Below are 55,418 nucleotides of genomic sequence, written 5' to 3'. Positions count from 1 at the left end.
GACCTTCAGCCCTTTCGGCCCATCGCTCACGTAGGTGCAGTTGCCGGGGTACCACCCTTCGATGGGCACCCACGGCATGATCTTGCGGTACTTCTGGACGATCTCGCCCTGGTCGTTCATCAGGATCAGCGTGTTGTACGGCGCCTTGTCCGGATGCGCCTCGTGCCGCTCGCCGGTCAGCGAGAACACGCCCCACACCTTGGCCTGGCGGCAGGCCTCGGCGAAGATCTCGGTCTCGGCGCCGGGCACCGTGGCGGCGTTCTCGTACATCTCGGCGCTGTCGTACATGATCCCGTGCGTGGAGTACTCGGGGAAGACGACCAGGTCGAGCCCCGGCAGGCCGGATTTCATGCCGACCACCATCTTGGCGATGGCCCTGCAGTTGTCGAGCACCTCGGCCTTGGTGTGCAGCCGCGGCATCTTGTAGTTGACGACCGCGACACCGACGGTGTCCTTGCTGCTGGAAATGTCGCCGTGGATCATGGCATCGACCTCGTGTGGGGTGGTGGGACCGGCATCGATTCTGCGAAGCGGCGCCGCCCTGCCGAATACGTTGATTGACGTAGCGCCACAATGGCGCGATGCCTTCCAGCCCTTCCCCCGCCCCGTCACGCCCCCGCATCTACCTCGCCGGCCCGGATGTCTTCTTCCGCGACAGCGAGGCGATCTTCGAGCGCCTCGTTGCCTTCTGCGACACGCTGGGCCTGCAAGGCGTGCCGCCCTCCGACGGCGGCATCGCGGCCGACCTGCGCCTGGGCGACGAGGAGCGCGCGCAGCGCATCTACGACGGCAACGTGCGCCTGATCCGCGAGGCCGACGGCGTGATCGCCAACCTCGTGCCCTTCCGCGGACACGAGCCCGATTCGGGCACGGTGTTCGAGGTAGGTTTCGCCACCGCGCTGGGCAAACCGGTGGTGGTGTACGGCGTGGCGCCCGGCACCTACGCCGAGCGCGTGTGCGCCACGGTCGAATGCGACACCGGTGCCGACGGGGTGATCCGCGAGCGCGCCAGCGGTGTGATGGTCGAAGGCCTGGGCCAGCGGCTCAACCTGATGCTGACCCGCTCGACAGAGGTTGCCGACTCGGCCGAGGCCGCGCTGGCGCGGCTGGCGCAACGCCTGCGCGCCGCCCGCTGACCTCGTCTGCGCGAGATACTCGCGTGCCCGCTCATCATCTTTTTCACGAGGCTTTCGATGCGACGTCTGCTGCGCAGTGTTCTGTTTCCGGTCCTCGCCGTGGCTGCCGTCACCGCGCACGCCGACACGCTGAAGGTGCTGACGGCCGGCGCTTTCAAGCAGGTGGTGGTCGCGATGGCGCCGGCTTTCGAGGCCCGCACCGGGCACAGGCTCGACATCCAGAACGACACGGCCGGCGCCCTGGTCAAGCGGATCGGCGCCGGCGAACGTTTCGACGTGCTGATGCTGACACCGGCCGCGCTCAAGACGCTTGCCGCGGAAGGCCGCGTGGCGCCCGACAGCATGACGCCGCTGGCCACGGTCGACATCGGCGTCGCCGTGAAGGCCGGTGCGCCCCGCCCGCGCATCGACACGGTGGCCGATTTCAAGCAGGCGCTGCTCGACGCCCGCAAGGTCGCCTACATCGACCCGGCGGCAGGCGGCTCCAGCGGCATCTACCTGGACGGGCTGTTCCAGCGCATGGGCATCGCCGACGCGATCCGCGCCAAGGCGGTGCTGGTGCCCGGTGGCCTGGTGGCCGAGCGCGTCGTCACCGGCGAGGCCGATCTGGCGGTGCACCAGATCAGCGAGATCCTGCCGGTGCGCGGGGCCGAACTCGTCGGGCCGCTGCCGGCGGCCATCCAGAACAGCACGACCTACGCGGGCGCCGTCGCCAGCGACACGGCGCATGCCGAGGCGGCGCGCAGCCTGCTGGCGGCCATGACCGGGCCGGACGCCGCCGCGACCCTCGCCGCCAAGGGGATGACGCCACCCCGCTGAACGCGGGAAAGCCGCCCGCGCACGCGCGTACAGTCGCTGCTTCGCCGCCAGGCAACGCAGAACGCAAGGAGATCGACATGGGCGCGCAGTGGAAAGCAAAGCACAAGGACGTGGCGGCCAACGCCAAGGGCCGGCTCTTCGGCAAGCTGGCCAAGGAAATCATGGTCGCCGCGCGCAGCGGCGCCGACCCGGCGTCGAACGCCCGCCTGCGGCTGGTCGTCGAACAGGCCCGCAAGGTATCGATGCCCAAGGACACGCTCGACCGCGCCATCAAGAAAGGCGCGGGCCTCACCGGTGAATCGGTGCATTTCGAGCACGTCATCTACGAAGGCTTCGCGCCCCACCAGGTGCCGGTGATGGTCGAGTGCCTGACCGACAACGTGAACCGCACCGCACCGCAGATGCGCGTGCTGTTCCGCAAGGGCCAGCTCGGCACCTCGGGCTCGGTGGCCTGGGACTTCGACCACCTGGGCATGATCGAGGCCGCACCGGCCACCGCTGGCGCCGATGCCGAGGTCGCCGCGATCGAGGCCGGCGCGCAGGACCTGGAACCCGGCGAGGAAGAAGGCACCACCCTCTTTCTCACCGCGCCGACCGACCTCGACCTGGTCAGCAAGGCGCTGCCCGACCAGGGCTTCAACGTGCTGTCGGCCAAGCTGGGCTACAAGCCGAAGAACCCGGTCGACCCGGCCTCGCTGAGCGCCGAACAGCTGGAGGAAGTCGAGGCCTTCCTCGCGGCGATCGACGCCAACGACGACGTGCAGAACGTGTACGCGGGACTGGCGGGCTGAGGCGCTGCGGGCGCGCGTCAGCCGATCGACATGTCGAGCGGGGTGGTCTGGAAGGCGAGCTGGCGCCAGCGCCCGGCCTCCCGAACCCAGGTCTGCATGACCCGGGAATCGATGCGAACCGTGCCGCTTCCGTCCTTGCGGACGGCCACCAGCAGCTGGCGGCCGGTCATCAAGGCGCTGTCGCCCAGAACCCGCACCTGGAGCTCGCTGCGGTCGAGCGTCTTGTAGTCGACCTTGAAGCCGCCCGTCGCAAAGTAGCTCGCGTACCCATCGATCTGTCCCTTGGCATGGACATGAATCAGATCGGGGTGGAGGATCTCCTTCAGGCTCTCGATGTCCGCAGCGATCATCGCGTTGCAGCGGCGTGCCTCCATTGCGACCAGCTGGGCCTCGATAGCGTCGCCAGCGGCGCGTGCTGCCGTCATGAGAGGCCTTTCTTGAGGGCCGCATTTCGCTCGGCGAATCGGCCGGACCATTCCGACACCGGCATGAAGCTCGGATCGGCGCGGACCATGCGCTCGGTTTCGGCCCAGAGTTCCTCGTCTGGGCGGTCCAGGTCGAGCGGATCCCCGTGCGGCTGGCTCACATACCAGGGCGTATCGAGGTACACCTCGACGGTGTTGTCCTCCGGGTCCATGCAGTAGATGGAGAGCGCATTGCCATGGTTGAGGCCCCGCATCTTCGTGGCGCCCAGTGCCAGAGCCCTGCGACGCGCCTCGCGCAGGTCGTCGATGGTCTGCACCTTGAACGAGAGCTGCATCACCGTGCTTGGCGCATCGCTGCCACGGCCGCCCGCAAGAACCAGTTGGTGGTGCTGGTCGCCACGCGCACTCAGGAAGATGATCTCGAACTGGAAGGTGACACCGCGGCCGCGGTCGGTCTCGATCAGGTCGAACACGCCGCCGTAGAAGGACTTCATCAGCCCGAGGTCTCGGCAGAAGATGCCGCAGTGCGACAGGTTGGGCTGGTAGCTCGAGGTCATGCGGGCATTCCTTCCGTGGCTTGCGGGAACAGGACGATCTTGCCGAGCGAGCTGCCGCTGTCGAGAAGTTCGTGGGCGCGTCGCGCGTCGGCCAAGGCAAGCCGGGTCGCCGCGGGCGCGCGGACCCGGCCCGATGCCATCAGGCCGATGGCCTCTTCCATCAGGCCGCGTCGTTGAGACCGGTCGTTGTCGACGGTATGGATCGAGAAGGTGCGCACGGCCAGGCTCCTGGAGAGCAGTGCGCGCAATTCGCTGAACACATCGCTCGACGGAGGCCCCGCCAGGATGTTGTACGAGACGACCATACCGAACGGTGCGAGCGCACGCAGGCAGGCCACGAACAGGTCCCCTCCCACATGGTCGAATGCCAGGTCGACGCCGCGACCGCCTGTCGCGGCCATGACGGCCTCGGGCAGTCGGGACGGCGTGCCGTCGACGATCTCGTCGACACCGTTGGCGAGCGCGAAATCCCGCTTGGCCTGGCTGGAGGCGGTGCCAATCACTTTCAGCCCTCGCGACTTCGCGACCTGGGCCACCGCGGTGGCGACGCCTCCCGCCGCACCGGGCAGCAAGACGGATTGAGCGGGCAGGTTGCCGTTGCTGGCCAGAAGCGCCAGCGCCAGCTGGAAATTGCCCAGGCTGACCGCATCGTCGAACCCGACGCCGGCCGGGAGCAGGAACGGAACCGCCTCGGCAACGCAGATGTACTCGGCATAGCACCCGCCGCGCTGCGCCAGCTCCCGCGCGCTGACCAGCACCCGGTCACCGACGGCCCACCGCGTGACGCCTTCGCCAATGGCATCGACGAGCCCGGACATCTCGTTGCCGGGAATGGCGGGCAGCGGCGGCATCCATTTGTAGGTTCCATTGCGAATCAGGACGTCGGGGCCACCGGCACCGATCGCCACCGCACGCACGCGAACCTCTCCCCTGCCCGGCTGCGGCATCGGGAGACTGACAAGCGACAGGACCTCCGGCCCTCCCGTCTGCCTCAACTGCACGGCTTTCATCTCTGTCATTGCGGTTCCAATCAAGGGTTGTCGTGGGGGCGTTCAGCGCTGCCCATCGTTCGCGGAGACTTGGTCCTTGGTGAGTCCGCCCAGGCGTGAGTGAATCCGTCCACCGTCTGCCATGACCAGCGCGAAGAGAATTTCATCGGGACGCGGCGCGTCCTGGATTCCCACCTCGAAGCTGTTGTAGTGGCTGCGCACATAGGAGGCATGGATGTAGTGCAGCGGCACCATCAGCCGGTAGCCGGTGTGGGCCACCGCCTTGGCGGCCGGGACCATGGCCTTGGGTTGACCCAGCACTTCGCGCATCGCCCAACCCCCTGCCTCGTGCCAGACGGCACCGTGCTCGAGCTCCCCGTTGACGCCCACGATGGCGGCCTTGCTGTAGGCCTCGACCTGGCCTTTGCCGAGGGTCTGCACGAGTTCTTCGGCAAGCAGCCGACCGAGGTCCCTCAGTTCCGCCATGAACGGCAAGAGGTCCGGCTCGTAGCGACCGGCATAGGGGTTGCGAACCACCGCGCTGGCCGCGGCCAGCCGCAGCGGCTTGTCGGCGACGGGGCCGCCTTCGTGGTACACGGTTTCGACCACGAGGCTGCGCTTGCGTATTTGGATCAATGACATGTCCTGTGCCTGTTTACTGTTTGGGAATCCTGGCGTCCGCGACAACGCGCTTCCATTTTTCAAGCTCCGCCGAGACCATGGCCTTCATCTCGGCCGGCGTGCTGGCGCGCACCTCGCCGCCCATGTCTTCGAGTCGCTTGCGCACGGCCGGGACCTCGAGCGCTTTCAGTACCGCAGCGTTGAGTTGCTCGACGACGGGTCCGGGCGTTCCCGCCGGCGCCATCAGGCCCGCCCACGATCGCACGTCGTAGCCCGGCACGCCTTGCTCGGCGACGGTGGGGACCTGGGGCAATCCGGGCCAGCGCTGCGGCCCGGAGACAGCCAGTGCGCGCAGCTTGCCGGCCTCGATGTTCGACATGGCGGCCGTGGGTGGCGCAATGATGAAGGCCACGTCGCCTGCCAGCAGCGCGGTGAGTGCCGCTGCATCGCCCCGGTACGGGACGTGAAGCAGCGAGTTGCCTGACATCGATGCGAACAGTTCGCCGGCCAGGTGATGCGTCGACCCGATGCCCGCCGTGCCATAGCTGACCGTCCCAGGTGCCGCCTTGGCCGCCGCCATGATCTCCTTGAGGCTCTGAAACTTCGCGTTGGCATTGACCGCGAACAGGAACGGAAAGTAGGTGATCGTCGAGACCATCTCGAAATCGCTCACGGTCTTGTACGTCAGCGTCTCGTACAAGGCACCCGCCACCGCGTGGCCCCCGGTCGCCAGCAGCAGCGTGTAGCCATCGGCCTTGGCGTGGGCCACCGTGGAGGCCGCGATGTTGCCGCCCGCGCCGGACTGCGCTTCGACGACGACCGCCTGGCCCAGCGTCTTGCTCATCTCCATACCCACCGCGCGCGCGATGGCGTCTGCGTTTCCGCCCGGTGCATAGCCCTGGTACAGCTTGATGGCCTTGTCCGGGTAGGCTGCCGCAAAGCTCGGGCGCAAAGGCCAGGCCAGGGCAGCGCCGCACGAGGCGACGAAATGCCTTCTTTTCATTGTTGTCTCCGTTCTTTTATGGGGCCGCTGCGGCTCCGTGCGGGCAGCTCGCCGCGGCAGGATGACGGCCGTGTCCGTCGTCTCGCTCAGTCTTGCGCGACGACGGTATTGCGCAGCAGGCCCACGGCCTCGATCTCGACCTCGACCTGATCGCCTGGCTTCATGAAGCGTGGCGGCTTCTTGCTCCAGCCCACACCCGCGGGCGTGCCGGTTGCAATCACGTCACCGGGGGTCAGCGTGAAGATGGTGGAGGCGTAGTTGATGAGCTTCGGGATCGAGAAGATCATGTGGCCGGTGTGACTGGACTGCACGGTCTCCCCGTTCAGGCGGACTTCCAGCTTCAGTTCGCGGCCGGGTTCGATCTCGTCGGCCGTCACCATCCACGGTCCGAAACCACCCGTCGATTCGAAGTTCTTGCCGGACGCGATCTGTTTGGCATGGAATTGCCATTCGCGGATGCTGGCATCGTTGTAGCAGCTGTAGCCCGCCACGTGCTTCCAGGCGTCTGCCTCGGCGATATCGCGCCCGCCCTCGCCGATGATCACGGCCAGCTCCCCCTCCCAATCCAGCGATTCGGAAACGTGCGGGCGCACGATCGGGCCGTTGTGCGGCGTCTGCGAGCGCCAGACGCGCAGGAAGATCGGTGGCTGCTCGGAGAGCTCACGCTGCATGCCGGCGGCAAGAACTTCCTGGTGGTGGTCCATGTAGTTGCGCACCGCGCAGACGATCTTCTCCGGCCGGGGGATGACCGGCAGAAACTTCACGTCGGCCAGCGCTGCATCGGCCTTGAGGCCGGCAACCAAGGCGTCGCGCCGCGTGAAGTCAGGACTTGCAATGAAGTCCGCGAGGGTGGCGTGCCCGGTCCTGGCGGCCAGGTCGGCCACGCCGTCACCGACGACGACGCCCCAGGTTTCTCGTCCGGCATGTTGGTACGACATCAACTTCATACGGATCTTTCAGCGAGGTAAGGGTGCGAGACATCCGAATGCGTCCCGTCGGATTATTTTGTGCATAAAACATATTGCTATGCATGGTACTAACCCTTGTGCTGGTTTCTGTCGAATATGCGCGTGCCGTATGATGGTGCCGTGATCAAGCCTTCCTCTTCATCCGACGTCTTGGTGGAATCCGATGCGCCCTTGGCGGAAAGGGCCTACCGACGGCTTCGCCAAGCCATCGTTCGCTGCGAATTCCAGCCCGGCCAGCGCCTTCGGGTCGATGAACTCAGCAAGCAATACGCGTTGAGCAGCAGTCCGTTGCGCGAGGCGCTGAGCCGCCTCTCGGAGCAGGGATTCGTGCGTGCTTTCGAGAACCGGGGGTTCCGCGTCGCGCCTTTGACCGTGGCGGGCGTGGCCGACCTGACCCGCGTGCGGCTTCTGGTGGAATCCGAGGCCCTGCGAGATGCGATCGCCTGCGGAGACGACCAGTGGGAGTCCAGATTGGTGGGGGCCGCGCACGGACTGGCGCTCGTCGAGCAGCGGCTGCCCGAGGGCCCGCTGATCCTGAGCGAAGCCTGGACCGCGGCGCACCGCGATTTCCATCTGGCCATGTATGGCGGTACGTCATCGCCGATGTTGATGGACTTGGTGTCCTCGCTGTTCGACAGCGCGGAACGCTACCGGCAGTTCTCGGCACGACATCGAAAGGTCGAGCGTCGAAAGAACTCCGAACACAAGAAGCTGGTCACCACCGTGCTCGAAAGAGATGCGGAGCAAGCCGTCGCCCTGCTGCGTCAGCACATTTCGATGACCGAACGCCATGTGACGGCCGCCTTGCTGAGCATGGAAGCGCAGGGACTGCTGCTGCAGTAGTCGCAGCGCCCTGCCGAAGCCGCCTTTCAGTGGCTGATCATCCAGGGCCGCCGGCTCGGCGCGCCCTTCACGCCGTTGGCGGCGGTCACCGTCGCCCCGCGCTTTCCGCTGCAGCAGCCGCACCCCGACGGGTGTTTCAACCGCTGATAGTCCTTCGAACTCTTCGGCTCATGCCGCGCGCGCTCGTTGGTTTCGATGGCGCTGCGGGTGCTGCCGGCCATCAGCGCCAGGCGCGGTGCGGCCGACATCACGCGGGGCGACGCCGCGCCGCAGTCCGGACAGGCGGCAGGCTCGTCGCGCCGGCTCACGCTGCGCAACGCATCGAAGCCGCCGCAGGCGCGGCATTCATAGTCGTAGGTCGGCATCGGCTCAGACGTCCTGCGACAGCGGCATGTCGATGCTGCCGTCGATGAACTTGGTCGGCCCGGCGGCGTTCGGATTGATGTCGAAGTCGAAGATCTCGGTCGGCAGCCACAGCGTGGCGCACGAGTTGGGCACGTCGACCACGCCGCTGATGTGGCCCTGCACCGGCGCCGTGCCGAGGATCGAATAGGCCTGCGCGCCGGAATAGCCGAACTTCTTGAGGTACTCGATGGCGTTGAGGCAGGCCTGGCGGTAGGCGACGTTCACGTCGAGGTAGTACTGCTTGCCGGCCTCGTCGACCGAAATGCCCTCGAAGATCAGGAAGTCCTTGTAGTTCGGCGTCATCACGCTGGGCTTGAAGATCGGGTTCTTGATGCCGTACTTGGCCATGCCGCCCTTGATGAGCGTGACCTTCATGTGCACCCAACCGGCCATCTCGATGGCGCCACAGAAGGTGATCTCGCCGTCGCCCTGGCTGAAGTGCAGGTCGCCCACGGAGAGGCCCGCACCGTCGACGTAGACCGGGAAGAACACCTTGGAGCCGCGCGAGAGGTCCTTGATGTCGCAGTTGCCGCCGTGCTCGCGCGGCGGCACGGTGCGGGCACCCTCGGCCGCGGCCTTGGCGCGCGCCTCGCCGGTCATCTTGCCCATGTGGGCGGTGCCGGACGACGGCGGGTTGGCCAGGCCGGGCACCCGGGTCGGGTCGGTGTCGATGAGTTGCTGCTCGCGCGCATTCCACATGTCCAGCATCGGCTTGTCGGGCAGGCAGCCGATGAGACCCGGGTGGATCAGGCCGGCAAAGTTCACGCCGGGCACGTGGCGCGAACTGGTGAACATGCCCTTGAAGTCCCAGATCGACTTCTGCGCCAGCGGGAAGTGGTCGGTCAGGAAGCCACCACCGTTCTTCTTCGAGAAGAAGCCGTTGAAGCCCCACAGCGAATCGGGCTTGGCCCCGATGTCGAGCAGGTCGACCACCAGCAGGTCACCAGGCTCCGCGCCCTTCACGCCGACCGGGCCGGACAGGTAGTGCACGGTGGTGAGGTCGATGTCGCGCACGTCGTCGGCGCTGTCGTTGTTCTTGATGAAGCCGCCGGTCCAGTCGAAGGTCTCGAGGATGAAATCGTCGCCCGGGTTGACCCAGCAGGCCATCGGGATGTCCGGATGCCAGCGGTTGTGGATCATCTCGTTTTCGGTGGGCGACTTCGTCAGGTCGACCTTGATCAGCGTGTCTGTCATTGCTATGGCTCCAGGGTTGATGAGGGAACGAATGGGTTGGTCGTGGAACACCGCGGAACCGGCTTCGCCGGGCCGCTGGTGTTGCCCCCTGAAAGGGGGTTGGCGAAGCGACACGAAGTGCGCGAAGACTGGGGATCAGACCGATAAATAGGCTTTGATGTGGTTCACATCGGTCTTGTCGCGCGCGGTCTCGTGCACCAGGCGGCCGCCTTCGATGACGAAGAGCCGGTCGGCGACGTCCATGGCGAAGCTCAGCACCTGCTCGGACACGACGATCGTGATGCCGCGCAGCTTGCGGATCTCGTTGAGCGCCTTGGCGATGTCCTTGATGATCGAAGGCTGGATGCCCTCGGTCGGTTCGTCGAGCAGCAGCACCTTGGGGTTGGTCACCAGCGCCCGCGCGATGGCCAGTTGCTGCTGCTGGCCGCCCGACAGGTTGCCGCCCTTGCGCCGCTTCATGTCGAAGAGCACGGGGAACAGCGCGTAGATTTCTTCAGGGATGTGGCGGCTCTTGGCGTTCTCCAGGCCGGTCTGGATGTTCTCCTCGACCGTCAGCGTCGGGAAGATCATCCGGCCCTGCGGCACGTAGGCGATGCCCTTGGCCACACGCCTGAAGCTCTCGTCGTGCGACACGTCCTGCCCCGCGACCTGGATGCTGCCGCTCTTGATCGGCAGCACGCCCATCAAGCTCTTGAACAGCGTGGTCTTGCCCATGCCATTGCGCCCCATGATGGCGATGGTTTCGTTGGCCATGCCGTCGAAGGAGATGCCATGCAGCGCCTCGCTCTGGCCGTAGGCGGTGTGCAGGTCTTTGACTTCCAGCATCACGTTGCTCATTGCGATGGCTCCAGGTTCAGGGACTGCAAGGTGGGGGTACGTGCCGAGGCCATGGGGCACGTCGTGCGATATCCATCGATGAAGCGCCGCACTGCTGGCGCGCGTCGATGGCGTGCTCCCCGCAGCGAAATAAAGGAGGAGCCCGAAGGGCGGGGGACATTCGCGGAGGGGAGTACGCCGTCGGCGTGAGCCCACCCCGAACGACAGGCAATGGGTTTCATGTCAGTGCCCCAAATAAACATCGATCACCCGCTCATCCGCCTGCACCTTCTCCATCGGCCCTTCGGCCAGGATCTTTCCCTGGTGCATCACCGTCACCTTGTGCGCGATCTGCTTGACGAATTCCATGTCGTGCTCGATCACGATCACCGCGCGGTTCTTGCAGATGCGCTTGAGGAGGTCGGCGGTCAGCTCGCGTTCGCGCGAGCTCATGCCGGCGATCGGCTCGTCGAGCATCAGCAACTCGGGTTCCTGCATCAGCAGCATCCCGATCTCCAACCACTGCTTCTGGCCGTGCGACAACAGTCCGGCTTCTGTGCCCAGCTTGTCGGCCAAGCCGATGTCCTCGGCGACAGCCTGCACGGCGGCCTTGACCTGGTCGGTGCACTTGAAGGCCAGCGCGCCGAACACCGAGCGCCCGGAGGGATAGGACACCTCCAGGTTCTGGAACACGCTCAGGTTCTCGTAGATCGACGGCGTCTGGAACTTGCGGCCGATGCCCAGGCGCACGCGCTTGTGCTCGGCCATCTTCGTCAGCTCGGTGTTCTTGAACTTGATGCTGCCGGCGCTGGCCTTGGTCTTGCCGCAGATCAGGTCGAGCAGCGTGGTCTTGCCGGCACCGTTGGGGCCGATGATCACGCGCAGCTCGTTCTTGTCGATGTAGAGCGTCAGGGTATCGATGGCCTTGAAGCCGTCGAAGGATACGGTCAGGTCTTCGACCGCCAAGGCGAAATCGGTGTTGCTCATGAAGTGGCTCCGGGATTCAGACGCGCTGGCTGCTCACGCCGTCGGGCAGGTCGCCCAGGCCGGTACCGGGCGCCGGGTCGACGATGCGCGGCGGTTGCGGCGCGGTGGACGGAACCGATGTCTTGGCCGACGCGTCGCGCAGCGCCTGGCGCCGGCTCTTCCACCACGGGGCGACATGGCTTTCCCACAGGCCGGCCAGCCCCATCGGGAAGGCCATGGTCACGCCGATGAAGAGCGCGGCCATCAGGAACAGCCACAGGTCCGGAAAGCTCTCGGAGAACAGCGTCTTGCCGGCGTTCACCAGCAGCGTGCCGTACACCGCGCCGACCAGGCTCATGCGCCCGCCGACCGCCGCGAAGATCACCATCTCGATGGACGGCACGATGCCCACGAAGCTGGGCGACATGAAGCCCACCTGCAGCGAGAACAGCGCCCCGCCGATGCCCGACAGCGCCGCCGCCAGGCAGAAGGTGAACACCTTGAAGTTCGATACGTCGTAGCCCGAGAAGCGCACGCGGTCTTCCTTGTCGCGCATGGCCAGCAGCAGCGTGCCCAGCTTGCTGGTCTGGATCCAGCGGCACAGCACGATGGCGGCGATGAGTAGGCCGACGCAGACGTAGTAGAGGATGTACTTGGCGCTGTCGGTGCGGGTGTCCCAACCCAGCAGCGTCTTCAGGTCGGTCATGCCGTTCACGCCGCCGGTGTAGCCCTGCTGGCCGATGATGAGCACGGTGACGATCAGTGCCACGGCCTGCGTGATGATCGCGAAGTACACGCCACCCACGCGGCGCTTGAACATCGCGTAGCTGATGATCCAGGCCAGCAGCGTGGGCACCGCGATCACCAGGATCAGCGTGAGCGGAAAGCTCCGGAACGGCAGCCACATCAGCGGCAGCTCGGTGATCTGGTTCCAGTCCATGAAGTCGGGAATGCCCGGCGTCGACTGGATCTTGGTCGTCTCCGGGTCCGAGGCTTCCAGCTTCAGGAACATCGCCATCGCGTAGCCGCCCAGGCCGAAGAACACGCCCTGCCCGAGGCTCAGCACGCCGCCGTAGCCCCACACCATCACCAGCCCGACGGCGACGAAGGCATAGGTGAGGTACTTGCCCACCAGGTTGAGGCGGAAGATGTCGAGCGACAGCGGCAGCACGACCGCCAGCAGCAGCGTCAGCAGCACCAGGCTCGCGAGCTGGTAGCGCGTGATGAGGGACTTGATCGTATTCATGTCAGCGACGAACCTTCGATGCAAACAGGCCTTGCGGGCGGATCATCAGGATCAGCACGATGAGCGAGAGCGTCAGCACCTTCGCCATCGACCCCGTGATGAAGAACTCGGCGATCGACTGGGTCTGCGCGATGCCGAAGGCCGACACCACGGTGCCCAGCAGACTGGCGGCGCCGCCGAAGGTGACGACCAGGAAGGCGTCGACGATGTAGAGCGAGCCCGAGGTCGGCCCGGTCGAGCCGATGGTGGTGAAGGCCGCGCCCGCCACGCCGGCGATGCCGCAGCCAATGGCGAAGGTCAGGCGGTCGGTCTTCTTGGTGTCGATGCCGGTGGCGTTGGCCATGGTGCGGTTGGCCACGGTGGCGCGCACCCGCAGGCCCCAGCGGCTCTTGTGCAGCGCGAGCAGCACGCCGACGGTGACGAGCGTGGTCAGCGCCAGCACGAACAGGCCGTTGATCGGGATGTCCAGCCCCTCGGCTGGCGCCCACGAGCCCATCAGCCACTCGGGCAGCGTGGGGCTCACCTCTTTCGGGCCGATGAAGGTGCGGAAAATCTGCTGCAGCCCCAGGCTGATGCCGAAGGTGGCGAGCAGCGTGTCGAGCGGCCGCTTGTACAGGTGGCGGATCAACGCCCATTCCACGAGCCAGCCGGCGATGAACGCCAGAATGAAGGCCAGCCCGATGGCCAGCGGAAAGTAGTAGGGCATGAAGGCCGGCGCCAGGTGCTCCGTGAAGCGCGCGGCCATGTAGATCGTGTAGGCGCCGATGGTCATGAACTCGCCATGCGCCATATTGATCACCCCCATCTGGCCGAAGATGATCGCCAGCCCGAGCCCCATCAGCAGCAGCACCGCGAACAGGCTCAGCCCCGCGAAGCCCTGCATGAGGCCGATGTTCCACATGTCTGAAATGCTCATGGCGCTGCGTCCGATAAATCAGTGAACGAACCGTGGGACACCGCGGAACCGGCTTCGCCGGGCCGCTGGTGTCGCCCCCTCGAGGGGGAGGCGGCTACACGAAGTGAGCCGCTTCGGGGGTGGGCTATTGGTAACCCTTGGGGAACGGATCGGGCTTGATGAGGTCGGGGGACTCGGCCACCACCTTGAACGTGCCGTCGAGCTGCCCCTGCCCGATGCGCGCCTTGCTCCACAAGTGGTGGTTGGCGTCGAGCTTCACGTAGCCTTCTGGCGCGTTCTTCAGCTCGATGCCCGGCGATGCGGCCACGACCTTGTCGACGTCGAAGCTGCCGGCCTTCTCGACGGCGGCCTTCCAGAGCCACGGGCCGAGGTAGCCAGCCTGGGTCACGTCGCCGATGACCGCATCCTTGCCGTACTTGGCCTTAAAGGCCGCGACGAACTTCTTGTTGTTGTCGTTGGTGAGCGACTGGAAGTACTTCATCGACGAGTAGAAGCCGGCGAAGTTCTCGCCGCCCACGCCAGTCATCTCGTCTTCGGTCACGGCCAGCGTCAGCAGGAACTGCTTGTCGCCGGTGATGCCGGCCGCCTTGAGCTGCTTGTAGAAGGCCACGTTGGAGCCACCGACCACCGCCGCGAAGATGCAGTCGGGCTTGGCCACCTTGATCTTGTTGATCAGCGAGTTGAAGTTGGTGTGGCCCAGCGGGTAGTATTCCTCGCCCTTGACCGAGCCGAGCTTGCCCACCGTCTCGATGTGCTTGCGCGCGATCTTCATTGAGGTGCGCGGCCAGATGTAGTCGGAGCCGACCAGGAAGAAGGTCTTGGCCTTCTTCTCCTTCGCGCCCCAGTCCAGGCCCCAGATGATCTGCTGCGTGGCTTCCTGGCCGGTGTAGAACACGTTCTTGCTCTGCTCCAGGCCTTCGTAGAAGGTCGGGTAGTACAGGAGGCCGTTTTCCTTCTCGAACACCGGCAGCACCGCCTTGCGCGAGGCGCTGGTCCAGCAGCCGAACACCGCAGCACAGTGGTCGTTGACCAGGAGCTTCTTCGACTTTTCGGCGAAAGTGGGCCAGTCGGAGGCGCCGTCTTCCTTGATCACCTTGATCTTGCGGCCCAGGATGCCGCCCATCGCGTTGATCTCGTCGATGGCCAGCTGCTCGGCCTGGATCGAGCCGGTTTCCGAGATGGCCATGGTGCCGCTGGACGAGTGCAGCTGGCCGACGGTGACCTCGGTGTCGGTCACGGCCAGCTTGGTCGTGTTGACCTTGGCCGTCGGGAACTGCTGGCCGAAGCTCAGGCCGCTGAGGCCCATCACCGGCAGCGCGGCGGCGCCCTGCAGCAGGCGGCGGCGACGGAGCGCGAGCTGCTGCTGTTCGGCGAGGGTCGGATCTTGATCACGGGCCATGGGGGAATCTCCAGTCGAAGGTTGAAAGGTTGCGGAGCAGGGACCAAACGGTGTCCCGGCGCACCACCGCTGTGCGGCGTGCGGCGCGTCGAGCACCATGGCCGCCACTGTAGGAACGGGCCGACGTACGCCGAATACGTCAATCAACGTAGAGGCCGCCGCGGCGTGCGCGGCGAGACTGGGCGCCCGCTGCCACCCACCGAACGGACAAGGAGCGCTTCTTGCAACGAGACAGCCATTTCCCCTTTCCGAAAGAACGGAACATGGCGCCCGTCACCGGTCAAAAGATCTTTCGCATCCGCCGCGACTACAACACCTGGGTCTCGAACGAGACGCTGGAGGACTACGCGCTGCGCTACACGCCGCGCAGCTTCCGCAAGTGGTCGGAGTTCCGCGTGGCCAACGCGGCCTTCGGCGCCACCTCCTTCCTGGCGCTGGAGGCGATCGGCGGCGCCATCGCCCTGAGCTATGGCTTCGAGAACGCGCTGTGGGCCATCCTGGTGGTGGGGCTCATCACCTTCCTCACCGGCCTGCCCATCTGCTACTACGCCGCCAAGTACGGCGTCGATATGGACCTGCTCACCCGCGGCGCGGGCTTCGGCTACCTGGGCTCCACCCTCACTTCGCTCATCTACGCGAGCTTCACCTTCATCTTCTTCGCGCTGGAGGCGGCCATCCTGGCGCTCGCGCTGCAGATGTACTTCGACTGGTCGCTGGCCGTGTGCTACCTGGTGTCGTCGATCGTCATCATCCCGCTGGTGATGCGCGGCATCACGATGATCTCGGCGCTGCAGCTGTGGACGCAGCCGATCTGGCTCACGCTCTTCGTGCTGCCCTTCGTGGCGGTGCTGTGGAAGAACCCGCAGGCCTATGCCGACTTCACGGGGCTGGTCGGCCGCATCTCCGGCACCAACAACTTCGACCCGCTGATGTTCGGCGCCGGCGCCACCGTGGCCTTCTCCTTGGTAGTGCAGATCGGCGAGCAGGTCGACTACCTGCGCTTCCTGCCCGAGAAGACCGTCGCGAACCGCGTCAAATGGTGGGCCGCGGTGCTGGTGGCGGGGCCAGGCTGGATCGGGCCGGGCATGCTCAAGATGCTGGGCGGCGCCTTCCTCGCCTTCCTCGCGCTGCAGCACGAGATCCCGGCCGCGCACGCGGTCGAGCCGACCCGCATGTACTTGGCTGGCTTCGCCTACGTCTTCAGCGACCCGGCCTGGGTGCTGGGCATCACGACGCTCTTCGTCGTCGTGTCGCAGATGAAGATCAACCTGACCAATGCCTACGCCGGCTCGCTGGCCTGGTCGAACTTCTTCGCGCGGCTCACGCACAGCCACCCCGGGCGCGTGGTTTGGCTGGTGTTCAACGTGCTGATCGCCCTGCTCTTGATGACGCTGGGCGTGTTCGCCGCGCTGGAGAAGGTGCTGGGCCTCTACAGCAACATCGCCATCGCCTGGGTCGGCGCGCTGGTGGCCGACCTGGTCATCAACAAGCCGCTGGGCTGGAGCCCGAAGTCGATCGAGTTCAAGCGGGCGCACCTGTACGACATCAACCCGGTGGGGCTGGTGTCGATGGTGGTCGCGGCCACGGTGGCGATGGTGGCGTATGCCGGCCTGCTGGGGCGCTGGGCCGAGTCGTTCTCGCCCTTCATCGCGCTGCTGACGGCCCTGGTGGTCTCGCCGCTCCTGGCCTGGAAGACGAAGGGCCGCTACTACCTGGCGCGCACCGACCTGCAGCACTGGGCGCCCGGCCAGATGGTGCGCTGCTCGGTCTGCGACAACGCCTTCGAATCGGAAGACATGGCGCACTGCCCGGCCTACAGCGCGCCGATCTGCTCGCTGTGCTGCACGCTCGAATCGCGCTGCCACGACGGCTGCAAGAAGAATTCGCGCGCCTCGGAGCAGATCGGCGTGTGGATCAAGGCGCTGCTGCCGCCGGCGCTGGCGCTGCGGCTGAACTTCCGGGTGGCGCACTACCTGCTGGTCGCGACCTCGCTCATCGCGCTGCTCGCCACGGTGCTGGGCATCGTCTATGCGCAGGAGGGCCTGCTCAATGCGCACGCCACGCACGTCTTCCTGCGCTCCCCCTTCCTCAAGGTCTTCGCGCTGCTGTCGATGGTGGCGGCCGTGGCGGCCTGGTGGGTGGTGCTGGGCAGCGAGAGCCGCAAGATGGCGCAGGAGGAATCGAACCGCCACAACCACCTGCTCACGCTGGAGATCGAGGCCCACCGCCGCACCGACGCCGCGCTGCAGGCCGCCAAGGAGGCGGCCGAGGCCGCCAACCAGGCCAAGACGCGCTACGTAGCCGGCATGACGCACGAGCTGCGCACGCCGCTCAACAGCATCCTGGGCTACTCGCAGATCCTGCTGAAGAACGACGATGCCACGCACCCGCCGCGCGCCGCGGTGCAGACCATCCACAAGAGCGGCGAGCACATGCTCGGGCTGATCGACGGCCTGCTCGACCTGGCGCGCATCGAGGCCGGCCGCCTGCAGCTCGAGCCGATGCCGCTCGCCCTGCCCGGCTTCCTCGACGAGGTGGTGCGCATGGTGCGCCCGCAGGCCGAGGGCAAGGGCCTGGCCTTCGTCTACACCCACAGCGGCCGCCTGCCGGCCTGGGTGCATGCCGATGCCAAGCGGCTGCGGCAGATCCTGATCAACCTGCTGACCAACGCCGTGCGCTTCACCGAGGCCGGCACCGTGACGCTGCACGTCGACGCCACCCGCGAAGTGCTGCGTTTCGACGTGATCGACACCGGCATCGGCGTGGCGCCGCAGGACCACCAGCGCATCTTCCTGCCCTTCGAGCGCGGGGCGGCCGGCCGGCGCCACGGCGAACCCGGCACCGGCCTGGGCCTGACCATCACCGGCCTGCTCACGTCGCTGATGGGCGGCGAGCTGCGCATGGCGGCCACGTCGAACCGCGGCAGCACCTTCAGCGTGCGGGTGTACCTGCGCGAGGTGGCCGACCCCGGCCCGCAGGCCGAGCCGCAACGCCCGATCTCCGGCTACTTCGGCCCGCGCCGCACGCTGCTGGTGGTCGACGACCAGCCGGTGCAGCGCCAGATGCTGGCCGGCATGCTGATGCCGCTGGGCTTCGACGTGCACGAAGCCGCCAGCGGCACCGAATGCCTGGACAGCCTGCGCGAGCACGTGCCCTCGGCCATCCTGTTGGACATCAGCATGGACGACATGGACGGCTGGGAAACCGCCACGCGGGTACGCATCGCCGGCTTCGAGAACGTGCCGATCCTCATCGTCTCGGCCAACGTGTTCGAGAACCAGGCCGACCGGCTGCAGGCCACCGGCTGCCAGGCCTTCATCGGCAAGCCGGTGATCGAGTCGGAGCTGATCACAACCCTGGAACGCCACCTTGGCCTGCAATGGCTGCAACACACGCCGCCGCCGGCCGCGCACGACGCGGCCCCTCCACCGGCCGAACCGATCTCGCTGCCCGAGGAAGCACGCCTCGAACTGATGCGCCTGGTGCAGGTCGGCCACGTGCGCGGCCTGCAGCAGGCGCTTGACCGGCTGGCCGCCGACGACCCGGCGCTGGCCGCCACCTGCACCCAATTGCGCGGCATGCTGGCGCGCTTCGAACTCGACGATTTCAAGAACGCTCTCGCGGAGGATGCCGATGCCCCCAGCCCCTGAGTCCGAACGCCCCGTGGTGCTCGTGGTCGACGACGCCCCCAGCAGCCTGGGCATGCTGTGCGACACGCTGGAGGCCAGTGGCTACACCGTGCTGGTCGCGGCCGACGGCGAATCGGCCCTGCAACGGCTCGAACTCGTCGTGCCCGACGCGATCCTGCTCGACGGGCTGATGCCCGGCCTGTCGGGCTTCGAGACCTGCCGGCGCATCAAGGCCAACCCGGCGCTGGCGCACATCCCGGTGCTCTTCATGACCGGCATGGCCGAGACGCAGGACGTGGTCGAGGGCTTCGCCTGCGGCGGCGTCGACTACGTGGTCAAGCCGATCCGCGCGCAGGAGGTGCTGGCGCGGCTGCACACGCACACGCGCAACGCGCGCATCACCCGCATGGCGCGCGACGCCGTCGACGTGGCCGGCATGGGCGTGGTGTTCGTCGACACGCACGGCCGCGTGGCCTGGCGCTCGCCGCAGGCCGCGCTGTGGCTGCATGCGCTGGGCGAGCCCGCCGCGCCGGGCCAGTTGCCGACGGCGCTGGCGCCCGCCCTGGCGGACGGCGCGACCATCGCGGCGACCACTGCGGCCGGCACCCGCCTGTCGGTGCGCAACATGGGCTCGGCCACGCTCGGCGAGACGATGCTGCTGCTGGCGTTGCAGCGCGAGGGCCCCGCCCTCGCCTCGCGCGTGGCCGACGCCGCGCTCACGCCGCGCGAGACCGAGGTGCTGTCGTGGCTGGCCAAGGGCAAGACCAACCGCGACATCGCCGAGATCCTGGGCATGAGCCCCCGCACGGTCAACAAGCACCTCGAACACATCTTCGAGAAACTGGGCGTGGAGACGCGGTCGGCCGCAGCGGCGCTGGCGACCGGTCACATGGCGCTGTAGCGGCGCTTCGGCGGATCAGCGCCGCGACGGCTCTGCAGGCGTCAGCTGAAAGACGCCGACGAGCTGTGACAGGCTGCCCGCCTGTTCCTGCAGCGAGCCGGCCGCTGCGGCGGCCTCTTCCACCAGCGCCGCGTTCTGCTGCGTGACCTGGTCCATTTGCGTGATCGCCTGGTTGATCTGCTCGATGCCCTGGGTCTGCTCCTGGCTGGCCGACATGATCTCGCCCATGATGTCGGTCACCCGCTTCACGCTGGCCACGATCTCTTCCATCGTCTGGCCCGCTTCAGCCACCTGGTGGCTGCCCGCCTCGACCTTGCCCACCGAGTCGTCGATCAGGCCCTTGATTTCCTTGGCCGCCGCAGCCGAGCGCTGCGCCAGGCTGCGCACTTCCGAGGCCACCACGGCAAAGCCGCGGCCCTGTTCGCCGGCGCGTGCCGCTTCCACCGCGGCGTTCAGCGCCAGGATGTTGGTCTGGAAGGCGATGCCGTCGATGACCGCGATGATGTCCACGATCTTCTTGGACGACGCATTGATCGAGCCCATGGTGTTGACCACCTGGCTGACCACGCTGCCGCCGCGCACGGCGACTTCGGAGGCGGAAACGGCCAGTTGATTGGCCTGACGCGCGTTGTCGGCGTTCTGCTTGACCGTCGAGGTCAGTTCTTCCATCGAGGCCGCGGTCTCTTCCAGCGAGCTGGCCTGCTGCTCGGTGCGCGAAGAGAGATCCTGGTTGCCCGAGGCGATCTGGCTCGACGCGGTGGCCATCGTGTCGGTGCCCTGGCGCACCTGGCCCACGACCCGGGCCAGGCTGTCGCGCATGGCCTTGATGGCGTGCAGCACGCTGGTCTCGTCGCCCTTGCGCAGCTCGATCGCCACACTCAGGTCGCCTTCGGCGATCCGGCGCGTGATGCCGGCGGCGCGCTCGGGCTCGCAGCCCATCTGGCGCACCAGCCCGCGCGAGATGAACCACCCGAGAACCAGCAGCGCTGCCGCCAGCGCCAACGCACCGCTGCCGAAGCCGATCATCCGGCCAAGGATGGCAGCGTCGACGCCGTCGACGTACACGCCCGAGCCGACGATCCAGCCCCAGGGCTTGAAGCCCATCACGTACGAGACCTTCGGCACCGGCTTGTCGCTGCCGGGCTTGGGCCAGAGGTACGACACGAAGCCGGCGTTCTTTTCCTTCACGATGTTCACGAACGCCACGAAGAGAGGCTTGCCCGTCGCGTCCTTGTTTTCCGCCAGATCCTTGCCGTCCAGCGCGGGGTTGATCGGGTGCATCAACATGCGCGGCTGCATGTCGTTGAGCCAGAAGTACTCGCTGCCGCTGTAGCGCATGCCCTTGAGGGCCTGCATGGCCTGCTGCTGCGCCTCGGCTTCGCTGAGCGTGCCCTTCGCCGCCAGGCCGTGGTAGTAGCTCAACACCCCGTGCGCGGACTCGACCACCTGCCGCACGCTGCTCTGGCGTTCGGCCAGGATGAGCTGCCGTTCCGACACGAGGAACACGGCCGTCAGCGCGAGCAAGCCGACGAAGGCGCTGAGAGTGAGGAGCGCCAGTTTCCTGGCGATGGTCATGGAGCGAAGTTTCGAAGGTGCGGACATGATCGACAGTCGGTGAGGGGTTGAAAAAAGGGCGAACGAGATCGAACCGAAGCGCCCACCTCGACCCTGTCGACGGGGTGACGCGATCGCACACCGTGCGGCATGCTTCCCTGGCTATCGGCAGGCGCGCCGATTCATCGATCCCGGGAAAACCCGGGAGCCGGCGCGCACCGTGACCGAATGCTCAACCTCACCTTCGGGAAAACGCGCATCCGCCCTGTCGGGGCCATGACAGCGCGATGCCGCCGGGGGCGCAAGAATGGCGGCACCACGGCCACGCCAGGAGATCCGCATGAACGCCTCCCCCTTCCCCACCGACACCTCAGCCCTTCGCGACCACGTCAGCGCCGAGGAGTGGCAGTTGCGCGTCGACCTCGCCGCCTGCTACCGGCTGGTGGCCCTCTATGGCTGGAGCGACCTGGTCTTCACCCACATCAGCGCGCGGGTGCCGGGGCCCGAGCACCACTTCCTCATCAACCCCTACGGCCTGATGTTCGACGAGATCACCGCGTCGAGCCTGGTGAAGGTCGACGACCAGTGCCGCAAGGTGATCGATTCCCCCCACCCGGTGAACCCGGCGGGCTTCGTGATCCACAGCGCGGTGCACGCCGTGCGGGAAGACATCCAGTGCGTGCTGCACACCCACACACGCGCCGGCATCGCCGTCAGCGCGCAGAAGAACGGGGTGCTGCCGATCAGCCAGCAGTCGACCTTCGTGCTGGCCTCCCTGGCGTACCACGGCTACGAGGGTGTCGCGATCCGCGACGACGAGAAGACGCGCCTGCAGGCCAACCTGGGCCAGGCGAACTTCCTGATGCTGCGCAACCATGGGCTGCTGACGGTCGGCAAGACGATCGCCGACGCCTTCCTGGCGATGTACACCTTCGAGAACACCTGCCAGATCCAGATCGCCGCGCAGTCCGGCGGTGGCGAACTCACACCGGTGGACCCCCGCATCATCGACGGCGTGGGCCACGCGATGAAGGTGCAGACCGGTGGCCTGGGCGGCGGCTTCGTCTGGCCGTCGCTGATCCGCAAGCTGGACCGGATCGACCGCAGCTACGCAAGCTGAGGCGCCACGACCCCCATCGCGTCGAGCCGCTTCGGAGCCGCAGCCTCACGCCTTCGCCGCCGCGTTGCGCTTGCGTGTGGCCGCTGCCTTCTTGGCCGAAGCAGAGCGCTGCGCTGCGGTGCGCGAGGCCGAAGCCGCGCCGCCCACATGTCCGCCCTTGCGCGACGGGGCACGGTTCTCGGGCTGGCCCCGGCCGCTGCCGCTCTTCTTCCCGCCGCCGGTTTCCTTGTTGACGGTGGCCCAGGCGCGGCGTTCGGCCTCTTCCTTGCCGACGCCACGGTCCTCGTAGCCTTCCTCGATGTGTTCGGCCTGCCGCTTCTGCTTGTCCGTGTAGGACGATTTGTCGCCTCTTGGCATGGTGCGCTCCTTCATGGAAGGGTTGAACAGGCAAACCATCGTGCGTTGCAGGTGCTGCGGGCCGGTAGGAAAAATCGAAATCCCCACGTGGGACTTCTCCCAGAGCGACCTTCACGCGGTTGCCCATGACGTCGGGTCATGATGTCGCGCCCGTCCAGACACCGTCTCGTTCGACATACCGTGTCACCCGGCGTTCTTCCTTGTCTTCCTTCTTCAGGTCACGCTCGGTGAAGCGAAACAGCAGCGCGGGCCCCTTCACGCACCGGGTGTCGTGGATGTCCCCGGGCAGATACACCTGGACCTGCCCCGGCCGCATCAAGGTGGAATCCCGCTTCACCAGGCCGACACTGCCGTCCGAGTTCAAGACCCGCGCATAGGTCCTCATCTCGATTTCTCCCTGCTGGACCGCATAGATCACCCAACCTTGGCCATGGTCATGGGGTGGCCTGTACAGCCCGGCGTATTCCGAATGCGCGAGCAGCACGAACCCGTGGACGGGATCGCGATACAACTCCTTGTTGGCCGGGGCCTCCTCGTGCAAGGCCGCCAGCCAATCTTCCGTGGCGGGGGCCGCGAGGAGGTCTGCAAGGTGGCGTTTGCAACCGCCGACCACCGCGTCGCTCAGCGGTCCCCAGACCGACCTGATGCCCTGGATCGACGCTTCAAAAGTACTGTTGGCCACGATTTCTTCCTTTGTGTTGGGCTCGGACGAACCCCGTTCAAGCCGTTCGTCGACGATAGGACGCCGCTCCCAATTCCGGAAGGCGCGGCCGTTGCAACATCTACGTGCATCGGACGCCATGTCAGATCGGGCGTGCTAGCGTCGAGGCATGTCATCGCCTGATCTGAACCTGCTCGTTACCCTGGACGTGCTCCTTGCCGAAGGCAGCGTCGCAGGCGCTGCGAGACGGTTGCGGTTGAGCCCGTCGGCGATGAGCCGAGCCCTTGCGCGATTGCGCGAAACGACCGGCGACCCCCTGCTGGTTCGGGCCGGGCGAAGCCTGGTGGCCACCCCCCGCGCGCTCGAACTGCGCGAGCGGGTCACTCACCTGGTCCAGGAGGCTGAAGCCATCCTTCGGCCCGCCGAGGCGCTCAAGCTGAAGGAACTCGTCCGGACCTTCACGCTGCGCACCCGTGAAGGCTTCGTCGAAACCTTCGGGCCCGACCTCCTCGAGCGCGTCGGCCTGGAGGCGCCTGGCGTGCGGTTGCGCTTCGTGCAGAAGGCGGACAAAGAGAGCGCATCCCTTCGCGACGGCACCGTCGACCTGGAGACGGGTGTCATCGGCGGCACCACAAGCCCCGAGGTCCGTGTGCAGGCGTTGTTCAGGGACCGGTTCATTGGCGTCGTGCGCATCGGGCACCCGCTGTGTCGAGGCGAGATGACGCCCGCGCGCTACGCGGCCGAAAGGCATGTCGTCGTGTCGCGTCGGGGTTTCGACAAAGGGCCGATCGACGAAGCACTGAAGCCGCTCGGCCTGGCACGTGAGATCGGCACGGCGGTCGGCGGGTTCTCGACCGCCCTGGCACTGGCTCGCACCACCGACTTTGTCGCCGGTGTTCCCGAGCGCCACACCGAAGGCCTGCGCATCGGGCTCTACAGCTTTGGGCTACCAATGCCCGCGCCGGAAATCACTGTCTCATTGCTCTGGCACCCGAGAATGGACGGGGATCTCGCTCACCGATGGCTGCGCCAGTGCGTTCGGGACGCTTGCTCGGGACGCCACAGCGGCTGAACAGTTACCGCGCAAGCCGTTCATTCCCTTGCGCGGGTTGCGCAGCATCCGCTGCACCCATGCGGTCAGTACGTCTTGTACGGCAGGAACTTGCCCGACAACACCACCTTCACGCGGTCGCCCTTCGGGTCGGCCTGCCGGTCGATGTCCATGCTGAAGTCGATCGCGCTCATGATGCCGTCGCCGAATTCCTCGTGGATGAGTTCCTTGATGGTGGTGCCGTAGACGTTGACGATCTCGTACCAGCGATAGATCAGCGGGTCGGTCGGCACCGCGCTCGGCAGCGAGCCCTTGTAGGGCACCACTTGCAGCCACTTCTGCTCTTCGGCGGTGAGCCCGAAGATCTTGCCGATGACCTTGGCCTGGGCAGCGTCGAGCGTCATCTGGCCGAGACAGGCGGCGGTGGTCCACTCCTTCGAGAGGCCGACCTTCTTGGCCACGTCGGCCCACTGGATGCCCTTGGCCACCTTCACGGTGATGATCTTCTCGGTAACGTCGTTGCGGTTCATGCGGGGTTTGCTCCTGTTGTGGTGAATGTCTGAGGGGATGAAACGGTCAGGTCGCCTTCGCTCGCGTGACGAGGAAGTCGACGATGTGGTTGCGCAGCGCGTAGTAGCCGTCCAGGTGGTGCAGCCCGGCGCGGGTGCGCTCGCGCGGCAGCGGGTTCGCCACGCTCTCGGCGATGTTGCCGGGCAGGTAGCCGCTGGAGGTCTCGCTGCCGTTGCGCATCAGCAGGATGCGGTCGGCGAGAAGAATCGCTTCGTCCACGTCGTGCGTGATCATGAAGACGGTCTGCTGCGTCTGGCGCACGATGCGCATCAGCTCGTCCTGGATGGTACCGCGCGTCAATGCATCGAGCGCGCCGAAGGGTTCGTCGAGCAGCAGCATGCGCGGCTGGATCGCGAAGGCGCGCGCGATGCCCACGCGCTGTTTCATGCCGCCGGACAGTTGCGACGGCTTCTTGTCGATGGCGGCGCCCAGGCCGACCAGCTCGACGAAGCGCACCACCTGCTGGTCGACCTGCTTGCGCGACCAGTCGGGCCAGCGCGATTCGACCGCGAAGGCGATGTTCTTGCGCACCGTCAGCCACGGCATGAGGGCGTGGCTCTGGAACACCACGCCGCGCGTGAGGCTCGGGCCGACGATCTCCCGGCCATCCATGAAGGCATGGCCGCCGGTGGCGGTGTCGAGGCCCGCCAGCACGTTGAGGATGGTCGTCTTGCCGCAGCCGGAGTGGCCGATGATGCAGACGAACTCGCCGCGCTGCATGGTGAAGGAGACATCGGCGAACACCGGCTTGGCCGGCACGTAGGCCTTGGCCAGGCCCTCGACCCGCAACAGCGTCGCGCCAGGGTCGGTGGGGGGAACGGGCGGCACAGGTGGAGTGGGCGGCATGGCCATCCTTTGGGGAGAGAAGTCACTCCACATACGTCACCTTCCGCTGCAGCCCTGCGAAGGCCAGGTCGAGCAGCATGCCCACCACGCCGATCAGCAGGATCGCGAAGATCACGTTCGTGAGCGACAGGTTGTTCCACTCGTTCCACACGAAGTAGCCGATGCCCGTGCCGCCGACCAGCATCTCGGCCGCGACGATCACCAGCCAGGCGATGCCCATGCTGATGCGCATGCCGGTGAGGATGGTGGGCGCGGCGGCCGGCAGGATCACGCGGAAGGCGCGGCGCAGCGGCTTCACCTCGAGCGTGCTGGCCACGGCGAGCCACTCGCGCTTGACCGAGGCCACGCCGAAGGCCGTGTTCAGCAGCATCGGCCAGACCGAGCAGATGAAGATCACGAAGATGCCGCTCGTCGACGAGTCCTTGATGGTGTAGAGCGCCAGCGGCATCCACGCCAGCGGCGAGATCGGCTTGAGCACCTGGATGAAGGGGTCGAAGGCCTTGTGCAGCAGCGGCGACATGCCGATGACGAAGCCCAGCGGCACCGCCACCAGGCAGGCCAGCAGGAAGCCCAGCCCGACGCGGCCGAGCGACCACGCGAGCTGGATCGCGATGCCCTTGTCGTTGGGGCCGTTGTCGTAGAACGGGTTCGACAGCTGGCGCCACGCGGTCGCGCCCATCTCGGCCGGCGTCGGGAAACCCGAGGCCTTGGCCTGGCCGCCCGGCTCGGGGTTCTTGCCAAGCATCTTCTGGTACTCGATCTGCTCGGCCGTCAGCGTGGGCTGCGCGGCCACCGACGCGGTCGTCATCGTCGCCGCCTGCCAGATGCCGAGAAACACGAGCAGCAACAGCAGCGACAGCAGGCCGGCCTTGAGGTTGAGCGAGGTGCGCATGGCCCGCCCCTCAGGCCGCCATCTTGTTGATCGCGAAGCTCTTCACGTACTCGTCAGGCTTCGTCGGGTCGAACACCTTGCCCATGATCGTGAACTTCGGGTACGCGCCCTCGGGCGGCGTCTGCCCGATCTCCTTCATGCGCTTCTTGGCGTCGGTCAGCAGGAAGACCTTTTCCGCGATCTGCTTGTAGTCGACGTCGCCCTTCACGTAGCCCCAGCGCTTCATCTGCGTGAGCATCCAGACGGCCATCGACTGCCACGGGATCGGATCGAAGTCGGCGCGGTCGGGCACGGTCTTGATGTTGCCCAGGCCGTCGGCGAAGCGGCCGGTGAGCACCTGCGTGAGCACGGTTTCGGGCTGGTTCAGGTACTGCGCCGGCGCGATCACCTTGGCGATGAGTTCCCGGTTCTCGGGCTTGCGCGCCATGGCGGACGCGGTGAGCACCGCGCGGTAGAGCGCCGCGAAGGTGTTGGGGTTCTTCTGGATGAACTCGGTCGAACTGCCGAAGGCGCAGCACGGGTGGCCGTTCCAGATCTCCTTGGTCAGGATATGGATGAAGCCCACCTCCTCGAACACCGCGCGCTGGTTGAACGGGTCGGGGCCCAGGTAGCCGTCGATGTTGCCGGCACGCAGGTTCGCCACCATCTCGGCCGGCGGCACCACGCGGATCTGGATGTCGGTGTCGGGGTTCAGGCCCGCTTCTGCCACGTAGTAGCGCAGCAGGAAGTTGTGCATGCTGTACTCGAAGGGCACCGCGAACTTGAAGCCCTTCCACAGCTTCGGGTCGCGCTTGTCCTTGTGCTTGTTGGCGAGCGTGATCGCCTGGCCGTTGGTGTTCTGGATGGTCGCGACGTTCATCGGCGTCGCGTTGGAGCCGGCGCCCATCGAAATGGCCAGCGGCATCGGCGACAGGAAGTGCGTCGCGTCGTACTCCTTGTTGAGCATCTTGTCGCGAATCAGCGCCCAGCCGGCCGTCTTCACCACCTCGACGTTCAGGCCCTGTTCCTTGTAGAAGCCCAGGGGGTGCGCCATGATCAGCGGCGTGGCGCAGGTGATCGGGATGAAGCCGATCTTCAGGTCCTTCTTCTCGAGCGGCGCCTTCTCCTGGGCCATGGCCTGCATCGCGCCGAGCGGGAACACCGAGGCGATGGCGGCACGCGCCGTGTTGGCGCCCACCGCGCGCAGGAAATTGCGGCGCACGCTGTCGACCGGGAACAGCGCCTTGATCAGGCTGGCTTCCAGCTTGTCGTCCGACAGGGCCATCGCGCTCGCATGCTGGTCGGGTGCATGGTCCTGGCCGCAGGCACAGCGCAGCATCAAAGGCCGGTCGGCGTCATACGGGTCGTTCGCTGTCGATTCAGGCAGTCGGGACATGGGCGGCACCTCGTTGAAAAGATGCAGACGCATTGCAAGGTGCGGGCCGGTTCCGGGCCCGCGCAGCGCCCGTGCATGAAATCGCGCAGCGCAGATCGATGCCTTGTAGTGCTGGCCCTACAAGGCGGTCATCGCTACCCGTGTTTTCAGGTGGCCGGTGCCGATTTGCCGTGCCGCTCGGCATACAGCGCGAGCTCGACATCGTTCTTCGCGCCGGTCTTCTCGAGGATGCGCGCCCGGTAGGTGCTCACCGTGTTCGGCGCCAGGCCGAGCTGCGCACCGATTTCGCTCACGCTGTGCCCCGCCGTGAGCAGCCGGAAGACCTGGTGCTCCCGGTGGGACAGCGCTTCCGTCGCCGACACCTTGCTGACGGCCGCCGCCAGCGCCTCCGCCGTGGCCGCCGACACGTAGATGCCACCGGCCGCCGCCTTGCGCACCGCCGCCACCATCGCGTCGGCATCGGCGCTCTTGTTGAGGTAGCCGGCCGCGCCCAGCTTGATGCAGCGCACCGCGTACTGGCGCTCCGGATAGGTCGAGAGCATCAGCACCGGCAGCGCCGGCCAGGCGGCGCGCAAGGCCTGCAGCACGTCGAGGCCATCGCGTTCGGGCAGGGCGATGTCCAGCAGCACCACGTCGACGCCCTCCCCACCCTGCAGCGACGCGACGCGCTCGATCACCTCGGGGCCGGTCTGCGCCTCGGCACAGACGACGATCTCCGGCGCGCCATTCGACAGGTCGCCCAGCACCTGTTTCAGGCCCTCGCGCACGATGCGATGGTCGTCGCCGATGAGGACGCGGATGGGGGGTGTCATGAGGTCAATGCGAGGTCGAAAGCGGAAGACGGAGCCGGAATGTACTGCCCTGCCCCGGCTGGCTCGCGATCTCGATGCTGCCACCGAAATGCAGCGCCCGCTCCCGCATCCCGCGCACGCCGTACGAGGTCGGCGCGCCGAAGGCCTGCGGCGCGGCGCCGATGCCGTCGTCCTTCACGCGCAGTTCGAGCACGCCGTCGTCGGCGCGGATGCGGATGTCGACGCGGCCTGCGCGCGCATGGCGGCCGACATTGCTCAGCATCTCCTGGAAGATGCGGAACACCGCCATCGCCGCCGGTTCGGGCAGTTCGAGCGTGTCGTCGACCTGCAGGTCCCAGCCGAGGTCGAGCTCGGCCGACTGCACGAACTCGTGCGCCTGCCATTCGAGCGCGGCCCACAGGCCCTGGTGGTCGAGGATGCTCGGGCGCAGGTCGGTGATGATGCGGCCGACGTTGTCGACCGCGCGTTCGATGAGCGCGCTCATGTTGTCGCACTTTCCGCGCATCTGCTGGCGCATCGCCTGTGCCGCATCGGCATCGCGCGACTGTTGCTCGCCCAGGCGCTTGCCGATCCAGTTGACGTCCATCTTGAGCGCGACCAGGAGGCTGCCGAGTTCGTCGTGCACCTCGCGGGCGATGCGGGTGCGCTCTTCCTCGCGCACAGAATCCATGTACGCCGACAGCTCACGGACTTGCTGCAGCGCGGCGCTGAGTTCGGCGGTGCGCTCCGTCACACGCAGCTCGAGCTGGTCGCGCGACTGCTGCAATGCGGCGGCCGCGCGCTTGCGTTCGGTGATGTCGACGAAGGCGATCACGGCACCGCGCACGGTGTCGCCATCGACGATCGGGTGGCTCGAATACTCCACCGCGAACGACGTGCCGTCGCGCCGCCAGAACACCTCCGTGTCGATGCGGCACGGCAGGCCGCGGCGGAAGGCGTTGAAGATGGGGCAATCGGTGTCGGGGTAGTGCGAGCCGTCGGCATGCGAGTGGTGCGTCAGCTCGTGCATGTTGTGGCCGAGCACCTCGGCCGCGGGCCAGCCGAGCAGCTGCGCGCCGGCCCGGTTGATGAACATGCAGTGGCCATCGAGGTCGATGCCGAAGATGCCCTCGCCGGTCGATTCGAGCAGCAGGCTCAGCTGATGCCGCCACAGCGGATCGACGCCGGCATCGGCCGCGCTGGGCAGGGTCAGGGCCTGGTCGTGCATGCCAACGGTGCATGCAACGGCCGTGCCACCGCCGGCCGGTTCACAGCAGGTCTTCGGGCAGCAGCTTGAGCAACAGCCAGTTCTTGAAGTCGCCGACCCAGCTGGCGCCGGGTTCGTCCTTGGTCATCGTGCGCGTGCCGTCGGCGTCGTGCTCGACCCAGCCGACGCCGTCGCGGCTGTCGTCGAGCTGAAGTTCGTAGGCGCCCATCGCCCGCAGCGGGGTCAGCCGGCTGAACTGTTCGACCAGGGCGGGGCTCTCGATCAGGATGCCGACTTCCGTGTTCAGGCGGGCCGAACGGCCGTCGAGGTTCATGGAGCCGATGAACATGCGCCGCTGGTCGACCAGCGCGATCTTCGCGTGCAGCCGGCCGGACGAACTGCTGAAATCGCCCAGCGTCCGTTGCCGCGGCAGGAGCTTGGCGCTCAGTTCGAACAACCGGATGCCCGCCTTCAGCATGCGGACGCGGTAGCGCGCGTAGCCGGCATACACCAGCGACTCGTCGGTCGCGTCGAGCGAGTTGGTCAGCACGATCATCTCGACGCCCCGTTCCACGCCGGCCTTCATCTGGGCCAGACCCACTTCGCCGGGAATGAAATAGGGCGAGACCATGATCACCTGCTTCTGCGCGCCCTGCAGCATCGCGATGGTGCGCTGCGTCACGCTGTCGGCGTAGCTCGCCTCCGGATCGTCCATGGCGATCTTCTTCGGGATGTCCGACACCGCCCGGCCGTCACCCGGCGTCTGCAAGAGGCGCCCGGCCTGCAACTGTTGCGCGATGGGCGGATGGCCCAGCACATCGACATCGCGCTCGCGCGGCGGTTCGACCGTGCCGGCCAGTTGGTCGTGCAGCCAGGCGCGCACGGATTCGCTGTCGGGCGGCACGGTGGACAGCTCGGCGACCGGGCGCACCTGCCGGCTGTTCCAGAAGTCGTCGAAGGTCGCCGACAGCTCGGACACCACCGGCCCGGTCGCCAGCACGTCCATGTCGATGAAGTTGGCCACTTCGCTACGCATGAAGTACTCGTCGGCGATGTTGCGGCCACCGACGATGGCCATGCTGTTGTCGGCCACGAACAGCTTGTTGTGCATGCGCCGGTTGATACGCCGCAGGTCGAACAACGACAACCCCACCCGCAGCCCCAGCGGCCCGGCCCGCACGGCCAGCGGATTGAAGAGCCGCAGCTCGAAGTTCGGCTGCGAGGCCAGCGCCGCGAAGAGTTCGTCCTTGCCCGCCGTGTAGAAGTCGTCGACCAGCAGGCGCACGCGCACACCGCGGCGGGCGGCTTGTAGCAGGGCGTCCAAAAACAGCGTGCCGGAGGCGTCCTTCTGAAGGATGTAGTACTGCGCGTCGATCGTCTTCTGCGCGCGCCGCGCCAGCGCCAGCCGTGCATTGAGCGCCGTCGGCCCCTCGGGCATCAGCTGGAAGCCGGACAGGCCGGGTGCCGCGCCCTGCCCGCTGGCCGCCGCGACACGGCCCAGCGGCGTGTCGGCCACATCGATCGGCGCCGTCGTCTCGGCCCGCGGCTGCGGCGGAGGCAGGCTCGCGCAGGCGCCCAGAAAGAGTGCCACGCACACCAGCATCGCCCTCACCATGATCGAACAGCCCTCACGCATGGCGCGAACTGTAGCCGGCTCCGGCGCGTTCTGCTGGCGCTGCAGCGGACGCTACAGGCCCAGGTCGCTCAGGCTCGCATGGTCATCGGGGCGGCGCCCCAGCGGCCAGTGGAAAAGTCGGTCGCGCTCGGCGATCGGCAGGTCGTTGATGCTGGCGAAGCGGCGCTGCATCAGGCCTTGCGGGTTGAACTCCCAGTTCTCGTTGCCGTAGCTTCGGAACCAGTGGCCCGAGTCGTCGCGCCACTCGTAGGCGAAGCGCACCGCGATGCGGTTGTCCGCGAAGGCCCACAGTTCCTTGATGAGGCGGTAGTCCAGCTCGCGCGCCCACTTGCGCTGAAGGAAGGTGCGCACCGCCTCGCGGCCGACCGGGAATTCGGCGCGGTTTCGCCACACCGTGTCCTCGGTGTAGACGCCGGCGACGCGGTCGGGGTCGCGCGAATTCCAGGCGTCTTCGGCGCCGCGCACCTTCTGGATGGCGCTCTCACGCGTGAACGGGGGAATGGGCGGGCGGGTTTCCATGGCGGCTCCTGAGTGGCGGGGTTCGGTCGGCGGTATCTGCATCATGTAGACCAGTCTGTCTACATGCGCAGCGCGAATCTATCAGGCATAGACAGGTCTGTCTACAATCGAGCGACATGGAAGCAGCCCCCCTCTCCGCACGCGACCGCATCCTCGGCACGGCACACGACCTCTTCTACCGCGATGGCATCCGGGCCACCGGCATCGACCGGCTCATCGCCGAGTCGGGCGTGACGAAGGTGACCTTCTACCGGCACTTCCCGAGCAAGAACGAATTGGTGCGGGCCTTCCTCGATCTGCGCCATGCGCGCTGGATGGCCTGGTTCGTTGATGCGCTGGGCCGGCGCGGCGCCGACACGCCGGCGGCCGATGGCAGCGGCCTTCTGCTGCTCGCCGACGTGCTGCAGGAATGGATCGACATGCCGGTCTTCCGCGGCTGCGCCTTCATCAACACGGTGGTCGAGATCGCCGATGCCCTGCCCGAAGCGGTCGGCATCTCGCGTGCGCACAAGGACGAGATGACGGACGTCATCCTGCAGCTGCTGCCGACAGGCCCCCGCCGCGAGGCGCTGGCCCAGGGCGCCGCCCTCGCCTTCGACGGCGCCATCGTGCGGGCGCAGATGGCGGCCGACGCGAATGAACGCCGCGCCGCGGCGGAGACCTTGCGAGGCGTGCTCCGCGCGCTGGTGGCCGCGCCGCCCTAGGGCACGGCGCGCCGGGGCCCGATCAGAGCCGCTCGGCCACCCAGCCCTGCACCGAGGCCAGCGCGGCAGGCAAGCCGCTCGCGTCGGTGCCGCCGGCCATCGCCATGTCGGGCTTGCCGCCGCCCTTGCCGCCGACCTGCTGGGCGACGAAGTTGACGAGTTCGCCCGCCTTCACCTTGCCCATCGCGTCGGCGGTGACGCCTGCCGCGATCTGCACCTTGGCGCCGTCGACAGCGGCCAGCACGATGGCCGCGCTCTTGAGCTTGTCCTTGAGCTTGTCCATGGTGTCGCGCAGCGTCTTGGCGTCGGCGCCGTCGAGCTGGGCGACGAGCACCTTCACGCCCTTGATGTCGATCGCCTGCGCGAGCAGTTCGTCGCCCTTGGACGACGCCAGCTTGCCCTTGAGCGAACCGACCTCGCGTTCCAACGCGCGCACCTGGTCGAGCACCTGGCCGAGCCGGCCCTGCACGTCGGCCGTCGGCGTCTTGAGCGTGGCGGCCACGCTCTGCACCGTCGACTCCAGGCCTTGCAGGTAGCTCAGCACGTTGATGCCGGTGATGGCCTCGATACGGCGCACGCCCGCGGCCACGCCGCCTTCGCTGGTGATCTTGAACAGGCCGATGTCGCCGGTGCGCTGCACGTGCGTGCCGCCGCAGAGCTCGCGGCTGGAGCCGATGTCGAGCACCCGCACGCTCTCGCCGTACTTCTCGCCGAACAGCATCATGGCGCCGGTCTTCTGGGCCGACTCCATGTCCATCACGCGCGCCTGCGTCGGCGCATTGGCCAGGATCTCGGCGTTCACGCGCTTCTCGATCTCGAGGATCTGGTCGTGCGTGACCGCGGCGTTGTGCGCGAAGTCGAAGCGCGTCTTGTCGGCATCGACCAGCGAGCCCTTCTGCTGCACGTGCGTGCCCAGCACCTCGCGCAAGGCCTTGTGCATCAGGTGGGTCACGCTGTGGTTGCGCATGGTCGCCGCGCGGCGCTCGCCGTCGACCGCGGCCTTGACGGTGTCGCCCACCTTGAGCGTGCCCTGCGTCTGCGTGCCGTGGTGGCCGAACACGTCGGCCTTGATCTTCTGCGTGTCCTCCACGCCGAACTGCACGCCCTCGGCGCTGAGGAAGCCCTGGTCGCCGACCTGGCCGCCGCTCTCGGCATAGAAAGGCGTGGTGTCGAGCACCACGATGCCGGGCTGGCCTTCCTTCAGTTCGTTGACCGAGGCGCCTTCGAAGTACAGGGCCTGCACCTTCGCCGTCTCTTCGAGGTGCTCGTAGCCGGTGAAGGTGTTGCCCGCGCCGGCGTACTCGACGTTGCGGTCCATCTTGAACTTGCCGGCGGCACGGCCCGCCGCCTTCTGCTTTTCCATGGCGGCATTGAAGCCCGCTTCGTCGATGCCCACACCGCGTTCGCGGCAGACGTCGGCCGACAGATCGAGCGGAAAGCCGAAGGTGTCGTGCAGCTTGAAGGCGACCTCGCCCGGCAGCACCTTGGCGCCGCCGGCCAGCGCCGCGTCCAGGATCTCCATGCCGTTGGCCAGCGTCTCGAAGAAGCGCTCTTCCTCGGCCTTGAGCGTGTCGGTGACGTGCTTCTGGTCAGCCACCAGCTTCGGGTAGGCCTCGCCCATCAGCGCGACCAGGTCGGGCACCAGCTTGTGGAAGAAGGGCTTCTTCTGGCCCAGCTTGTAGCCGTGGCGGATGGCGCGGCGGATGATGCGGCGCTGCACGTAGCCGCGGCCTTCGTTCGACGGAATCACGCCGTCGGCCACCAGGAAGGCGGTCGCGCGGATGTGGTCGGCGATCACGCGCAGGCTGCTGTTGGCCAGGTCCTTCTCGCCGGTCTCGCGCGCAGCGGCCTTGATGAGCGCGTCGAAGATGTCGATCTCGTAGTTGCTGTGCACGTGCTGCAGGATGGCGGCCAGGCGCTCCAGGCCCATACCGGTGTCGACGCAGGGGGCGGGCAGCTTCTTGACCGAGCCGTCGGGCTGCATGTCGAACTGCATGAACACGTTGTTCCAGATCTCGATGTAGCGGTCGCCGTCCTCGTCGGGGCTGCCGGGCGGGCCGCCGGCGATCTCGGGGCCGTGGTCGTAGAAGATCTCGCTGCACGGGCCGCAGGGGCCGGTGTCCGCCATCATCCAGAAGTTGTCGGACATGTAGCGGCCGCCCTTGTTGTCGCCGATGCGCACCACGCGCTCGGGCGGCAGGCCGATGTCCTTGGTCCAGATGTCGTAGGCCTCGTCGTCCTCGATGTAGACGGTGGCCCAGAGCTTCTCGGCCGGCAGCTTGTAGACCTGCGTCAGCAGTTCCCAGGCCCACATCAGCGACTCACGCTTGAAGTAGTCGCCGAAGCTCCAGTTGCCCAGCATCTCGAAGAAGGTGTGGTGGCGCGCGGTGTAGCCCACGTTCTCCAGGTCGTTGTGCTTGCCGCCGGCGCGCAGGCACGCCTGGACCGAGGTGGCGCGCACGTAGGGGCGCTTGTCCTCGCCGAGGAACACGTCCTTGAACTGGACCATCCCCGAGTTGGTGAACATCAGCGTCGGGTCGTTGCCCGGCACCAGCGGGCTGGACGGCACGACCGTGTGGCCCTTCGAGGCGAAGAAGTCGAGGAAGGTCTTGCGGATGTCCGCGACCGTGAAGGTGGGCTGGCTCATGGGATGGGAAATGGCTCGCAAGGGGGCTCGCACAGCGGAACGATGCACCCGCTAACTGCTTGATTTGATTGGCCTATCGATTATAGGTTTGGGCGGGTTCCGGCCCTGCCGGCCCGCGTGATGCACCCGGGCGGGCGGGCCCATCGCCCCGTGCGTGTGCATGGCGCCTCGATCCGGTGCCGCCAGGCGACGCCGACGACCCCGAAAGGCCATCCAAGCCCCCGATCAAGCATGTCCAGCGCTGGCACGCAATCTGCTAATACCCTGAACGGATATTTCTGATATCTCGCTAATATATTTAAAGAGTCGATCGGGCGCAGGTCCGGACGGCCGCCCTTTTCTCTCCCAACCTCATCCTCAGGAGCATCGAATGAGCAATCCCCGCTGGCAAGGCATCTTCCCCGCCGTCACCACCAAGTTCCACGCCGACGAGAGCATCGACGCCGAAGGCACGGCCCGGCACATCGACTTCCAGATCCGCAACGGCATCCACGGCCTGGTGACTTGCGGCTCGCTGGGCGAAGCCAGCACGCTGAGCCTCGAAGAGAAGCTGCAGGTCGCCAAGATCGCCCTCGAAGCCGCCGACGGCCGCATCCCGGTGCTGGCCAACGTGTCGGAAACCAGCACCCGCGAGGCGCTGCGCTACATCGACGGCGGCAACAAGGTGGGTGTGGCCGGCTACATGGTGATGCCTTCGGTCATCTACGTGGCCGATGCGCGCGAGGCGATGGCCAACGTGCGCGCCATGGCCAAGGCGGCGCAGAAGCCGCTGATGGTCTACAACAACCCGGTCGCCTACCGCGTCGACCTCAAGCCCGAGCACATGCTGGAACTGGCCGACTGCGAATGGCTCGTCGCCGTCAAGGAAAGCACGGACAACATCCGCCGCATCACCGACCTGCGCAACCTGCTGGGCGACCGCTACCAGATCTTCTGCGGCGTGGACGACCTGGCCTACGAAGCGATGGCGCTCGGCGCCGACGGCCTGCTGGCCGGCGTGGGCTGCGCGTTCCCGCGCGAAACCGTGGCGCTGTACGACCTGATGAAGGCCGGCCAGTTCGCCGAGGCGCTGAAGCTCTACCAGTGGATGACGCCCATGCTGCATCTGGACGTGTCGACCAAGCTGGTGCAGAACCTGAAGCTCATCGACCTGCTGGTCGGCGTGGGCACCGAGCACATGCGCCGCCCGCGCCTTCCGCTGATCGGCGAGGAACGCGCCTTCATCGAAGGCGTGGTCAAGAAGGCACTGGCCACGCGCCCGGCCAAGTACCAGTCGGTCGCCTGAGCCCACGCCGAGTCACCCCGTCACCAGGCCCACACAACATGCAAGAAAAAGCCAACGGACCGGCGGGCGTCACCCGCTGGGTGCTCGACGCGTCGGACGGCGTGCTGCGCTGCGAACGCCATCTGCTCACCGGCCTCATGGGCCTGCTCATCGTGCTGGTCATGCTGAACGTGGTGACGCGCTACGGCGGCATTCCGCTGTACTGGGTCGACGAGGCCTCGGTGTACTGCGTGGTCTGGCTGACTTTCATCGGCGCCTCGGCCATGACACGGCTGCGGCTCGATTTCGCGGTCACGCTCCTGACCGACAAGCTGGGCGCCAGGGCCGTGCGCATCGCCAAGGCCGCGGCCTCGGGCGGCGTGCTGGCGCTCGGCCTGGCGCTGCTCGCGATGTGCTGGATCTACATGGACCCGGTGGGCCTCGCGCGCTACGGCTTCGATGCGAAGGAGTTCGCCGCGGAGTCCTTCAACTTCCTCTACACCGAGCGCACGCAGACACTCAACTGGCCGGTCTGGGCGATCCAGCTGATCCTGCCGATCTTCTCGGTGACGTTGAGCGTGCATGCGCTGTCGAACCTGATCGAAGACCTCGGCCTGCAGCCCAAGCGCAGCCATGCCGAATTCAACATCGCCAACGCGGACGTGGTGAACTGACATGCTGACCACCGGATTCTTCCTCCTCATCATGCTGGTCGGCGTGCCAATCGGCGCCTGCCTCTGTTTGTCGGGCATCGTCTTCATCCTGAACTCGGGCGACACGGTGCTGTTCCAGTCCTTCCCGACACAGATGTTCGGCGGGGTCGACAGCTACAGCCTCATCGCGATTCCGCTGTTCATCCTCATCGGCGAGATCATGAACGGCGGGGGCATCACCAAGCGGCTGGTGGACCTCGCGCTGGCCTTCATCGGCTCGGTCAAGGGCGGCCTCGCCTACGTGAACATCCTGGCGAACATGCTGGTGTCGTCGATCATCGGCTCGGCCACGGCGCAGGTCGCGATCATGAGCCAGATCATGGTGCCGGAGATGGAGAAGCAGGGCTACGACAAGACCTTCGCCGCCGGCCTCACGGTGTACGGCGGCATGCTCGGCCCGATCATCCCGCCCTCGGTGATGTTCGTGGTCTACAGCGTGCTCGCGCAGGTGGCGGTGGGCGACATGCTCATCGCCGGGATCATCCCCGGCGTGATCCTCACGGTGCTGTTCTTCATCGTGATCGCCTGCATGGGCCTGATCTACAACTACCCGCGCACCGAGAAGCGCACGCTCAAGCAGCGGCTGCACACCGTGATCACCGCCTGCCCCACGCTGCTGATCCCGATCGTGATCGTCGGCTCCATCCTCGGCGGCTTCGCGAACCCGACCGAAGCGGCGGCCGTCGGCGCCGTGGCCGCGGTGCTGGTGGGCCGCTACGTGACGAAGGAATTCCGCTACGGGATGATTCCTCAGATCCTGCTCAAGTCGGCCATCTACTCGGCCGTGGTGCTGTTCCTGGTGGCAGCGGCTGCGGTGTTCTCGTGGCTGCTCATCTACGGCAAGGTGCCACAGGCCACCGCCGCGTGGATCCAGACCGTGGCAAAGGACCCGGTCACCTTCCTCCTGCTGACCAACGTGATCCTGCTGGTGATCGGCACCGTGATCGACGGCATCCCCGGCCTGATCATGACGGTGCCCATCCTGCTGCCCATCGCCACCGACATCTACGGCATCGACCCGCGCCACTTCGGCGTGGTGGTGGTGATCAACCTGGTGCTCGGCCTCATGACGCCGCCCGTCGGGCTGAGCTTCTTCGTGGCCTCGGCCGTCACCGGCGCCAAGCCCGGAAAGATGTTCATCGTCACGATGCCCTTCTTCCTCATCTGCTGCGTGGCGCTGGTGATCCTGTCGCTGTTCCCGAGCCTGTCGCTCGCCCTCTTGAAGTAGTTCTTCGCGCCCTTCCTTTCCACCTCAACCGGAGCTTCGCATGTCCCTCTCCCGTCGCCAGTTCGTCCAGGCCGCGGCCGGCACCGCCGCCTCGTCCGCCCTCTTCTCGCCGATGGTGCGCGCCGCCACGGCCAAGGAATTCCGCCTGGGCCTGATCACCCCGGCCGGCCACTCGTGGAACCGCGCCGCGGTGGCCTTCGGCGAGTCGCTCAAGAAGGCGACCGACGGCCGCCTGAGCGTCACCGTCTTCCATTCGGGCCAGCTCGGCAACGAGTCGGCCATGATGCAGCAGCTGCAGTCGGGCGCGCTCGACATGGGCTGGATCCAGGCCGCCGAGCTGGGCTCGCGCGTTTCCAGCGTGGCCGCTATCAACGCGCCCTACCTGGTGCGCTCGACCACCAACGTCGCATCCCTGGTGCGCACGCCCGCCGCGCTGAAGCTGCTCGACGTGCTGCCGCGCGAGACCGGCACCGTCGGCCTGGGCTGGGGCATCACCGGCATGCGCGTGGTGTTCGCGACCAAGGACATCTCGACGCCGACCGACCTGAAGGGCATGAAGCTGCGCATCAACCCGACGCCGGTCTACCGCGACTTCTATCAGATGCTCGGCGCCGCACCGACGCCCATCCCCACGCCGGCCGTGTTCGATGCGATGTCGAACGGCCAGGTCGACGGGCTGGAAGCCGACATCGAGTTCTCGTGGAACGCGCGCTTCGACAAGGTGGCCAAGGTCATGCTGCCGATGAACGCGCTGTTCATGCCCTTCGCGCCGCTGGTGTCGGGCCGCATCTGGCAGACGCTGGACGCCAAGGACAAGGCGCTGATCACCGACCTGGTGAAGCAGTCGCTCGACGCGCAGATCAAGGAGATCGTGACGACGGAACTCGGTCTGATCGACAAGTTCAAGGCCACCAACCTCGTGATCAAGAACGACACGGCCTTCAACCCCGCGCCGCTGATCGCCGAGTTCGACAAGATCTGGCTGCCCAAGGCGCCGGCCATCGCCGAGCTGCGCAAGATCGGCGCCACGCTCTGAGCCCCGCCGACGCGGGCGCGCCCTCCCGTCGGCGATGGGAGAATGCGCCCGCCCGGTGCCCTTTCGCGAAACCTCACCCACGATGCCTGCTGCAGTTACGTCTTCCCCGGGTGGTGCGCCCCGGCGCCGCGCCGCCGACATGGCCTACGACGCGATCGAAACGCTCATCGTCACTTTGCAGCTGGAGCCCGGCAGCCCGGTGGTCGAAGCCGAGATCGCCGAACGCACCGGCCTCGGCCGCACCCCCGTGCGCGAAGCGCTGCTGCGCATGACCTCGGTCGGGCTGATCGACCAGCAGCCGCGGCGGGGCCTGCTGGTGTCGGGCATCGACCTGGCCGACCACCTCGACGTGGTCCAGACGCGGCGCGTGCTCGAAACGCTCATCGCGTCCTGTTCGGCGCGCCGTGCCACGGCGGCGGAGCGCAAGGACATCGTGCGTTGCGCCGAGAAGATGGTGAAGGCCGCCGCGCGCGGCCACCTCGACGACTACATGGCGGCCGACCACGAGCTCGACCGCGTCAACCACCGGGCCAGCCGCAACCAGTCGGCCGTGATGGGCGTCGCACCGCTCATCGTGCAGTGCCGGCGCTTCTGGTACGCCTACCAGCACGAGGGCGACATCGTCGAGGCCGCCGACGCGCACATGGAACTGGCCCAGGGCATCGCCACCGGCGACGAAGCCGCGGCCGTGGCCGGCGCCAACCGGCTGCTCGACTACCTGGAACGCTTCGCGCGGCGGGTTATCGACAACTGAGCGACAACTGAGGCCGGCGCGTCGCCGTCACGCCATGCGGTGCTTGCGCTTGACCATGTAGATGATCGCGCGCTTCTTCAGCCAGTAAAAGGCGCCGGGAAAGTGCGACTCGATGAAGAACACCAGCCTGTTCTTCGGCTTCTTCAGGTCCTTCGGCTTGAACATGTAGGCGCGGTTGACCTTCTCGGTGGGCAGGTCGAAGGTGCGCGTCTGTAGCTGCAGGAACTTCTTCTTGTTCGGGATCGCATGGCAGGTGATGGACGAGCGCGAGTGCGTCGCGTCCTGGCTGTCGAGCGAGCCGTGGATGGTCCACGCATTCCAGAACAGCACGTCGCCCTGGTTCAGCACGGGCGCGCGGATCGGCAGCTTGTCTTCCTTGATCTTCTTGACCACCGAGAGGATGTAGCCCTCGTGGTTCTCGGCGATGTTGTTGTACAGCGCATGGTCGTCGAGCTTGATCTTGTGCGAGCCGGGGCAGATGAAGAAGCGCCCCGCCTTCGGCGAGATGTCTTCCACCGCGATCCAGGCGGCGGCCATCTCGCCGATGGTTTCCGAGTCGAGGTAGTAGCTGTCCTGGTGCTCCCAGGTCGCCGAGTTGCCCTCGAAATACATCGACTGGACGATCTTCGGCGTGTCCTCCAGCAGGCTCTCGAAAGCGCCGGCCAGGCGCTCGTCGCCCAGGATGCTGGTGGTGGCGTAGGAGCGGAACTGCGGGAAGTTGCCCGGATCGACGCTCTGGAGGTTCAGGATTGGATTCATGATCCAACCCTTGTCGTTCTTCTCGTGCCGCTCGACCTTGGCCGTGGCCTGGCGATACATGAAGCCGTCGAAGGGCTTGACCTCCGTCTCCCACAGCTGGCGGATCTTGCTGCACTGCTCGCGCGTCAGCAGGCCCTTGACGATCGCGTAACCGTTCTCGCGGTAGTAGTTGCGGAACCCCTCGACGTCGTCGACGGAGAATTTTTCCGACGGATCTTCCGCCTCCGTTTCGGGCACGGACACGGCCAGGCCCCGCGGTGTTTTCAGTTCAATCACGATGCGCCCTCGATGGTTGTTGTTGGACTCGGAACGCCTGGCTCCTCGCGGTCTGAGGGGCCAAGGTCGTCGGTCACGTGTCGGAACGACGGTAATCCGACGGGCGTTTATATGCCATCGGAACCGCAAAGTGAAGAGAAAAGTTCACACTTGTTGCCCGGCTGGCAACGGTTAGCCTAGTTAGAATCCGCGCCCGCTGCGGGGGAGTAGTTCAATGGCACAACTGTCCATATTGCCCGCGCAAACGTAAGCCGTTGATTTACAACGGCTTCTTCGTTTTCCGAAACCGAAACTACAGGTCGCAACTGACACTTCGGTCTGACCCACCTAATTTAACGCGGGTGGGGTCGGAGCACGCGGCAGGTTCGCGGCGGGGTGGATTTGACTTTTCCTTTTTTCTTGTTAGTTGTGTTCATCACTACCGACAGGCAAGGATGAACCAGAAACTCCAGGACTTCTACAACCACTTCAACACGGCCGTTCTCACCACGAACGACTTCGCCGAAGGCACCCGCTACCGTAAGCGCGCGAAGGTCGACCAGTTCGCCTATTGCGGGCTGAATCCGATGTACAGGCCCTACCTGAGCCTGGACTTGGACTTCCCCGGTGCCGCACGTCGTTTTGAAGAGCTGCATGTGCCCGTGCCGACCATCGTCACCACCAACCGGGCGAATGGGCACTGCCACTACCTCTATCGTCTCGTCACGCCTGTCGCGTACCACGGCAAGGCCAGAAGCCAGACCCAGGACTACTTTGAGGCCCTGCAAGATGAGATGACCCGGCGCCTCGGTGCCGATGCAACCTTCACCCACACCCTCACAAAAAACCCGCTGCATGACCGCTGGATCGCGGAAACGTTCCCACCCGAATACCACCTGAGCGACGTCGCCTAGTACCTTGACTTGCAGCCCCGGAAAACCGCCGTTCGCCTACGCGGCGATGAGACCTCACGAGGCTGCAACCACGAACTCTTCAACACCTTGCGTGTTACGGGCCTACGGCGCCGTCCATAGCTACAGTAGCGAAGAAACCTGGTTGCCCATCATCCAACAGCAGTCCTCGGCCGTCCTCGCACCTGTGACAACTACGCTGCGGCGTGCTGCTTCCGGTCTCGGGCCGCCTGATTCGCGGAGCCGACCATGGCACACGACCTCTTCTCATCTCTCGATCGTTCACTACGTTCTACGCTGACACTTCGGCATTGCTGGTGCGCGATGTCGCAGGCAGCTACCGTCCGGCAGGCGATGATCAAATCCTGAAGGCTGCTCCATGCCTGCTGGCAAGCCGGGTGCACGGCACCGATAAGCTGCCGTCCCCGCAGATGGTCAAGGACTTCCTCAAATTCCGGCTGGCAGGGTTGGAGCATGAGGTGTTCGCGGTCCTGCACTTGGACTTGCAGCATCGGGTCGTAGAGGACGTGGAGATGTTCCGGGGCACGGTCAGCCAGACATCGGTCTATCCACGCGAGGTGGTCAAGGACGCGCTGAAGCTCAACACTCAGCGGTCACCTTCGTGCACAACCATCCTTCGGGCAGTGCGGAGCCGTCACGGGCGTACGAGATGCTGACTCAAACGCTGAAGTCGGCGCTGGCGCTGGTGGATGTCCGGATGATCGACCACATCATCGTGGCGGGGTGCTTAACGCTGTCCATGGCGGAGCGGGGGCTGCTGTGACGGCGGGGCCTTCGGACTGTTTGCCAAGGCCTCCAAACAACCTTCACCCGTGGGTGAACGACCGAAATTCAGACTAGCTACACTCGCTGCGATACCGGCTACACGCATCGTTTGCGCTGCTCGGCTCCATTTTACAGACGCTTCCTTGACCAAACGTAAACCATCTCCAGAACAACTCTTCGTCGCGACGGACGACCCCGCCCAAACTGAGTGGCATGGGGCTTCGTCTCAGGGCGCCCAGTGGAGCGTTTATCAAGGCTCCTCCGAAGAGATCTTGGGCAAATTGCCGGCCGCGAGCGTGCACTGCGTGGTGACTTCTCCTCCCTATTACTGGTTGCGCGACTACGGCGTGGACGGTCAGATCGGTCTAGAAGAAACGGTGGCAGGCTATGTGGACTCTCTGTGCCGCGTTATGGATGGAATTAAGCGCGTGCTAAGACAGGATGGCCTTCTGTTTGTCAACTTGGGGGATACCTATTACTCCGGCAAAGGTAAGTCTCACGGCACGGACAGGAAGAGTGGAAAGCGGCGTTTTGGGCTAAGGGCCGTTGACAAGAGCGGCGGCCTTGGTATCAACCTTCAGCGAAAATCCGCCATCGGGATTCCTTGGCGCGTCGCATTAGAGATGGCAGGCCGTGGCTGGGTCTTACGCAGCCCCATCATTTGGCATCGCGAAAATTGCCTTCCGGAGTCAGTTGCAGATCGGCCAACTAGGAGTTATGAGAATCTTTTCATGTTCGCTCAGAACAGAAAGTACTTCTTTAACAAGCAGCCCCTAATCGATCAAAAAGTCGAAGAAGACATGTGGACCATTGCTGCGCGCCCTCGTGGCAATGGCCTCGACACCGCCCCTTTTCCAGATGACCTCGTCAGGCGCTGCCTTGAAATTGGCTGTCCCGAAGGCGGGGTCGTATTGGATCCGTTTCTTGGAAGCGGAACTACGGCGCGGGTCGCCGTTGCAATGGGAAGGCCAGCCATCGGAATTGATCTGAACCGGGAATTTTGCGTTTATTCTGCGAATCAATTGCGCCAATTGTAACGATGTACTTCACCCCAAAACAGATTGTACAGTCTATTCAGGCGCTTGCTGGGGTTCACTCCTTCCACGGGATCACGTTCGTCGCTTGCAAGATTGCGGGCTTGCCTGTGGGAAAAGAGACGGTGTTTCCGCTCGATGCGCATACAGATTCTTTTTTGAAGCAGCATCATCGCCTTGACCCGGGATCAGACTGGTTCTTTCAGCCGTTCAAGTCAGCCGACCGTGAGAAAAAATGGGTACGGCCCGACTATTCCGCGAAAGGACTTCAGTCGGTTAACACGCGAAGCTTCCTCGGAGCGTTCATACACCCTCATAATTCTCGCATTTGGTCTTGGGCTGAAGACTATGTTTCGTTTCTTGCTAGCAAGCTTCCTAAGGGCCAGCGCATTCCTGCCTTTGATCTCGCCGTTTGGCTATATCGGGAACGGGACTGGCCGGAGGACGCAGTGCTCGACGATGTCGTTACGACATTCGTTCAGGACTACTCAATAACGTCTTCCGAGCTTGCGAGCCTTTTTGACCCGGTTGTTCCCCTCGAACGCATCGAGGAAGTGTTTCAGGACGATGTTTCCACTTGGGAAGACTTGCGTGAACTTCTCCCTGCGCCCCCTGACGCTCGGCCGGACGAGGGCGGCACTCTATCTTATCTTGCTACTAAAGGGCTTGGGCCTGCTCATGAATTTATATTGCAGCCGGCTGATCGCCTTAGTTTGATAACTGGGGATAACGGCTTAGGAAAGTCATTTTTGCTAGAAGCCGCTTGGTGGGCGCTTACCGGGACTTGGGCCGGGCGACCGTCCTATCCCAATCCCGGGCGAAAGAATTCGGACGTTGCCATTGCGTTTGCCATTTCCGGAGAAAAAGCAAAAGCTACTAAAAAGACCATTGCCTTTGACTGGAAAACCCTAAGTTGGCCGATGCCAAAGGAACGGCCCACCATAGCAGGACTGATAGTGTATGCGCGCGTCGATGGGTCGTTTGCTGTGTGGGACCCTGCGCGCCAGTCGTTGCCAAGCAATCACTCCCTCAAAGAGGGGAAAACGGTTTTTTCTAGCAAGGAAGTTTGGGACGGCTTGCCCGGGCGTATTGAAGGCTTGGTAAGAGATTGGGTTAGGTGGCAAAGTAATCCACAAGGAGAACAGTTCAAGAGTTTTGAACTAGTGCTTGCCAAGCTGTCACCGCCTGATCTAGGTAGGCTTCGGCCCGGACCAACTGTGCGAATTCCAGATGATCCTCGCGATATTCCCACCCTTATCCATCCGTATGGCGAAACCCCTATCGTCTATGCGTCCGCTGGTGTACGGCGTATCGTGACTTTAGCCTACTTAATAGTTTGGGCTTGGCATGAGCATTTGATCGCTGCTGACATGGCGCAGGCAGCCCCTCAGCGACGCATGGTGGTTCTTGTTGATGAGTTGGAGGCTCATCTGCATCCAAAATGGCAGCGGTCATTCTTGCCGGCGCTTATGGAATTGAGTGGTTTACTTGCCCCGACTCTAAAGGCGCAATACATAGTAGCCACGCACTCACCTTTAGTAATGGCTTCATCGGAAAGCGTCTTTGACGCAACGACTGACAAGTTGTTTCACCTTGATTTGGAAGTGAGTCAAGAGGTGTCGCTAAAAGAGGTTGAGTACGTTGCGTTCGGCGATGTCTCTTCGTGGCTCACCTCCCCCGTTTTCGAGTTGCGCCACGCACGGTCGAATGAGGGTGAGAGTGCGATTGAAGCTGCAAAATCGATTCAATTGAAAGGCACAGGGACCGCAAGCGAAATTCGAGCCGTCCACGAGCGACTTAAGCTGCACATTGCTTCGGATGACCGCTTTTGGCCGCGCTGGGTGGCGTTTGCAGAGCGGTTTGGAGTCGCAGATTGATTCCGGTCAGACCACAACCCGAACCGCATAATTTTCATGTAAAAGTTCGGCAACCTGGCGCTGCGTTTCTGGCAGTGACGCCAAATCCGACGCATGCGCAGTTCAGCAAGGCCGGGTTCTGGAAAAATGCTGCACAGGAAGTTTACGAGGCATACAGCCGGGTGTGTGCGTACACGTGCAGATATTTGGATGTGCCTAATGGCTCTATCGATCATTTTCGAAGTAAATCGGCTTTTCCGCAGCAAGCCTATGAATGGAGCAATTTCCGGCTATGCATGCACCGTGTTAATGGTCACAAGGGAATCCAAGAAGTTATAGATCCATTTTCGGTCAAGCCAGGATGGTTCGTAATTGATTTTCCAAGCTGCCTAGTCCGCCCAGGTGATGGATTGGATGATGAGACGCGGGATAGAGTCATGGCGACGATTGCCGCCCTTAAACTCAATGATGACGATTCATTTGTTCAGGACCGTTGCGATGTCATGTACATGTTCGCGCAAGGTGAAGTGGCACTGGGGTACCTTACAAAACGACGTCCATTTTTAGCCCAAGAGGTTGTGAGGCAAGGAATTGAAGAAAGTGCGGCCGACCTCTTCAAGATGCCGTCATAGGTTGTTAGATGCTTGGACACGAGCGCACAGGTGTTCCAGCCAAGGCTGCAAGATAGTCTAAATACCTCAAAGATCCGTCGCAGGTTTAGCGCCCAACCATTGAGCCGGACCGCACATCCCCAGATCACACCATTCGTCGGAAACAGTTTGCCGGCATTTGCATTCCCGTCGTCATTTGCTTGAATGAAATCAGGGAGTGAGAGAATAGGAATGAACAAGCAAAGTCAACCTATCCGCCGACTGCGAACAGGTCCTTGATGGGGTTCCCCCATACCCCTCTCGGCGCCCCCCGCTGGCGCTCAACAGTGCAACGGCACGGCACAACAACAAAAAGAAAGGACGCCGCCATCTACACCATCACCATACCGCCCGCCGACCATCACGAGGTCGCCGACACCGTCATTAAGCAACAGGCCGGACAGGCTGGGCAGCAACACCTGCACACTCGCCGCGTAAAAACCAGGGTCTCGTCCGACGAGCACGCTACCATCTGCGCCCGCGCCTTGTCGTAGGGCTTCGGCAGCATCGCCCAGTATGTCCGTCAGCAGGTCGTCCACCGGAGTGACGCCGACTCACCGTTCAACAAGCAGCACATCTTGCTGGCCTGCCAGGCCGACTCAACGACATCGCTAGCCATATGAACCAGATCGCCCGTCACCTGGGGGCCATACACTCTTCACGCTCCTACGCGTCGAGCGCAGCTTGGACAGAGCAGAGTATTTTTTTTGCGAGCATTGTGTTAGCAGCACCGTGCAACTCTGGTGTTGGCACGTACTCTTTCTCAAGCCACTCAACTTGATACTTGGCGCTTAATGAGGCGACGGCCTCAACAGTCCTGCCTCTAGTTCGCGTAGCGCAAACAATCACTTCACACCCTTCCCGAACGAACCGAGCAAGGCTTGCAAACAACCTGCTATTCGGGTCGCCCTGACTTTCAATTCCGATTTTCATCCCATCGACCGTGACGATGACGGTAATGTCGTTGCCTACGAAAATCTCCTCGGCATGCGCGGCGGGGTGCTGATGCATCAAAAGCTCGTAGAACTTCTTGATGGAACTGCTTTTTCCATGATTGGCCGCACCTCGGACTGCCACTAGTTTTTTCATCTCTTCTCCTTTGCTGATCGGTGTCATCAGTTCGCCGCCTGTCGTTCACGTTTCCGGCCACAGACGACGAATCGACGATGCTGGGACCACCTCTGATTACCGCCGGGTGTCCACGCTATGCAAGCATTCGGGCACTGATTTGAGAAATCACCTCGTTGATGTCGTCCAGATAGCCCAGATCTTTGTGGTGCGGGAACGCTTCGTTGAGCTTAAGGAGGATTGGCTTCGCTACAGTGTCCTCCTTCATGAACGCAACGAGTCCCTGCGGCTCACCGATCAATTTGAGCGCGAGCGCCAACCCAATGCCCCTGGTGAACCCACTTACCGCAACGGCGATGTTCTGCTTCGAGTTTGGATGCGTTGGATGCATTCCGCCGTACATATCAAGTAGCGCTTTCCACGCTACAGTGTTTTGATAAGCCTGCACTGGCGCGTATTCCTGAAATTCCTCTTTCGACAGCTTTGCGCTCAGAGTCAACAAGCACAGAAGCTGCGACACGCTGGTGAGCAAGGCTCCAAGTGCCACATAGAACTGCTCTTTGGTGCCATGCTTGATCAAGTAACTGAACTGCGCGTGATACGCGCACATCTCGGGCCCGATCGAATTCCAGTCAATCCAGAACCGGTAGTCGGTCGGCCTCTGCTGTCGACGAATGGTCGTGTGCATCGCGTGCCCGAGCTCGTGGACAATCAGTTCGACAGGTGAGCAGAACACAGAAGGTAGAAAGACAGCCCCTTCTGCGATGCCGCAAGACATGAAGAAGCCTTCGACGCTTTCCGTTTGGGGTACCTGCGAAAGCTTCACTGGCACCGTAGAAACGTCGAACCCATAGTGGTGCTGAACAAACTCCCGAGCCTGGCAAATGTGCTCAGCAGTGACAGGCTTATCCCGGAATGTGCTACCACCTGCGAACGCCTGATCAATAGCTTGCAGAGTTTCTGCTGACAGGGCCAGTCGTTGGTACTCCACGGGAAATGCAGCCCCGTCGGCGGGCTCCTTCGGGATCGCCTTCGTAGTCTCCATCAAAACATCGGCGTGTAGCACCCTCGCGCGATCGCGGCCTTCGAATGGACTGCAGCTTTGAAGAGTGGTTTCCAGAAGCAGCCGCTCTGCCCTGATCAATTGTGTTATCAGATCACTCAACGGGTCAATTCCATTTCAAGCTAGCCAAGACTATGGCGGGCGTCCCGGTTGCATTCTGACAATAGTCAAGGATTGCTCCTAGGAACCTGACTGATTCGGGCCCTAACCCTCTTTACAATCTGCCTGCCGTCGACCTCCACCCCTCTGGCGATAGTAGTAGACACCGAGGCGCCGCTGCTCCAAGTAGCTGCCGTAGGTCACGGATGTGCCGGCCTGAAACGACGGCCATCAGTTGCGTGAGTTGGCTGGCAGTGTGAGTAGAATTACCCCCACCGAACTAACGCATCATATAGTTTCGGTCTCGAAAAGTTGTTTTAAATCAACGACTTAAGATGCGGGTGTAGTTCAATGGCAGAACGGCAGCTTCCCAAGCTTCATACGAGGGTTCGATTCCCTTCACCCGCTCCACCTTTCCAGACCGCCGGGGCCGGCCGGATCCACTGACCGATCCCGCATCGCCGCCCATGGCCACCCTCCTCAGTTCACCCCCCTCGCCCTTCGGCCGCAAGGTCCGCATCGCCATTGACGTGCTCGGCATGACCGACCGCATCGCCGTGCTGACCGCCGACACCAACAACCCGGACGACCCGGTGCGGCGCCACAACCCGCTTGGCAAGATCCCCACGCTGCTGCTGGACGACGGCGACACGCTGTTCGACTCGCGCGTGATCGTCGACTACCTCAACGCGCTGGATGGCCGCGATCTGCTGATTCCGGCCGGGCCCGAGCGCATCGGCGTGCTGCGCGAGCAGGCGCTGGCCGACGGCATCCTCGATGCGGCGCTGCTGCAGGTGTATGAACGTCGCTACCGCCCGGCCGAGCACCATGTCGAGTCGTGGCTGGAACATCAGCGCGGCAAGGTGTCGCGCGCACTGGACGCGTTCTCGGCGCGCCTGCCGGTCGCGCGACCGGCGGGGCCGAGCATCGGCGAGATCACGCTGGCCTGCGCCCTCGGCTACCTCGACTTCCGTCTGGAGGGCAGCTGGCGCGCGACGCAACCAGCGCTGGTGTCGTGGCTCGACGGCTTCGCGCAGCGGGTGCCGGCCTTCGGGCGCACCGCGCCCTGACAAGGCCCGGCGGCGTGCCGTTCAACGGCCGCCGACCGGCGGATGTTCCCGTGCCTCGGGGCGCTGCATCGACACCCCGAGCCGCTTGGCCAGGCGCACCAGGTTGCCTCGGTCGATGCCGAGCGCGCGCGCTGCGGCCGCGCCGTTGAAGCCATTCGCCGCCAGCGTGTCGACGACGAGCGTTCGCTCGAAGGCCTGCACGGCATCGCGCAGGCTGCGGCCCTCGCCGCGTCCCGATGACGCCAACGACGGGACGGGTGCCGACGCGGCGACGGCCTCGTCGGCCGCCGTGTCAACCAGCGCCCCACCGGCCTTGCCCGGCAGGTCCATGTCGACCGCCTCCAGGCTGAGGATGCGCGGCCGCTGCGCGTGGCGTCCCAGCGCCTTCAGCACGCTGCGGCCGAGCAGATGCTCCAGCTCCCGCACGTTGCCCGGCCAGTCGTAGGCGAGCAGCGCGGCCTGCGCACCGGCGTCGAGCCGCAGCCCGCCCAGCCCGAGGCGCGAGCGGCTCTCCTCCAGGAAGAAGCCGGCGAGCAGCAGCACGTCGCGCCCGCGCTCGCGCAGCGGCGGCACCGGCAAGGGATACACGCTGAGCCGGTGGTAGAAGTCCGCGCGCAAGCGCCCGGCCCGCACCTCGTCGGCCAGGTTGCGGTTGCTCGCCGCGATGAGGCGCACGTCGACGTGGTGGTCACGGTCGGAGCCCAGCCGCTGCAACTGTCCGCTCTGCAACACGCGCAGCAGCTTGGCCTGCACCGGCAGCGCCAGCTCGCCGACCTCGTCGAGGAAGAGCGTGCCGCCGTTCGCCAGCTCGAACTTGCCAGGCCGCTCGCCCACCGCGCCGGTGAAGGCGCCGCGCACATGGCCGAAGAGCTCGCTCTCGACCAGCGTGTCGGGCAGCGCGGCGCAGTTGAGGCTGATCATCGGCCGCGCCGCGCGCGACGAGGCCGCGTGCAGCGCCTCGGCGACCAGCTCCTTGCCGACGCCGGTCTCGCCCTGGATGAGCACCGGCAGGTCGCTGCCGGCGACCAGGTCGATCTGCTTCTGCAACTCGCGCAGGGCCGGGCTGCGGCCGATCAGGCTGCGCGTGCGCGGCCCGGCCGCCAGCCGGAAGCCCTCGGCGCGCAGGCTTTCGCGCTCGACACGCGACTGGAGCTGTGCGATGCGGCCGGCCACGCTGACCGTGGCGGCGGCCAGATGGCCGAAGGACTGCAGCGTGGCCAGGTCGGCCTCGGAAAACCGGTCGGGGTCGAGCGCGTCGAGCGTCAGCAAGCCCCAGGGCCGGTCGTCCAGGTGCACGGTGCAGCCGACACAGTCGTGCACCGGCAGGTGGCCATCCACACCGTCGACCAGCCCGTCATAGGGGTCCGGCAAGGGGCTGTCGGCCGGAAAACGCAGCGGTCCGCGGGCCTCGAGCAACGCGGCGAAGCGGGGGTGCTGGTCGATGCGAAAGCGCCGCCCCAGCGTGTCGGCACTGAGCCCGTCGACGGCCAGCGGCACCAGCAGGTCGCCTTCGAGCCGCAGCAGCGCGGCCGCGTCGCACGGCAGCAGCACGCGCAGGGCATGCAGCAGGCGCCGGTAGCGCTCGGCCGCAGGCAGGTCGCGGGCGATGTCGCCGACGAGCGGAATGAGGGACTGGAGCAGCGGATTTGTCGTCATCGAGACACGATGCATGTCATCAAGACACGAATCGAATCGCGTCATACCGACATGCATCAAAGCTAAGTCCTTGATTTTGCTGCAGGACAAGGTTGGAACGGCGATTGCAACGAGAAAGCCCTACGCCACCTTCGAAGGATCCCCATGCTGAGCGCCGCGCACAAAGCCATCGTCACCGCCACCGTCCCCTTGCTGGAAACCGGGGGCGAGGCATTGACCACGCACTTCTACCGGATCCTGCTCGATGAGCACCCCGAAGTGCGCCCGCTCTTCAACCAGGCCAACCAGGTCAGCGGCGAGCAGCCGCGCGCCCTGGCCAACGGGGTGCTGATGTATGCGAAGAACATCGACCGGCTCGAAGCGCTGGGCGACCTGGCGACGCAGATCGTGCAGAAGCACGTGGCGCTGCAGATCCTGCCCGAGCACTACCCGATCGTGGGCGCCTGCCTGCTGCGCGCGATCCGCGAAGTGCTGGGCGCCGAGGTCGCGACCGACGCGGTGATCGAGGCCTGGGCGGCCGCCTATGGGCAGCTCGCCGATATCCTGATCGGCACCGAGGCAGCCGAGTACGACCGCAAGGCGGCGGCGCCGGGCGGATGGCGCGGCGGGCGGGCCTTCCGCGTAGCCCGCAAGGAAGCAGAGAGCGCCGAGATCACGTCCTTCTACCTCGAGCCGGTCGACGGCCAGCCGGTGCTCGACTTCGCGCCCGGCCAGTACATCGGCCTGCGGCTCGACGTGAACGGGCAGGAGGCGCGCCGCAACTATTCGCTGTCCGCCGCGCCGAACGGCCGCAGCTATCGCATCAGCGTGAAGCGCGAGCCCGGCGGGCTGGTGTCGACCCATCTGCATGACCAGGTGCAGGTCGGCAGCGTGGTCGAGCTGTTCCCGCCGTCGGGCGGCTTCACGCTGGCCGACGCCGAGCGCCCGCTGGTGCTGATCAGTGGCGGCGTCGGCATCACGCCGACGCTGGCCATGCTCGAGACGGCGCTGGCCCGGACGCCGCAGCGGCCGGTGCGCTTCATCCATTGCGCCCGCTCGCACAAGGTGCATGCCTTCCGCCGCGCCATCGACGCGCTGGCCCACCAGCATCCCCAGTTCGAGCGCTTCTATTGCTACGACGAAGCGCCGGCGGCCGACGACGTGGAGGTGGCGCCGCATGCCGTTGGCCGGATCAATGCCGCGTCCCTGGCACAGTGGCTGCCGGCTGCGGCCGAGGGCGTGCGCGACATCGACGCCTACTTCCTCGGGCCCAAGCCGTTCATGCAGCAGGTGCAGCGCTCGCTGCGCACGCTGGGCGTGCCCGACCGGCAGGTGCGCTACGAATTCTTCGGGCCCGCGTCGGCACTCGAATAAAAAGCGGCTCGATGGCGGCCCGGCTCAGCCGGCCGCGGCGATGGGCACCGCCGACTCGGACGCGGAGCGCCGCGCGTACTCGGCCTTCAACTGCTGGGCGATGAATTCGGAGCAGGCGCGCAGCCGGCTGACCTCGATCTCGCCCATGCACAGCCCCTGGTAGCGGATATGGGCGCGGGGGAAGTTGTGGCTGAGTGCCTGCGCGGCATCAAACACGCAGGCGGCGAGCGACGTCAGTCCGCGGTCCACGTAAGCCGCCTCCCGCATCGCCGCGCTCTTCTGTGGCGCACGGACGCTGTAGGTGTACGAACGCTCGTGGCGCTGGATGAACTCGAGAACCGGTTGCATGGCGGGGCAGCTCCTGGCAATTGCGGCGTCGTTGCCGCACCGTCTCAGACGGGCCGGCGATCTTACATTTCGAATCAATTCGCGCAAGCCCATCCGACAAACGGCGGCGACGCGGGGCGAAACGGTGGTTTCAACCCTCGCCGCAGAGCAGTCCCTGGGCGTCTTCATCGAAGCCTGCCAGGGGCTGGGCCTTGGCCAGCGCCATCCAGACGGCGAAGGGCATGCGCGGCTGCGCCCGGTGCACGGCCGACCGCGCCACGACGAGGCGCCCGCCCTCGAGCATCAGCACGCCGCATTCCGCCGGGATTTCCTCCGGCGTGGCGATCGGCCGGCCGCGGGCGTCCTGCCCGAGCACGTACCAGCACTCGCCGCCCAGGTCGAGGTAGGCCGCGCGCTTGTCGGGCTTGCGCAGGTCGGCCATCAGGTCGGTGCGCCGCACCTTGATCTCGTGGACGACCGGCTGCGCATACGCCTCGACGCTGGTGTTGCGGATCGAAAACACGTCGGGCCGCGCGATGCACCAGCGCGCCTTGCCGCCCTCTTCCGTCGGCGGCAACCGGGCGCGCAGGCTCAGCCCGCGCCAGGCGATGCGGCCGCTGCGCGTCATCTCGCGCGCCACCTGCTCGACCAGGGCTTCGTGTGCCGACAGCGCGGCGCGGTTCACGACAAGCGAACTGGCGATGTGGGCGATGCCCCGGTCGGTCACGCGCAGCGTTTCGTGGCCGAAGGCCGAGCGCTGGCGCTCCAGCAGCCCGGCGGCGAGCAGATCGACCTCGACCGGGTCGCCACACGGCCAGCCGGCCGAGCGATAGATGTCGCGCAGGCGCCGTGCATGCGCACGGCCCAGCACGATGTCGCCGGGCGGCGGCTCGATCACCGGCGCCGGCTTGCCGGGGTCGGTCACGGGCGGCACCACGGCGGGCGGGTCGCCCTCCGGGGTCGGCATCGGCGGGACTTGGGGGCTGGGCGGGACCGGGAGATCCGGCGCAGGCGGCGGCGGACCGATGGGCGTCCCGGCCGCCGCGCGCTGCGGGGCGAAGGCAATCATCGGCAGAGGTTAGCGAAAAGCGGCCCTCGAGGCGAGCGCCGGAGGGTGACAAAAGACAAGCGCCGCCGCGTCAGCGCCTGCGCCGTGCGGTGGCCGGTTCGGCCCGCTGGACCTCTGCATTCCGCCCTCGCACGCCGCCGTCCCGTGCCGACAGCATCGGGCCCATATCGATGCGCAGCGACAAATAGTAAGACAATGCTTACCATATCGCGATGTCTGCCAAAAAATCCAGTTCACCGCGGCACAGCGCTGTGGTGCTGCGCGAATCACTCTCGCGGCTCAACCGCAGCCTGCGCAGTGCGCTGCCGCCGATCGGCGCAACCCCTTCCCAGCTCGGCGTGCTGGGCTATCTGTTCCGGCATGGCGAGCTGACGCCCACCGAACTCGCGCAACAGGCAGGCGTGCGGCTGCAGACCCTGACCCGCCTGCTGGCCCTCATCGAGGCCGAAGGCTGGGCGACCCGTCACGCGGACGTCACGGACGGCCGGCGCCAACGGCTTCGCCTGACCACCGCGGGCGCCAGGTTGCTGACCACCTATGTGCATCAGCGCGAAGCATCGCTGGAAGCATCCATCGCCGCGTCGCTCAGCACGGACGAACAGCGCACCTTGCTGGAGGCCTGTGCGCTGATGGATCGCCTCTCCGCCCGGCTGCAGGCCGCGCCCGCATCCGCCGAGGCAGACCCGTCATGAAAGCCTGGCTCGACCGCCGACCCTTCTTTCGCGAAGGCCACATCTGGCACGGCCTGCAGCTGGCGCTGTCCGTCGTCCTGGCCTATGCGGTCTCGCGCAGCTTCGGCTTGCCCGAGGCGCATTGGGCGGTCATGAGTGCGCTCATCGTGAGCCGTGCCGATGCGAGCGCCACGCTCGGTGCGGGCTGGCAGCGCCTGGCGGCCACATTGGGCGGCGCGCTC

At 65.6% G+C, this 55,418-nt stretch carries 55 protein-coding genes, 1 tRNA gene and 1 pseudogene (2 of these 57 cut by a window edge); 24 read left to right on the top strand and 33 right to left on the bottom strand.

Annotated elements, in window-relative coordinates:
* Positions 1–483, bottom strand: partial view of an aliphatic amidase gene (locus QTH86_RS02940; protein WP_286646155.1) — the start only. Its footprint begins 561 nt before the window's first position; the window shows 483 of its 1,044 coding nt (coding positions 1–483); its start codon is at positions 481–483; its stop codon lies off the left edge, out of view.
* 98 nt (positions 484–581) lie between these two features.
* Here QTH86_RS02940 and QTH86_RS02935 point away from each other — a divergent pair, with 98 nt between their 5' ends.
* From QTH86_RS02935 to QTH86_RS02925, 3 genes are all read left to right on the top strand, one after another.
* On the top strand, positions 582–1,136 hold the full coding sequence (locus QTH86_RS02935) for a nucleoside 2-deoxyribosyltransferase (RefSeq protein ID WP_286646156.1): 555 nt from the start codon (positions 582–584) through the stop codon (positions 1,134–1,136).
* 99 nt (positions 1,137–1,235) lie between these two features.
* Positions 1,236–1,955: a molybdate ABC transporter substrate-binding protein gene (locus QTH86_RS02930; protein ID WP_286646157.1), complete on the top strand. Its 720-nt coding sequence runs from the start codon at positions 1,236–1,238 to the stop codon at positions 1,953–1,955.
* Positions 1,956–2,032: 77 nt separating this feature from the next.
* A complete protein-coding gene (locus QTH86_RS02925) occupies positions 2,033–2,746 on the top strand; it encodes a YebC/PmpR family DNA-binding transcriptional regulator (protein WP_286646159.1) in 714 nt (237 codons plus the stop codon).
* A gap of 17 nt (positions 2,747–2,763) precedes the next feature.
* Here the strand turns inward: QTH86_RS02925 and QTH86_RS02920 are convergent, their stop codons facing one another.
* The 6 genes from QTH86_RS02920 to QTH86_RS02895 form a co-directional block, all read right to left on the bottom strand.
* Positions 2,764–3,171, bottom strand: coding sequence for a nuclear transport factor 2 family protein (locus QTH86_RS02920; RefSeq protein ID WP_286646160.1), 408 nt, complete (start codon positions 3,169–3,171; stop codon positions 2,764–2,766).
* Positions 3,168–3,728, bottom strand: coding sequence for a VOC family protein (locus QTH86_RS02915; protein WP_286646161.1), 561 nt, complete (start codon positions 3,726–3,728; stop codon positions 3,168–3,170). The genes QTH86_RS02920 and QTH86_RS02915 overlap by 4 nt, the downstream gene beginning before the upstream one ends.
* A complete protein-coding gene (locus tag QTH86_RS02910; RefSeq protein ID WP_286646162.1) occupies positions 3,725–4,747 on the bottom strand; it encodes a zinc-dependent alcohol dehydrogenase family protein in 1,023 nt (340 codons plus the stop codon). The genes QTH86_RS02915 and QTH86_RS02910 overlap by 4 nt, the downstream gene beginning before the upstream one ends.
* A 33-nt stretch (positions 4,748–4,780) precedes the next feature.
* Positions 4,781–5,359: an amino acid synthesis family protein gene (locus QTH86_RS02905; protein ID WP_286646163.1), complete on the bottom strand. Its 579-nt coding sequence runs from the start codon at positions 5,357–5,359 to the stop codon at positions 4,781–4,783.
* A gap of 13 nt (positions 5,360–5,372) precedes the next feature.
* Positions 5,373–6,341 (bottom strand): tripartite tricarboxylate transporter substrate binding protein, encoded by a 969-nt coding sequence (locus QTH86_RS02900; protein WP_286646164.1) that lies wholly within the window; start codon positions 6,339–6,341, stop codon positions 5,373–5,375.
* An 86-nt stretch (positions 6,342–6,427) separates the two neighbouring features.
* A complete protein-coding gene (locus QTH86_RS02895) occupies positions 6,428–7,288 on the bottom strand; it encodes a fumarylacetoacetate hydrolase family protein (protein ID WP_286646165.1) in 861 nt (286 codons plus the stop codon).
* A gap of 141 nt (positions 7,289–7,429) precedes the next feature.
* On the opposite strand from QTH86_RS02895, the gene QTH86_RS02890 reads away from it, so the two are divergent.
* The gene (locus tag QTH86_RS02890; RefSeq protein WP_286646166.1) at positions 7,430–8,152 is read left to right on the top strand and encodes a GntR family transcriptional regulator; all 723 of its coding nucleotides are present in this window, start codon (positions 7,430–7,432) and stop codon (positions 8,150–8,152) included.
* A 26-nt stretch (positions 8,153–8,178) separates the two neighbouring features.
* Here QTH86_RS02890 and QTH86_RS02885 read toward each other — a convergent pair whose 3' ends face one another.
* The 7 genes from QTH86_RS02885 to urtA form a co-directional block, all read right to left on the bottom strand.
* Complete coding sequence (locus QTH86_RS02885) at positions 8,179–8,517, bottom strand: zinc ribbon domain-containing protein (RefSeq protein ID WP_286646167.1); 339 nt, start codon at positions 8,515–8,517, stop codon at positions 8,179–8,181.
* Positions 8,518–8,521: 4 nt separating this feature from the next.
* A complete protein-coding gene (gene fmdA, locus QTH86_RS02880) occupies positions 8,522–9,751 on the bottom strand; it encodes a formamidase (RefSeq protein WP_286646168.1) in 1,230 nt (409 codons plus the stop codon).
* Between the two features lie 135 nt (positions 9,752–9,886).
* The gene (urtE, locus tag QTH86_RS02875) at positions 9,887–10,576 is read right to left on the bottom strand and encodes an urea ABC transporter ATP-binding subunit UrtE (RefSeq protein ID WP_286646777.1); all 690 of its coding nucleotides are present in this window, start codon (positions 10,574–10,576) and stop codon (positions 9,887–9,889) included.
* A gap of 234 nt (positions 10,577–10,810) precedes the next feature.
* Positions 10,811–11,554, bottom strand: a complete 744-nt coding sequence (gene urtD, locus QTH86_RS02870) for an urea ABC transporter ATP-binding protein UrtD (RefSeq protein ID WP_286646169.1) — start codon at positions 11,552–11,554, stop codon at positions 10,811–10,813.
* 16 nt (positions 11,555–11,570) lie between these two features.
* Positions 11,571–12,779, bottom strand: coding sequence for an urea ABC transporter permease subunit UrtC (gene urtC, locus QTH86_RS02865; protein WP_286646170.1), 1,209 nt, complete (start codon positions 12,777–12,779; stop codon positions 11,571–11,573).
* Between the two features lies 1 nt (position 12,780).
* Positions 12,781–13,695: an urea ABC transporter permease subunit UrtB gene (gene urtB, locus QTH86_RS02860; protein ID WP_262073834.1), complete on the bottom strand. Its 915-nt coding sequence runs from the start codon at positions 13,693–13,695 to the stop codon at positions 12,781–12,783.
* Positions 13,696–13,819: 124 nt separating this feature from the next.
* Entirely contained in the window at positions 13,820–15,094 is a 1,275-nt protein-coding gene (urtA, locus tag QTH86_RS02855; RefSeq protein ID WP_286646171.1) for an urea ABC transporter substrate-binding protein, read from the bottom strand.
* A gap of 263 nt (positions 15,095–15,357) precedes the next feature.
* Between urtA and QTH86_RS02850 the strand changes: the two genes are divergently transcribed.
* The gene (locus tag QTH86_RS02850) at positions 15,358–18,744 is read left to right on the top strand and encodes a hybrid sensor histidine kinase/response regulator (RefSeq protein ID WP_286646172.1); all 3,387 of its coding nucleotides are present in this window, start codon (positions 15,358–15,360) and stop codon (positions 18,742–18,744) included.
* Positions 18,728–19,624 (top strand): response regulator transcription factor, encoded by an 897-nt coding sequence (locus tag QTH86_RS02845; protein ID WP_286646173.1) that lies wholly within the window; start codon positions 18,728–18,730, stop codon positions 19,622–19,624. The genes QTH86_RS02850 and QTH86_RS02845 overlap by 17 nt, the downstream gene beginning before the upstream one ends.
* Positions 19,625–19,639: 15 nt before the next feature.
* Here the strand turns inward: QTH86_RS02845 and QTH86_RS02840 are convergent, their stop codons facing one another.
* Positions 19,640–21,199, bottom strand: a complete 1,560-nt coding sequence (locus QTH86_RS02840; RefSeq protein WP_286646174.1) for a methyl-accepting chemotaxis protein — start codon at positions 21,197–21,199, stop codon at positions 19,640–19,642.
* A 319-nt stretch (positions 21,200–21,518) separates the two neighbouring features.
* Here QTH86_RS02840 and QTH86_RS02835 point away from each other — a divergent pair, with 319 nt between their 5' ends.
* On the top strand, positions 21,519–22,298 hold the full coding sequence (locus QTH86_RS02835) for a class II aldolase/adducin family protein (RefSeq protein ID WP_286646175.1): 780 nt from the start codon (positions 21,519–21,521) through the stop codon (positions 22,296–22,298).
* Positions 22,299–22,343: 45 nt separating this feature from the next.
* Here QTH86_RS02835 and QTH86_RS02830 read toward each other — a convergent pair whose 3' ends face one another.
* Together QTH86_RS02830 and QTH86_RS02825 are read right to left on the bottom strand one after the other, a co-directional pair.
* Positions 22,344–22,655: a plasmid stabilization protein gene (locus QTH86_RS02830; RefSeq protein ID WP_286646176.1), complete on the bottom strand. Its 312-nt coding sequence runs from the start codon at positions 22,653–22,655 to the stop codon at positions 22,344–22,346.
* A gap of 136 nt (positions 22,656–22,791) precedes the next feature.
* A complete protein-coding gene (locus tag QTH86_RS02825; protein ID WP_286646177.1) occupies positions 22,792–23,457 on the bottom strand; it encodes a cupin domain-containing protein in 666 nt (221 codons plus the stop codon).
* A 28-nt stretch (positions 23,458–23,485) separates the two neighbouring features.
* Between QTH86_RS02825 and QTH86_RS02820 the strand changes: the two genes are divergently transcribed.
* A complete protein-coding gene (locus QTH86_RS02820; RefSeq protein ID WP_286646178.1) occupies positions 23,486–24,388 on the top strand; it encodes a LysR family transcriptional regulator in 903 nt (300 codons plus the stop codon).
* Positions 24,389–24,453: 65 nt separating this feature from the next.
* On the opposite strand, the gene cynS is transcribed toward QTH86_RS02820, so the two are convergent.
* The 8 genes from cynS to QTH86_RS02780 all read right to left on the bottom strand — a co-directional run bounded on the left by cynS (position 24,454) and on the right by QTH86_RS02780 (position 32,203).
* Complete coding sequence (gene cynS / locus QTH86_RS02815; RefSeq protein WP_286646179.1) at positions 24,454–24,897, bottom strand: cyanase; 444 nt, start codon at positions 24,895–24,897, stop codon at positions 24,454–24,456.
* A gap of 46 nt (positions 24,898–24,943) precedes the next feature.
* Complete coding sequence (locus QTH86_RS02810) at positions 24,944–25,783, bottom strand: ABC transporter ATP-binding protein (protein WP_286646180.1); 840 nt, start codon at positions 25,781–25,783, stop codon at positions 24,944–24,946.
* A gap of 22 nt (positions 25,784–25,805) precedes the next feature.
* Positions 25,806–26,675: a nitrate ABC transporter permease gene (gene ntrB, locus QTH86_RS02805; RefSeq protein WP_286646181.1), complete on the bottom strand. Its 870-nt coding sequence runs from the start codon at positions 26,673–26,675 to the stop codon at positions 25,806–25,808.
* 10 nt (positions 26,676–26,685) lie between these two features.
* On the bottom strand, positions 26,686–28,050 hold the full coding sequence (locus QTH86_RS02800) for a CmpA/NrtA family ABC transporter substrate-binding protein (protein ID WP_286646182.1): 1,365 nt from the start codon (positions 28,048–28,050) through the stop codon (positions 26,686–26,688).
* Positions 28,051–28,196: 146 nt separating this feature from the next.
* Entirely contained in the window at positions 28,197–28,862 is a 666-nt protein-coding gene (locus tag QTH86_RS02795) for a response regulator transcription factor (protein WP_286646183.1), read from the bottom strand.
* A 4-nt stretch (positions 28,863–28,866) separates the two neighbouring features.
* Complete coding sequence (locus QTH86_RS02790; protein WP_286646184.1) at positions 28,867–30,069, bottom strand: sensor histidine kinase; 1,203 nt, start codon at positions 30,067–30,069, stop codon at positions 28,867–28,869.
* 40 nt (positions 30,070–30,109) lie between these two features.
* Complete coding sequence (locus QTH86_RS02785; protein ID WP_286649374.1) at positions 30,110–31,684, bottom strand: phospholipase D family protein; 1,575 nt, start codon at positions 31,682–31,684, stop codon at positions 30,110–30,112.
* Between the two features lie 51 nt (positions 31,685–31,735).
* Positions 31,736–32,203, bottom strand: a complete 468-nt coding sequence (locus tag QTH86_RS02780; protein WP_286646186.1) for a nuclear transport factor 2 family protein — start codon at positions 32,201–32,203, stop codon at positions 31,736–31,738.
* A gap of 116 nt (positions 32,204–32,319) precedes the next feature.
* Here QTH86_RS02780 and QTH86_RS02775 point away from each other — a divergent pair, with 116 nt between their 5' ends.
* Positions 32,320–32,907: a TetR/AcrR family transcriptional regulator gene (locus QTH86_RS02775; protein WP_286646187.1), complete on the top strand. Its 588-nt coding sequence runs from the start codon at positions 32,320–32,322 to the stop codon at positions 32,905–32,907.
* Positions 32,908–32,929: 22 nt separating this feature from the next.
* On the opposite strand, the gene alaS is transcribed toward QTH86_RS02775, so the two are convergent.
* Positions 32,930–35,554, bottom strand: a complete 2,625-nt coding sequence (gene alaS / locus QTH86_RS02770) for an alanine--tRNA ligase (RefSeq protein ID WP_286646188.1) — start codon at positions 35,552–35,554, stop codon at positions 32,930–32,932.
* A 370-nt stretch (positions 35,555–35,924) separates the two neighbouring features.
* Here alaS and QTH86_RS02765 point away from each other — a divergent pair, with 370 nt between their 5' ends.
* From QTH86_RS02765 to QTH86_RS02745, 5 genes are all read left to right on the top strand, one after another.
* Positions 35,925–36,839 (top strand): dihydrodipicolinate synthase family protein, encoded by a 915-nt coding sequence (locus tag QTH86_RS02765; protein ID WP_286646189.1) that lies wholly within the window; start codon positions 35,925–35,927, stop codon positions 36,837–36,839.
* A 38-nt stretch (positions 36,840–36,877) separates the two neighbouring features.
* Positions 36,878–37,492 (top strand): TRAP transporter small permease, encoded by a 615-nt coding sequence (locus QTH86_RS02760; RefSeq protein ID WP_286646190.1) that lies wholly within the window; start codon positions 36,878–36,880, stop codon positions 37,490–37,492.
* A gap of 1 nt (position 37,493) precedes the next feature.
* Complete coding sequence (locus QTH86_RS02755; RefSeq protein ID WP_286646191.1) at positions 37,494–38,759, top strand: TRAP transporter large permease; 1,266 nt, start codon at positions 37,494–37,496, stop codon at positions 38,757–38,759.
* A gap of 40 nt (positions 38,760–38,799) precedes the next feature.
* On the top strand, positions 38,800–39,795 hold the full coding sequence (locus QTH86_RS02750) for a TRAP transporter substrate-binding protein (protein WP_286646192.1): 996 nt from the start codon (positions 38,800–38,802) through the stop codon (positions 39,793–39,795).
* Between the two features lie 82 nt (positions 39,796–39,877).
* Positions 39,878–40,549: a GntR family transcriptional regulator gene (locus QTH86_RS02745; protein WP_286646193.1), complete on the top strand. Its 672-nt coding sequence runs from the start codon at positions 39,878–39,880 to the stop codon at positions 40,547–40,549.
* A gap of 27 nt (positions 40,550–40,576) precedes the next feature.
* Here the strand turns inward: QTH86_RS02745 and QTH86_RS02740 are convergent, their stop codons facing one another.
* Positions 40,577–41,584 carry a phytanoyl-CoA dioxygenase family protein gene (locus QTH86_RS02740; RefSeq protein WP_286646194.1) on the bottom strand — a complete coding sequence of 336 codons (1,008 nt, stop codon included), beginning with the start codon at positions 41,582–41,584 and terminating at the stop codon, positions 40,577–40,579.
* A 434-nt stretch (positions 41,585–42,018) separates the two neighbouring features.
* Here QTH86_RS02740 and QTH86_RS02735 point away from each other — a divergent pair, with 434 nt between their 5' ends.
* The 5 genes and pseudogenes from QTH86_RS02735 to QTH86_RS02715 all read left to right on the top strand — a co-directional run bounded on the left by QTH86_RS02735 (position 42,019) and on the right by QTH86_RS02715 (position 46,782).
* Positions 42,019–42,477 carry a replication initiation protein gene (locus QTH86_RS02735; RefSeq protein WP_286646195.1) on the top strand — a complete coding sequence of 153 codons (459 nt, stop codon included), beginning with the start codon at positions 42,019–42,021 and terminating at the stop codon, positions 42,475–42,477.
* A 266-nt stretch (positions 42,478–42,743) separates the two neighbouring features.
* A pseudogene (locus QTH86_RS02730) lies at positions 42,744–43,258 on the top strand (JAB domain-containing protein).
* A gap of 145 nt (positions 43,259–43,403) precedes the next feature.
* Positions 43,404–44,297, top strand: a complete 894-nt coding sequence (locus QTH86_RS02725; RefSeq protein WP_286646197.1) for a DNA-methyltransferase — start codon at positions 43,404–43,406, stop codon at positions 44,295–44,297.
* A gap of 2 nt (positions 44,298–44,299) precedes the next feature.
* Positions 44,300–46,171 carry an AAA family ATPase gene (locus tag QTH86_RS02720; RefSeq protein WP_286646198.1) on the top strand — a complete coding sequence of 624 codons (1,872 nt, stop codon included), beginning with the start codon at positions 44,300–44,302 and terminating at the stop codon, positions 46,169–46,171.
* Positions 46,168–46,782, top strand: coding sequence for an HNH endonuclease family protein (locus tag QTH86_RS02715; protein WP_286646199.1), 615 nt, complete (start codon positions 46,168–46,170; stop codon positions 46,780–46,782). Before QTH86_RS02720 ends, QTH86_RS02715 begins: the two co-directional genes overlap by 4 nt.
* A 299-nt stretch (positions 46,783–47,081) precedes the next feature.
* Here the strand turns inward: QTH86_RS02715 and QTH86_RS02710 are convergent, their stop codons facing one another.
* The 3 genes from QTH86_RS02710 to QTH86_RS02700 form a co-directional block, all read right to left on the bottom strand.
* A complete protein-coding gene (locus QTH86_RS02710; protein ID WP_286646200.1) occupies positions 47,082–47,339 on the bottom strand; it encodes a hypothetical protein in 258 nt (85 codons plus the stop codon).
* Positions 47,340–47,466: 127 nt separating this feature from the next.
* The gene (locus QTH86_RS02705) at positions 47,467–47,916 is read right to left on the bottom strand and encodes a hypothetical protein (protein ID WP_286646201.1); all 450 of its coding nucleotides are present in this window, start codon (positions 47,914–47,916) and stop codon (positions 47,467–47,469) included.
* Positions 47,917–48,004: 88 nt separating this feature from the next.
* Positions 48,005–49,033 carry a hypothetical protein gene (locus QTH86_RS02700; protein ID WP_286646202.1) on the bottom strand — a complete coding sequence of 343 codons (1,029 nt, stop codon included), beginning with the start codon at positions 49,031–49,033 and terminating at the stop codon, positions 48,005–48,007.
* A 334-nt stretch (positions 49,034–49,367) separates the two neighbouring features.
* Between QTH86_RS02700 and QTH86_RS02695 the strand changes: the two genes are divergently transcribed.
* Both QTH86_RS02695 and QTH86_RS02690 read left to right on the top strand, forming a co-directional pair.
* Positions 49,368–49,441 (top strand) — tRNA-Gly (locus QTH86_RS02695).
* 56 nt (positions 49,442–49,497) lie between these two features.
* Entirely contained in the window at positions 49,498–50,100 is a 603-nt protein-coding gene (locus tag QTH86_RS02690) for a glutathione S-transferase family protein (RefSeq protein WP_286646203.1), read from the top strand.
* 21 nt (positions 50,101–50,121) lie between these two features.
* On the opposite strand, the gene norR is transcribed toward QTH86_RS02690, so the two are convergent.
* Positions 50,122–51,756, bottom strand: coding sequence for a nitric oxide reductase transcriptional regulator NorR (gene norR, locus QTH86_RS02685; RefSeq protein WP_286646204.1), 1,635 nt, complete (start codon positions 51,754–51,756; stop codon positions 50,122–50,124).
* Between the two features lie 144 nt (positions 51,757–51,900).
* On the opposite strand from norR, the gene hmpA reads away from it, so the two are divergent.
* Positions 51,901–53,109 carry an NO-inducible flavohemoprotein gene (gene hmpA / locus QTH86_RS02680; RefSeq protein ID WP_286646205.1) on the top strand — a complete coding sequence of 403 codons (1,209 nt, stop codon included), beginning with the start codon at positions 51,901–51,903 and terminating at the stop codon, positions 53,107–53,109.
* 24 nt (positions 53,110–53,133) lie between these two features.
* On the opposite strand, the gene QTH86_RS02675 is transcribed toward hmpA, so the two are convergent.
* Together QTH86_RS02675 and QTH86_RS02670 are read right to left on the bottom strand one after the other, a co-directional pair.
* The gene (locus QTH86_RS02675) at positions 53,134–53,457 is read right to left on the bottom strand and encodes a hypothetical protein (protein ID WP_286646206.1); all 324 of its coding nucleotides are present in this window, start codon (positions 53,455–53,457) and stop codon (positions 53,134–53,136) included.
* Between the two features lie 130 nt (positions 53,458–53,587).
* Positions 53,588–54,403 (bottom strand): polysaccharide deacetylase family protein, encoded by an 816-nt coding sequence (locus QTH86_RS02670; RefSeq protein WP_444813544.1) that lies wholly within the window; start codon positions 54,401–54,403, stop codon positions 53,588–53,590.
* Positions 54,404–54,717: 314 nt separating this feature from the next.
* On the opposite strand from QTH86_RS02670, the gene QTH86_RS02665 reads away from it, so the two are divergent.
* Together QTH86_RS02665 and QTH86_RS02660 are read left to right on the top strand one after the other, a co-directional pair.
* On the top strand, positions 54,718–55,197 hold the full coding sequence (locus tag QTH86_RS02665; RefSeq protein WP_286646208.1) for a MarR family winged helix-turn-helix transcriptional regulator: 480 nt from the start codon (positions 54,718–54,720) through the stop codon (positions 55,195–55,197).
* A protein-coding gene (locus tag QTH86_RS02660; RefSeq protein ID WP_286646209.1) for an FUSC family protein crosses the window boundary here: on the top strand, positions 55,194–55,418 show its start. The gene runs 756 nt beyond the window's last position; 225 of the gene's 981 nt are visible here — the first part of the coding sequence; the start codon lies at positions 55,194–55,196; its stop codon lies beyond the right edge, outside the window. Before QTH86_RS02665 ends, QTH86_RS02660 begins: the two co-directional genes overlap by 4 nt.

Source organism: Variovorax sp. J2L1-78, assembly GCF_030317205.1.
Taxonomy (GTDB): domain Bacteria; phylum Pseudomonadota; class Gammaproteobacteria; order Burkholderiales; family Burkholderiaceae_C; genus Variovorax; species Variovorax arabinosiphilus.
The sequence above is the reverse complement of the archived record's forward strand: the minus strand, read 5'-3'. Positions and strand labels throughout refer to the sequence as shown.

Excerpts from the sequence above, each read along its gene's own strand:
- alaS (WP_286646188.1), bottom strand. The coding sequence starts at position 35,554 with ATGAGCCAGCCCACCTTCACGGTCGCGGACATCCGCAAGACCTTCCTC.
- QTH86_RS02830 (WP_286646176.1), bottom strand. The coding sequence starts at position 22,655 with ATGCCAAGAGGCGACAAATCGTCCTACACGGACAAGCAGAAGCGGCAG.
- urtC (WP_286646170.1), bottom strand. The coding sequence starts at position 12,779 with ATGAATACGATCAAGTCCCTCATCACGCGCTACCAGCTCGCGAGCCTG.
- QTH86_RS02790 (WP_286646184.1), bottom strand. The coding sequence starts at position 30,069 with ATGCACGACCAGGCCCTGACCCTGCCCAGCGCGGCCGATGCCGGCGTC.
- QTH86_RS02825 (WP_286646177.1), bottom strand. The coding sequence starts at position 23,457 with ATGGCGTCCGATGCACGTAGATGTTGCAACGGCCGCGCCTTCCGGAAT.
- QTH86_RS02810 (WP_286646180.1), bottom strand. The coding sequence starts at position 25,783 with ATGCCGCCCACTCCACCTGTGCCGCCCGTTCCCCCCACCGACCCTGGC.
- QTH86_RS02780 (WP_286646186.1), bottom strand. The coding sequence starts at position 32,203 with ATGGAAACCCGCCCGCCCATTCCCCCGTTCACGCGTGAGAGCGCCATC.
- QTH86_RS02775 (WP_286646187.1), top strand. The coding sequence starts at position 32,320 with ATGGAAGCAGCCCCCCTCTCCGCACGCGACCGCATCCTCGGCACGGCA.
- QTH86_RS02800 (WP_286646182.1), bottom strand. The coding sequence starts at position 28,050 with ATGTCCCGACTGCCTGAATCGACAGCGAACGACCCGTATGACGCCGAC.
- ntrB (WP_286646181.1), bottom strand. The coding sequence starts at position 26,675 with ATGCGCACCTCGCTCAACCTCAAGGCCGGCCTGCTGTCGCTGCTGTTG.
- QTH86_RS02920 (WP_286646160.1), bottom strand. The coding sequence starts at position 3,171 with ATGACGGCAGCACGCGCCGCTGGCGACGCTATCGAGGCCCAGCTGGTC.
- QTH86_RS02895 (WP_286646165.1), bottom strand. The coding sequence starts at position 7,288 with ATGAAGTTGATGTCGTACCAACATGCCGGACGAGAAACCTGGGGCGTC.
- QTH86_RS02665 (WP_286646208.1), top strand. The coding sequence starts at position 54,718 with ATGTCTGCCAAAAAATCCAGTTCACCGCGGCACAGCGCTGTGGTGCTG.
- QTH86_RS02915 (WP_286646161.1), bottom strand. The coding sequence starts at position 3,728 with ATGACCTCGAGCTACCAGCCCAACCTGTCGCACTGCGGCATCTTCTGC.
- QTH86_RS02690 (WP_286646203.1), top strand. The coding sequence starts at position 49,498 with ATGGCCACCCTCCTCAGTTCACCCCCCTCGCCCTTCGGCCGCAAGGTC.
- urtA (WP_286646171.1), bottom strand. The coding sequence starts at position 15,094 with ATGGCCCGTGATCAAGATCCGACCCTCGCCGAACAGCAGCAGCTCGCG.
- QTH86_RS02735 (WP_286646195.1), top strand. The coding sequence starts at position 42,019 with ATGAACCAGAAACTCCAGGACTTCTACAACCACTTCAACACGGCCGTT.
- urtB (WP_262073834.1), bottom strand. The coding sequence starts at position 13,695 with ATGAGCATTTCAGACATGTGGAACATCGGCCTCATGCAGGGCTTCGCG.
- QTH86_RS02935 (WP_286646156.1), top strand. The coding sequence starts at position 582 with ATGCCTTCCAGCCCTTCCCCCGCCCCGTCACGCCCCCGCATCTACCTC.
- QTH86_RS02765 (WP_286646189.1), top strand. The coding sequence starts at position 35,925 with ATGAGCAATCCCCGCTGGCAAGGCATCTTCCCCGCCGTCACCACCAAG.
- QTH86_RS02785 (WP_286649374.1), bottom strand. The coding sequence starts at position 31,684 with ATGCGTGAGGGCTGTTCGATCATGGTGAGGGCGATGCTGGTGTGCGTG.
- QTH86_RS02925 (WP_286646159.1), top strand. The coding sequence starts at position 2,033 with ATGGGCGCGCAGTGGAAAGCAAAGCACAAGGACGTGGCGGCCAACGCC.
- QTH86_RS02905 (WP_286646163.1), bottom strand. The coding sequence starts at position 5,359 with ATGTCATTGATCCAAATACGCAAGCGCAGCCTCGTGGTCGAAACCGTG.
- QTH86_RS02750 (WP_286646192.1), top strand. The coding sequence starts at position 38,800 with ATGTCCCTCTCCCGTCGCCAGTTCGTCCAGGCCGCGGCCGGCACCGCC.
- urtE (WP_286646777.1), bottom strand. The coding sequence starts at position 10,576 with ATGCTGGAAGTCAAAGACCTGCACACCGCCTACGGCCAGAGCGAGGCG.
- QTH86_RS02705 (WP_286646201.1), bottom strand. The coding sequence starts at position 47,916 with ATGACACCGATCAGCAAAGGAGAAGAGATGAAAAAACTAGTGGCAGTC.
- QTH86_RS02885 (WP_286646167.1), bottom strand. The coding sequence starts at position 8,517 with ATGCCGACCTACGACTATGAATGCCGCGCCTGCGGCGGCTTCGATGCG.
- QTH86_RS02720 (WP_286646198.1), top strand. The coding sequence starts at position 44,300 with ATGTACTTCACCCCAAAACAGATTGTACAGTCTATTCAGGCGCTTGCT.
- cynS (WP_286646179.1), bottom strand. The coding sequence starts at position 24,897 with ATGAACCGCAACGACGTTACCGAGAAGATCATCACCGTGAAGGTGGCC.
- QTH86_RS02835 (WP_286646175.1), top strand. The coding sequence starts at position 21,519 with ATGAACGCCTCCCCCTTCCCCACCGACACCTCAGCCCTTCGCGACCAC.
- fmdA (WP_286646168.1), bottom strand. The coding sequence starts at position 9,751 with ATGACAGACACGCTGATCAAGGTCGACCTGACGAAGTCGCCCACCGAA.
- QTH86_RS02850 (WP_286646172.1), top strand. The coding sequence starts at position 15,358 with ATGGCGCCCGTCACCGGTCAAAAGATCTTTCGCATCCGCCGCGACTAC.
- QTH86_RS02795 (WP_286646183.1), bottom strand. The coding sequence starts at position 28,862 with ATGACACCCCCCATCCGCGTCCTCATCGGCGACGACCATCGCATCGTG.
- QTH86_RS02910 (WP_286646162.1), bottom strand. The coding sequence starts at position 4,747 with ATGACAGAGATGAAAGCCGTGCAGTTGAGGCAGACGGGAGGGCCGGAG.
- QTH86_RS02760 (WP_286646190.1), top strand. The coding sequence starts at position 36,878 with ATGCAAGAAAAAGCCAACGGACCGGCGGGCGTCACCCGCTGGGTGCTC.
- norR (WP_286646204.1), bottom strand. The coding sequence starts at position 51,756 with ATGACGACAAATCCGCTGCTCCAGTCCCTCATTCCGCTCGTCGGCGAC.
- hmpA (WP_286646205.1), top strand. The coding sequence starts at position 51,901 with ATGCTGAGCGCCGCGCACAAAGCCATCGTCACCGCCACCGTCCCCTTG.
- QTH86_RS02745 (WP_286646193.1), top strand. The coding sequence starts at position 39,878 with ATGCCTGCTGCAGTTACGTCTTCCCCGGGTGGTGCGCCCCGGCGCCGC.
- urtD (WP_286646169.1), bottom strand. The coding sequence starts at position 11,554 with ATGAGCAACACCGATTTCGCCTTGGCGGTCGAAGACCTGACCGTATCC.
- QTH86_RS02670 (WP_444813544.1), bottom strand. The coding sequence starts at position 54,403 with ATGCCGACCCCGGAGGGCGACCCGCCCGCCGTGGTGCCGCCCGTGACC.
- QTH86_RS02840 (WP_286646174.1), bottom strand. The coding sequence starts at position 21,199 with ATGACCATCGCCAGGAAACTGGCGCTCCTCACTCTCAGCGCCTTCGTC.
- QTH86_RS02820 (WP_286646178.1), top strand. The coding sequence starts at position 23,486 with ATGTCATCGCCTGATCTGAACCTGCTCGTTACCCTGGACGTGCTCCTT.
- QTH86_RS02755 (WP_286646191.1), top strand. The coding sequence starts at position 37,494 with ATGCTGACCACCGGATTCTTCCTCCTCATCATGCTGGTCGGCGTGCCA.
- QTH86_RS02900 (WP_286646164.1), bottom strand. The coding sequence starts at position 6,341 with ATGAAAAGAAGGCATTTCGTCGCCTCGTGCGGCGCTGCCCTGGCCTGG.
- QTH86_RS02845 (WP_286646173.1), top strand. The coding sequence starts at position 18,728 with ATGCCCCCAGCCCCTGAGTCCGAACGCCCCGTGGTGCTCGTGGTCGAC.
- QTH86_RS02675 (WP_286646206.1), bottom strand. The coding sequence starts at position 53,457 with ATGCAACCGGTTCTCGAGTTCATCCAGCGCCACGAGCGTTCGTACACC.